The following is a 57671-nucleotide window of genomic DNA, read 5'->3' on the forward strand; positions in this document are numbered from 1 at the left end:
TAAATTGTATTATCCGGTATTAGCCCCGGTTTCCCGGAGTTATCCCAAACTATAGGGCAGGTTGCCCACGTGTTACTCACCCGTCCGCCGCTAACCTTTCAAAAGCAAGCTTTTAAAAGATTCGCTCGACTTGCATGTATTAGGCACGCCGCCAGCGTTCGTCCTGAGCCAGGATCAAACTCTCCATAAAATGGTGAATTTGAGTTAAGCTCAAAATTCAAACTGGCATCAAAATTGATGTCCAAAATTTTGTTTCTACTATATAGTAGAAACGTTTAATTCATTAACGTTTTGTTGTTCAGTTTTCAAGGTTCATGTCTTTCGTCGCTAACTTAGCGACTTTTAATATTATATTATATCTTATTAGCTGTGTCAAATGTTTTTTTGAGAAACTAATAAAGACAACACAATCTAATTTAACATAATGTTTTTTCTTTTGTCAATCTCTTTTGTTACTAACATGCTGTTCGCATCAGCAACATTGACTACTATACTACCCTATCAATACAATTGCAAGGGTAAGATGAAAAGTAAATTAATTCTGACTACTTATGAGGACCTATAATAAGGTTATATGATACTAATAAATAATAGTAGAAATTAATAATTTTATAAAAACGTTATTCATTAATATATTTAAAAGAAGTGTAGATAAAGTCATTAGTTTGCCTTCATCTACACTTCTTAACTATCTCATACTATACAATTTTAAGTTGTTCTATATTACAAGAAAATAAAGTAACAAAGGAAGATTACGAATAGACCGTACATTATAGGGTGAATTTCTTTAGCTCTTCCTGCTACGATCATTGTTATTGGATAGAAGATAAATCCGATTGCTATACCAGTTGCAATAGAATAACTTAATGGCATAAAAATTAATACTAAGAACGCCGGAATTGCAATTTCAATTTTATCCCACTCGATATTTTTCAACGATGATACCATTAACGCACCCACGATGATTAATGCCGGTGCTGTAACGGCACTTGTAACTACAGCTAATACTGGTGAGAAGAATAAAGCAAGTAAAAATAAAACTCCCGTTACTACAGAGGCAAAACCTGTTCTAGCACCTGCAGCAACCCCTGCTGTCGATTCTACATATGAAGTAGTTGTTGACGTACCAAAGACTGCACCTGTTACAGTTGCTAATGAATCGGCAAGTAAAGCTTTTCCTGCTCTTGGTAACTTATTATCTTTTACTAATCCTGCTTGGCCTGCAACCGCCATTAATGTACCTGCAGTATCAAAGAAGTCTACGAATAAGAAAGTTAACACAACAACTAAGAAATCAAGATTTAATACAGTTTCTTGGAAAATCTTTAATGAATCAAAAGCATCAAAAGCTGCACCAAATGCCGGACTCATATCCGGTATTGGAGAAACGATTGCTTGAGGCAGGCTTACTAACCCAAAAATCATACCTACTACAGCAGTGACAACCATTCCATAGAAAATACCACCACTAATTTTTTTAGCCATTAAAATCGCTGTAACAAATACTCCAAATATAGCTAATAACGTTGCGCCACTAGTAACATTACCTAACCCCGTTAATGTTGCACCATCTACGATAATTCCTGCACCTTGAAGTCCAACATAAGCGATAAATAAACCAATCCCTGCACCTACAACATATTTTAATTGTGCTGGAATTGCATTAATGATTGTTTCTCGAATTCCTGTTAAAGATAAGATAATAAAAATGATCCCTGAGAATAGTACACCTGTTAACGCTGTTTGCCACGACATTCCCATTCCTAATACAACTGAAAAGGCAAAGAATGCATTTAGACCCATACCCGGTGCCAAAGCAATTGGATATCTAGCGATAATTCCCATAAATAAACTACCAACAGCAGCAGCTAATGCAGTAGCAACAAACACCGCATTATAATCCATACCAGCTTCAGAAAGCATTCCTGGATTGACCGCTAAGATATACGCCATTGATAGGAATGTAGTTAACCCACCTAAAAACTCACGACGATAATTTGTTCCAAGTTCTTCGAATTGGAAATACTTTTTCATTGTTATCCTCCGTTTGTCGTCCCAATGTCAAAAATAAAAGACATACAACCTAATTGAAAGTCGCATGCCTACATTACCTCTACTGACTCTAGATAGAAAAATAAATAAAATGAATAATTGCATCTAGAATTAATAGTCGTAGTCAAACTATTTAAGGTAGTTTGGTAGAAACTTTCGAGCCTTATTCTCGACATTATACGACGAAATATTTAATTTACGTTTAGTAATATATCATCATACTTTTCAATTTTCAATCCTATTTACGAACATTTTATAAAAAAATATAAATATAGTTCGTTAAAAGTTGTGAAATTTCAAATTTATGTCTCTTAATTTATAAAAGGGGCGTTAATTTTAAATTAACTTTATTATGCGCAAAGTCATTTTTTCTACTCTCTCTCATAAAAAGCAAAAAACCTCCGACCACTCCATATTTGAAGTAATCAAGAGGTTCACAAATTCCAGTTATTATATTATTCCCATTCAATCGTTGCTGGTGGCTTAGAAGTAATATCATACACTACGCGGTTAATGTGTTTTACTTCATTTACGAGACGTTGATATATCAATGTTTCTACAACTTAACAATATTTTCCGGTTAAATTTACAATCTATTATTAACGCTATTTTTGTAACTCAATCGTAGCACGTGAAAAGGTAATTTGGCAACGATTCCACTTAGATATAGACTAGTTAATAGTAAATTCAGACAAAAAAAGAAGGCACAATGCCCTCATCTATTAAGTACCTTTTGCTTTTGTTGTTGAAATTCTTCGTCTGTTAGTATTCCACTATTTCTTAAATCTGCTAGTTTCTTTAACTCATCAGCAGTAGAAATATTAACATTATTACTTATTACTTTTTCTTCTGATTCTTTCGAATCAATCGAATCACTTTGTTTAATTAATATACTCAGTAAACTATGCCAGTGATTAATTGAATTAATTGCATTTACATAATTTGAACTTTCTTTTTTTATTGGTAATGCCTTTCCATTAATATCTACCTTATCAGCTTTTAAAAAATTAATTATTTTAATAGGATTTTTTGTATTGTTTACAATGACCTTTAAATCAATTTTATTTATTTCTTGTTCAGATGTTTTCTTTCCACTCAATCCACCAATAACTGCTCCAGTACCACCAGCTAAAACTCCACCTATAATTGCACCACCTAATTGAGACGAACGAGATGTACTGGTAATAGTTTTACCATCTTCTATTATTTCTGATTCAAGAATATCTTTATAGTCATAGATTTCAGTTGTGTTATTTTTTGCAAAGAGAAAACAAACTTTCTTTCGCTCTTCATCTAATAATATAGTAGATTCTAAGTCATATGATTGATATTTTTGGGAAACTGTAAAATCCTTTTGTAAGTTTTGCATTGTATCTAATGTATTTTTTTTATTATTAATCTCATTTGTTTTATTTTGAGTTTCAATTTTCCCTAAATAGATACCACCCCAAATTAATCCCACTGTCACTATAATCCCAAGAATAGGCGAAACAGTAAACAACCACATAATAATAAAAAGCATAAACAATGCTAATATAAAAGCTAAGCATCCCACAATATTTCTCCACCTATCTACTTTATTTAATAGGGACATTTTACCATTAAACGTTTTACCTTAAAAGGCAAATATTACCCTTATCTATTAATAATCAATTCAAATTTTTTCAGTACCTTGAAGGTCGATCTGGTTCATTAATAAAAATTTTTTTTTAATCAGTAGAATGCCTAGACATCTATAATATTTAATTTAATAAAAAAAACACCTCAAATATTATGAGATGTTAACTAATGATTAGTTTAACGTATTTTCGTATTCCTTCACAATCTTATAAAAACTATTCTTTTTTAATTCTAGTAACTCAGCGAATTCGACACCTGTAATTTTCTTAGCTTTCCATTCTTTATAATTATTTTCTAATACTTGTCGTTGGTATTTAGTAATTGTATTTAAGTTTAATTGTGGTCTACCTAAATGCTTACCTAAATTCTTTGCTGACTCAATTCCCTCTCTTTGACGTTGCCTAATTTTTGTACGTTCTTCTTCTGCTTGCCAACTAATAACTTCAAAAACAATGTTACTAATCATAGAATGTAATCCTTCTATAGCTTCACCCTTTGAGTAGTCAATGTTAAGCGCAGGCATATCCAGTACACGAACATTAATTTTATTGTCTTTAAAATATTGCCACTCTGTTTTAATATCGTTCTGATTTCTTCCAAGTCTGTCTAGTGACTTAATTACAAGTGTATCCCCACTTTCAAGCGATTTTTTCATATATTGATAACCTATTCTATCCATGTCTTTTCCACTTGTTTTATCTTCATATATATATTTATCTTCAATACCAAATTTCTTCATTTCATCTAATTGACGTTGTAGGTTTTGGTCTTTAGTTGATACTCGAATGTAAGCGACTGTTTTCATCTCGTTTCTATCCCTCCATTTTCCCTCTCTTACATATATTGTATCATTAAAGTTTGTAAAGGTATAGTGGATATTATAAACGTTTATTAATTATTTCCATCACATTTACAAACGTAAATTAGCCCGATTTATCGTAGCTTATAATCGTATACCTTTACAATCACAATTATTTTTAAAAATAATTAGAGTACTTTACGTTTTCAATAAAAAAGAGAATCTAAATCAAATAGATTCTCTTTTCCTTATAAATCACTTTTCGGATTCTTTAGCATATACAGTTCCAACATTTACAAATTCATCAATAGCTGTATTATAATACTCCATTCCATTAAAAAATGGATTCACATTATCTTCTTCATATGATTGCTTAAAGTAAGAATAAGCATAAACCATTTTTGCAGTGCCATTCACTAAAGTTTGATACGTTTCTTTGTATCTTACTAATTCAGTGTAGTCTTGCATATTTTTAAAATAACTAAAATACTCATCTAAATTATTTATTACGATTAATAAATCCTCTCTGCCATACGTATTATCTTCATTTAGCATCCCATTTACAATCGGACTTATTGATTGTTGTACATTATTCATAATCGTATTCAAGTTTTCAATATCCTTTGCAAAGTCACTTTCTAATTTTTCTTGTTTCGAGATTTCAGTGTCATCTTTATCCTCTGATTTTTCACCAAATTTTACAGTATGAGTTAAGATACTTGTAGTCAAATCTTTATTACTAATATCCATATCATTAATATTATTTAGGTAACTCAAAAATAACATATCACTACCGTTATTTGGTTTTATTTTCTTATATCTTGTTTCTATCTCTTCAATAATTCCTTCTGATAAATTTTCATCCAACAATATTTTTTCATCTTTTGTTAGCCCATTGACCGCTTCATTATATTTAATATTGGCTACTGAAAAATCATTTTCTACAATTGCTTCTAGTATTTCTTTTGAGTCATTTGAAATTTTTTGTGTATTATCTCCACAACCACCTAATAAAAACAGACTAATAAGTGCTATCAAAATTAGTTTATTTTTTTCTTTTAGCATATACACACCTCTAATATATTAAAATTAATACAACTTTACCATATTTTGGGGTAACTAGCGATTATTACTTGTTTGAATATGATAAGTTTCAATAGATGACATTCCACTTCGAAAAATTGCTTCCTCACGGTAAATTACTACTACAGATTACGTGGATAGTAGTGCTACTCTCATTATTCACATTTCATCTAACTAAATCGGTTACTAATAGCCCCATCATAACGTGCAATTCACACGTAAAAACACCTATATAGACATAATTTCCCCAGATCATTCACGCAATAAATACTTAACATATTATGAATGCTTAACAGATAATTTTAGGTAAAATAAATAAATTTCTTAATAAAACTCCAATTTTATCAATAAAAGCCCTCACAATGATAGTAAGGGCTTAATGATTCGTGTTTGAAATTCTCGATTTGCATTATGTTTCGATACGGCTATCTTTTATGTTATATAAACTTATTGCTAATCCAAAATTTCATATGTATTCTCTGATATATTACTTCTTAAAAATAACTTCTTCATTGTTTAGCCATTGTTCCAATAAAGTTCTCATTCTCAAGCTAGGAATGTAAATATTAATGGCTTCAGGCTCTTGTTTTCTTATTGCACTTCTCCAAATCCATTGTAGCAAATTACTTAAAGCTAATAAATCTTCATTTACTTTAACACCAGCATCTTCGAAAAATTGTTTTTCAAAAGGTTGCATATATAAATTATAAACAAATGCTAAATTATGTGTATCTTGATAATCGTTTGTGGCTCTTGTAGTCCATGAAATAAATCCTTTAGTGTATCCTTTACCCTTGAGTTTACCAGCAAAAGCTTTCTTTGTTGTCCAGAGATTATCTATAGATTTACCGCAAGTTCTAAAATAATTATAAAGATTCTTCTTTAATTGAATTATCATTTCATCACTTGCACACATTAGCCATGTTGCAGATAATTCGTGCCCTTTTACTTTTCCACCAGATACATAATTACTATTCATTTTTCCATCATAAATATTTATTAAGTATTTATATTTTCTTCTACCTTCTAAGTAAGGGTTATAGTTAACTAAGCAGTATACATCTCCAAATTTTTCAACACTCTTGTATTTATAATCAATATTAAATAAATCATAATAGTATCTTTGTATTTGCCCATCAAATAAATATGTAAGTATGTATGTTTCTTCGAATAAATCGAATGTTTTTGCAGGAAATGTCCAAAACATCATTATATCCCTGTGTAAATAAATATTTCCTTGTTGTGCATGGTATTTGATATTCGCATATCGACCATCGAAGACCCCACTATAACCTTCATCCAGCCAAATTACTTTTCTATCTTTTACTTCAATTTTGTTAGCTTTCTTTAGTAATTCAATGTCTTGCCTCGTTACCTTTTCCACCTTTTCAATAACATTTGCAACTTCGTCTAAAATTAATATGTATCCTGCATCCCTTATCAGTTCCATAACTTCCTCATCAAACTTACTAAATAATGCGTGTGTCGTTACTATACTTTCACCACTTGCAAGTAATTCTTTAAAATGTTTTAGCTTTGTTCCTTTACCAAGCTTAGCATCTGGTTCAACCAAAAATGGACAACCTACTAAAATGTTATTTTGTATTTCATTTAAATAAGGAGAAACATATAAAAATCTTTTATTTTTTTGATGGCGGTTCATGTACTCCTTCGCCCATGATGTTTTACCACTACCCATAATTGAATCAATAACAGTTACTTTTGCCAAATTTAATCTTCCTTTTCATTTCATATTTTTTTATTTCTAGCACCTTTAACACAACTCTAGTTTTACTTACTCCATTTTCTGAGTGTGAAAAGTGCAAAAAACAATTACAAACCCTTTCATACCAACGATTTTAGGCTTTACCCCTTAAAAAAGATTTTATAAAAGTGCATCATAAAATCCCTTTAACTATGTACTTTTTATCACCATCCTTTGGAAAACTATCGTTTTCCAAAGCCTAGCCGAAAAAGTACCAAAACGGCTCGATTAACACTAGATTCCTATTTCACCTCTTTACAATCAATTTCATGAGAAAAATAAAAAACACAAAATAACCTCGTTAATTTAGAGGTTCATTTGTGTTTAGGTTGCTTTATTCTAATGTTTAATTTTATTATTAGTGTTTTGGTCACCTTCATGTGACTATGCTTATAGTATATCATAAATTCTTGTATATATCAAAAAAACATCGTACGATACTATTGCTTTTTTATAAAATATATGTTATTAAACAACATTTTATTGTAATGCTAATATTTACTTTTAAACAACTTTATTTCATTTAATGGACTGTACATTTTTCCAATAGTTAAAATATCCTCTTGTTCTAGCCCTCTAAGATATTTAGAAGTTATTTGAGTATCATAATGTCCCATCAAGCGACTAAGACTATAAACATCAATTCCATTTTTCAATGATTTTTGAGCGTAATAATGCCGACAATCATGTGGTGAACATCTCACTTCTTTTCTTACTTTTGCATTCCCACAATGCTCTTTCAAAATCTTATTAATACGTGAACGATGTAACTTTCGTGCTGATTGGTCTAGGAAATAGTAATCTTCTATATCCTCTTTATTTTTATGTTTAAAGCGTTCTATTTTCAAACTTTCAAACTTCCTCATGTAACGTCTCATTAGTTTTGTAATGTGTACTAGACGCTGTTTACTACCTTTTCCATGAATTAAAATGTGTTTAGTTGAAATATCGATTTCTTTTATATTACATAGTTCACTTACACGTATGCCTGTTTCTAATAAAAAAATTAAAATTAATTTATCCCTAACATTTGAATACGTTTCTTCTTTTACATCATTAATAATCCGCGCAACTTCATCATCATTGAAAGTGACGATAACTGTATTATCTTCTTTTAGATTCTTAATCCGTTTCATTGGACTATCATCTTCATCTAAAAATTCTTCCTCAATTAAATACTGAAAGAAAACTTTCAAAGTAGCTAAATAATTGTTAATTGTGCGATTGTTTTCATTACTTTGTTCTTGTTTATATTTAATGTACTGCTTAATGTGAATAGACTTAATGTCCTCTACATCTTCAATCTTTAAATCATTTATCATAAAAAGATTAAAGCGATTTAACCGAAACATACATTGATAAATATAATCTTTCTTTCTGCCTTGAATTTCTTGATTTAACTTAAACTCTTCAATCATTTCAACTATTTTAGTCATAATAAAACTCCCTTTCATTTACTAAATAGCGTAAATAAAAGAGAGTAAATTTTTGAAACTCAATCGTTGTAGGTGAACACTTCTATATCATCATAAAACACGTTTAAACGCTTGATATAACTGTTTTTAGAATGATTCTGATAAATAGGTCATTCCCATTCAATCGTTGCTGGTGGCTTAGAAGTAATATCATACACTACGCGGTTAATGTGTTTTACTTCATTTACGAGACGAACGGAGATTTTTTCTAGCACTTCCCAAGGGATACGTGCCCAATCGGAAGTCATACCATCGATTGAAGTGACTGCACGGATTCCGATTGTATAATCATACGTACGCGCATCACCCATAACACCAACAGAACGAATGTCAGGTAGTACAGCGAAATATTGCCAAATATCGCGTTCTAGACCAGCGTTTTTAATCTCTTCACGTAAAATATAGTCCGCTTCACGAACGATCTCTAATTTTTCTTCAGTTACTTCACCAAGTACACGAATTCCAAGACCTGGGCCTGGGAACGGTTGGCGCCAAACGATTTCTTCTGGAAGACCAAGCTCTAATCCTAAAGCACGAACTTCATCTTTAAATAATGTTTTTAATGGTTCGATTAACTCGAATTTCATATCTTCTGGAAGTCCACCAACGTTATGGTGAGATTTAATTGTTTGAGCTGTTGCTGTACCAGATTCAATAATATCTGTATAAAGAGTTCCTTGAGCAAGGAAATCCATATTTTCTAATTTCGATGATTCTTCATCAAATACGTAAATAAATTCATTACCAATAATTTTACGTTTTTGCTCTGGATCTGAAACGCCTTTTAGCTTATTCATGAAACGTTCACGTGCATCAATTTTGATCACTTTCATATTGAAGCCTTCTGTGAAAGTTTTCATCACTTGTTCAACTTCACCTTTACGGTTTAAGTTATGGTCAACAAACATACAAGTTAGTTGATCGCCAATTGCTTTATGGATTAATACCGCAACTACCGAAGAATCAACACCGCCTGATAATGCACAGAGTACATTTTTATCGCCAACTTGATCACGAATTTTCGCGATTTCGATTTCGATAAAGTTTGCCATTGACCAGTCGCCTTTCGCTTCACAAACGTTGAATACGAAATTACGTAATAAATCGTTTCCATGAACAGAGTGACGTACTTCTGGGTGGAATTGGACAGCATATAATTTACGTGATGCGTCTGCCATTGCTGCAATATGACAAGAAGGACTCGTTGCAATGACTTCAAAGCCGGTTGGTACTTCTGTTACATGGTCGCCATGGGACATCCATACAATTTGCTCTTTTGGTAAATTACCGAAGAGCTTGTTTTCAGTCGCTACTGTTAACTCAGCTTTACCGTATTCACGTTTTGCCGCAGATTCAACTTTACCACCTTGTGTGTGCGCAATAAGCTGCATGCCGTAGCAAATACCCAAAATCGGTAAACCTAAATTAAAAATAGCTGGGTCTACTTTAAATGCGTTGTCATCATAAACTGAGTTTGGTCCACCGGAGAAAATAATTCCTACCGCGTTCATTTCTTTAATTTCTTCCGCTGTAATTGTGTGCGGATGCAATTCTGAGAATACGCCAAATTCACGAATACGACGAGTAATCAATTGATTGAACTGGCTACCGAAATCAAGTACGACGATTTTTTCTTGCTCTTTTAATAAGGGAGTTACCATGATTTACACCTCTTCTAGTTTTTTTATATATTTTTATAATCACAAAAAGGATGTGTCTATATTATTTTTTTAGACACACCCTTCAAGGGAAAGAGGGTGAAATATTTATTCAAACACGACTGAAATACCGTTGCATAGATATTCTCGTGCTTTGGATAAATGATTTTACCTCCTCTTTTAACATTTATTAATTAGTATGGTTGTATTTCTAGGTTATAAAGATTTTTCAAGAGATTATTTTAGTAATGAAAGGTGCACCCGCCACTTCGCTTTTGGTGAAAAGAAAATCCTAGCTAACGAAAGTTGACTAAAGCTGTGCAGTTACTCCCCGAAATTAGGTGAGCGTTTACTCCCATTCGATTGTGCCGCCTGGTTTTGGTGATAGGTCATAGCACACTCGGTTTACGTTTTTCACTTCATTAATGATTCGGTCTGTAATTTTTAATAAAATTGGCCAATCAATTTGCTCAACAGAAGCTGTCATTGCATCAATAGTATTTACCGCACGGATAATTACTGGATATTCATACGTACGCTCGTTGTTACGTACACCTACTGATTTAAAATTCGGTACAACTGTGAAGTATTGCCATACTGTTTTATCTAAACCAGCTTTTGCGAATTCTTCACGTAAAATTGCATCTGATTCACGTACTGCTTCAAGACGATCTAATTCGATCTCACCTAAGCAACGTACTCCAAGACCTGGGCCTGGGAACGGTTGACGATATACCATGTCATGGGGTAAACCAAGCTCAACCCCACAAGCACGTACTTCGTCTTTAAATAATTGGAATAAAGGCTCCACTAATTCGAATTGTAAATCCTCCGGTAAACCGCCTACGTTATGGTGGGATTTTACAACTTTGTGAGTTTTCGTACCAGATTCTACAATATCAGGATAAATTGTTCCTTGCGCTAAGAAATCAATTCCTTCAAGCTTACGCGCTTCTTCTTCAAATACACGAATAAACTCGTTACCGATGATTTTACGTTTTTCTTCTGGGTCACTTACACCTTTTAATTTACCTAAGAAGCGCTCGCTCGCATCAACATAAATAAGGTTTTCTTCTAAGTCTTTTTCAAACATTTCGATAACGCCTTCAGACTCGTTTTTACGCATTAAGCCATGGTTTACATGTACGCAAACTAGTTGCTTACCAATTGCTTTAATTAGTAATGCTGCTACAACTGAAGAGTCAACTCCGCCAGAAAGTGCTAATAGTACCTTTTTGTCACCGATTTGCTCGCGTACTTTCGCTACTTGATCTTCTATAAAGTTTTTCACGTTCCAGTTTGCTTCTGCTTTACACGTATCGAACACAAATTCTTTTAATAAAGCTTTCGTTTCTTCTTCTGAAGTAGGCCAAGCTGGGAAAGTTTTTGAAGCTTTCGTAGAAGGATGTTCCACACTGATAACAGGAATTTCCAAATCGTAAATTTCATCTAATACGTCGATTGCTTCGCCATCTACAATATTATTTTTACCACCGTTTAGAATAATCCCTTTTACTGTTTTTAAATTATGAATATCTTGCGCAGTAATGTCATGAGGATGAATTTCACTATATACCCCTAAATCTCGAATCCAACGAGCAATTGTTGTATTATCACTGCTACCTAAATCTAATACTAAAATATTATCCTGCTTCACCTGATGCAACCTCCTAGTAATGTTAAATTCACTAATGTTCGGTTTTATACCTTTTCAAATGATTCATATAGGGTACCTAAAATACGAAAAACGCATAGAAAAACCTAATTACAATAGCTTTTCTACGCGTCCTCCTCATCATATATACGCAGGCAGACGTGTCCAAAAGGTACACGCCTACCTGCCGTCATAGATAAGTTGTTTAAGGTAACTTAGTAGAAACATCCGAACCATATTATCGGACTTATATGAAGGCATCCGTTCATATTATTTTCTCTAAATTTTACTCCTACTGTTACCTAAAATCAACTGCTACTACGATTGATTAAATATTCCCAACTTTCTTTCAGTTTGTTAAAGTCAATGTTTTCATCATGTTTACCATATATATATTGTTCATAAACATGAGTAATCTTAGACATCTCATTTGTACCAAAAGTGCTATCAATCTCTTTCGCGAAAGAATGTAGTGTTTGGTCATTTTTTCGTTTGTAACCTCTAAATTCAAGCACCTTTAACAATTGTGTATACATCGTTTCGAACGATGCTTCGTTCATTGTCTTTCTTCGATTCAGTTGTACATACAATTTTGGCAACCATTTTTTACGAGTAATTAATAAAATTATACCCGCAAATAAAATTGAAAGATTAATAATTACAAAGAAAATGTGATTTCGGTTAATGAGATCCACTAGGTTAGCGAAGAAGTTTTTATCATTTCTATTAGAAGTTGGTTGCTGCTCTCTATCTCTTTCCAATTCTTCCACAGTTTGTTGTTGTTCTTCTTCAAGAACTAATTCTTCTTCACGATCACTTGTTTCAATATCAAACTCAATAGAACGCATATTTGAAAATCCTACAGTAGGCTCAAAGTTTACCCAGCCAACGTTTGGAATATAAGCTTCGACCCAAGAATGGGCATTATTATTTGTTACTTCGTAAGTTCTAATAGATCCATTCGTGTCGACAATCTCTCCACCCATAAAGCCTTTTACCCATCGAGCTGGAATACCTTGCGAACGTAGCATGACTACCATCGAAGTAGAGAAGTTATCACAATATCCCATTTTTGTTTCAAACAAAAATTGGTCAACATAATCTTGATCTGCAGTAGGAATTGCTACGTTATCAGTCTCGTATTTATAGCCATTTCTAGAAAAATAACTTTCTATCGCCCTTGCTTTTTGATAAGGGGTTGTAGCACCTTTTACAATGTCATTTGCTAAATCAACTACACGATCAGGTAACGTATCCGGAAGTTGTAGATAAGGTTCAAAAGCAACCGGGTCAATAGGCACTGTTGGCTCACTCTGTAAATCACTATATAAATAAGTCGGCTTACTATATACAACACTATATCTATCTAATTTTAATATTTTATCATCACCATAAGGGTAAATTTTCTCGGTGTTGGTATTCATTATCAAACCGAGTTCAGAGTATTCACTATTATAATCAGGGTCTAATTCAACTCTCTTCATACCATAAGGTTGCATGATAAAATCAAACGGATTAATTTGTGTAATTTCTGCAATTTTTGCATTTTCCTCAGGCCCTGTTGGTAACGAATAATTTATGTCCTCACTCACATTGAAGTAGGCGGACTCATTCGGTATATTGGCGGATTGTTCCCAACCTTTTGATGTATAAAAGTCTTTTGTTTCTACTCGCCAATACTGCTTAGCATCTGCCTGTGCTAAAAACACAACTGTATCATCGGCAACAAACGCTCCACCGAGTCTACTATCATTCGTTCCATAGCCAACCTTGGAGACACTATTTCCACCTTCAACTCCATCCCCTTGCCCAGTTGCCGCTTTAATAAATGGTACTGGGTCTGGCCACTGGGGATCTGATTTCGGTAAAACAATACCTACTACACTCACTAATCCTATTAAGAGAATTGCAGGCATAACTAGATTGAAGTATTTGTACCAATGTACGGTAATACCCGATTGTATAATTATATTTTTTACATATAAAAACACTGTCATTAAAAGTCCCAGTATCACAACCTTCACCATTGCATAGGTACCATCATATTCTGTAAAAGTATCTAATGTAGCAATGAAGAAAATCGTTAGTATAAGGAAATAAAAAATTGTTCTTCTTACAGTAATCCAATAATGAATTAAATAAATTAACATCCAAATTAAAACAAAGAATAAAAACGTTCGGAAAGGATCCGTTATTTCAAGCCATCTTCCACTAATGACAACTACTAGATTATATTGCATCTCAGAAAGTAAAAAGGAGAAGCCATCAGAAGTTAAAAATGAGAGATCCTTATAAACCTTTGCTATAAACCAACCAATATAAGTTATTTTTACAATCCACGAAATAATGAAGTGAACATTAAATAGGCTAATCGTTAAACATATTCCGATAAATATTAAAATTAATCCCATATGACCTGTTTTTGTCAGTTCTAAAATGGGAATTAACCATTCTTGTAATATTAAAAAAACAACAAGATAATATAGACCGAGTTCAGTATAATGAAATGATTTTACTTTCACGGCTTTGACACCTCCGTGAATGCATTTTTAAAATGTTCTCTTGATAGTGAAATAACTTTTACATTTGGATAATTTCTTTTCGTCATCCCACCCCCATCATTTAATACAAAGCAGATTGCCCCACGCATTAAGCTCGTGCTGTTCATGAAGAAATGCGATAGTTCATCTGTAAAATTACCTGTAATAAATATGAAGGTAGAAGAATTTAAACTTTTTAATTCTTTTGTAAGTATAGAATAGATGGATTCGTTGGCATCTGGCATAACAGTAGCTAAATGCTTCAACACTTTTTGAAATTGACTTTGGGTTTTTACATTCGGGAAATAGCTCCTCGTATTACCATACGACAAAAATGAAATATCCCCTTGGTTTTTAACAACTGTACGAAGGATGGATGCGGACAAGTCCACTACCTCTTCGAAATTGTAAAGCTGTGTACGATCGATACAAAGGAAAATATGCTGAGTTGTTCTATCTTCAAACTCCTTTGTTCGAAGGGTTTCATTTTTAGCAAACGATTTCCAATGTATCCAAGAGAATCGGTCTCCAGCTTGGTAATCTCTTACACCTGTAACCATACTAGTATCTTTTACAATTGGTACAACCGATGCAATTCCACCTTGATCGTACTGCATTTGTACTTGTTGATATCGTAATTCCGTAATTTTCGGATAGACGATAAAACTTTGAGTGTCATTTACTACCTTTTTTCGTGTTGCCCATCCGAAAAAGTCTGATACTGTAAATTCTAACCCTTGAAACGTAAATTGCCCTCTATTTAAATTTCTTAATTCATACGTCCATTCAAAATTCCTTTTCCAGCCCACAAAGAAAATGTTGCTTACGTTGCCATTTGCTTTATCTGAAAATTGCTTATCAAGGTCAATTTCACGCACTGTTAATAAAAGAAGCGGCAACCAAGTTTTATTTTGAAAGCGGACAGAAATACGAGCTGTATCTCCTCTTTCAACAACAGAGGGATTAATTTCTCTATGAACATTATGAATATTAATAGGTACAAGAAATAGTAAGAAAGAGTACAGTAAAAATGGTATTAATGAATAAAAGAGAAACCAGCTAACGAATCCGCCTTGAAACATTGCATAGCTAAAGGTGACAACCATTAACAATAGTATGAGGATTAGACTACCTATTTTTTTGAAGACAGGTTTTACCTTTGTCATTTCTCAGCGTACCTTTTTATAGGAACTATTGCTTTGTTGATGATACGGTTTAATATTGCCTCTTGAGTAATCCCCTCATATCTTGCTTCTGGTCTTAAAATGATTCTGTGTGCAAAAACATACGGTGCTAAATATTGAACATCATCTGGTATTACATAATCGCGGTTTTGCATTTTTGCGAATGCTTGAGAAGCTTTCATAAGTGCGATTGAAGCACGAGGACTTACACCTAGATATACCTCACTCACTTTTCTAGTTGCTCTTGCAATCTGTACAATATACGCTTTTATAGAATCCTCTACATAAATATTTTTCACTTCTTCTTGAAGCTCTAATAATTCTTCTAGAGAAATAACCGAATCTAATGTACCGATTGGTTGATTATGTTCCGCACGTCTAAGTACTTCTACTTCTTCTTGTGGAGACGGATAACCCATTCGAATTTTCAGCATAAATCGATCTAACTGGGCCTCTGGTAATGGATATGTTCCTTCATATTCAATTGGATTTTGTGTTGCCATAACAAAAAACGGTTTTGGAATATGAATCGTTTGACCATCGATTGAAATCGATGCCTCTTCCATACTTTCTAATAATGCGGATTGTGTTTTAGGAGAAGTTCGATTGATTTCGTCAGCTAATACAATATTTCCTAAAATTGGACCTGGTCTAAATTCAAACTGTAATGTTTTCGGATTATATATTGAAACACCTATTACATCTGAAGGTAGTAAATCTGGTGTAAATTGAATACGTTTAAACTCCGCGCCAACGGATTTTGCTAGAGAACGAACCATCATAGTTTTACCAACACCAGGGACATCTTCAAGTAAAACATGCCCACCTGCTAACATCGCAACAACACTTAATTGCGCAACTTCTCGTTTACCAATCATTACTTTTTCTATATTACTAATTATTGATTCAATTTTTTGATGCATTTTCCAAACCTCCCAAGCAATCCCCAACAGTAGTCAGAATTTACAAAAAATATATTTAAAGCATAACGAAAACCTTGTTTGAAAACAACTAATTCATTTTAGTTTAATGTATTTTTACAATATGTAACAAACAGTATATATTCTTAAACTTATCTATATATGTAAAACTTATACAATATAATAAAAAAAGCCTGCATCATTTTTGATACAGACTTATTATTAAATTAGTAATTTAAATGGACGAACGATAAGTGCTTATTTGAGACTTCTTCGATACATGTTTTATTTTTGATGTCTTTTTTAATAGGTAATTATGAAGCTCAGCCATTGAATTGGCGTCACTTTGAACCCCTTTTACAAAAATAGCTTTTCTATTATTTCTTATCAATCTCATTGGAGCATCTGTTTTTTGAGGTGCATTTCCCTGCTTTTCCTTACCGTTTTGATGTTGAGTGGACTTTTCTCTCTTTTCTTCCCCTTCATCCAGCAATCGGAAGACGCGCTCATTTGTTTGTAAATATTGTCTGGAATTGCGGAAAACACTACTAGTTATACCTTGTATACGTGAAGTCCTCATGGTGCACTTACCCCCTTCCAATATAAATACAATATAGAATCTCTACCTTTAGTATCGGAGATAATTGGTAAAAGTAAAGAAAACCAGACTAAATTTACCTCGTCTGGTTTCCATTTCTCGTTTTCTTTATTTCCAAAAGTCATCAAAAACTGTTATCGGTAAATGGCGCTTATGCTGCGATCTTATATAATGACCCTCAATCACTTTACGTGATTCTTCTGGAACTTCTTTACCTTCTAAATAATCATCAATAACTTCATAAGTTACACCTAAAGCTGTTTCATCAGGAAGTGCAGGTCGTTCTTCTTCTAAATCAGCTGTTGGCGTTTTTAAGAAAAGATGCTCTGGACAACCTAAGTGAGCTAATAGCTGTCTACCTTGGCGTTTATTTAGTCTGAAAATCGGAGTTATATCGACTCCACCATCACCAAACTTTGTATAAAAACCTGTAACTGCTTCAGCAGCATGGTCTGTTCCTACAACAACTGCATTATTCATTGCAGCGATTGAATATTGAACTTTCATACGTTCGCGCGCTTTTTCGTTTCCTTTAGCATAATCACTTAATTCTATGCCAGCCTCTTTTAAAGATTTAACACTTGCATCAACTGCCGGTTTAATATCCACTGTAATTATTTTAGTAGGTCTTATAAATTGAATGGCATCTTGTGCATCTTGTTCATCTGCTTGTACACCGTAGGGAAGTCTTACTGCAAAATTCGTATATGTTTCTTCTCCTACTTCTTCATTTAACTCATCCACTGCAATTTGTACTAATTTACCTACTAACGTAGAATCTTGTCCACCACTAATAGCAATAACAAAACCTTTTAAAAATGAATGCTTTTTAGCGTATTCTTTTAAAAGATCTACGGATTTACGTACTTCATCTTCTGGATCTATTTTTGGTAGTACTTTTAATTCTTCAATGATTTTACTTTGCAAGTTCATGAGGCATTATTCCTCCTTACATATTTTCCATGTTTTGAACCATTTCGCGCACTTCTTGAATATTTCTCATTTTGTTATCCCAACATTTTTGGCTTAAGTCTACAGGATATTCTTCTGGATTTAGTGAGCGTTTGTACTCATCCCATAATTGGTCTAATCGTTCAAATGCATATTTTTGCATCTCCATAACAGAAGGACTACTGTATACAACTTCACCTTGATCAATTACTTTTTGATGTAAGTTTTGCGCTTCAAAATTTGTAACAAATTTTGAGATAAATGTATGGACTGGATGGAACATTTTAATTCGTTCTTCTGAGCTAGGGTCTTCATCTGCCATTACGATATAATCGCCTTCTGCTTTGCCGTTTGCTTTATTAATGATACGATATAAACTTTTTAAACCAGGTGTTGATACTTTTTCAGCATTTGCTGTTATTTTAATTGTATCTTCCATTTCACCGAACTCGTTTTCGATAGATACGATTTTGTATACAGCACCTAGAGCTGGTTGGTCGTATGCTGTAATTAACTTCGTACCAATTCCCCAAGAGTCAACTTTTGCGCCCTGTGCTTTTAAGTTTAATATCGTGTACTCATCTAGATCGTTTGAAACGATAATTTTAGCATCTTTGAATCCTGCTTCATCTAACATTTTGCGTGCTTCTTTTGATAGGAAGGAAATATCACCACTATCTAATCTTATTCCTATAAAGTTAATTTTATCGCCCAATTCTTTTGCAACTCGAATAGCATTAGGAACACCTGATTTTAAAGTATTGTAAGTATCAACTAAAAAGACACAATCTTTATGTCTTGCTGCATAAGAATGGAATGCTTCATACTCACTCTTATAAGCTTGAACCATTGCATGTGCATGAGTTCCAGATACCGGAATATTAAATAACTTACCTGCTCTTACATTCGATGTTGAATTAAATCCACCGATAATTGCAGCACGTGCACCCCAGATTGCAGCATCCATTTCTTGTGCTCTTCTTGACCCAAATTCAGCAGCTACATCGTTTGGAATTATATTTTTAATACGGCTTGCTTTTGTTGCTATAAGTGTTTGGTAATTTACAATATTTAAAAGGGCTGTCTCAATAAGTTGAGCTTCAGCTAAAGTTGCTTCAATTCGAACTAATGGCTCGTTTGCAAATACTATTTCGCCTTCAACTACTGAATACATTGAACCTGTAAAACGAACCGTCTTTAAATATTCAATATAGTCATCTTGATATCCTAGCTGTTTCAAATATTCGATATCTGATTTGCTAAATCGGAAGTTCTTTAAATAATCTAACATGCGCTCTAATCCAGCAAAAACTGCGTAGCCATTTCCGAATGGTAATTTACGGAAATACAACTCAAAGATCGCCTTACGATTATGAATTCCATCAGCCCAATAACTTTCTGCCATATTTATTTGGTATAAATCTGTGTGTAAAGATAAGCTATCGTCTGGGTAATTTGTTTTCATAAGAAGTCCCTTCTTCCAATTTCATAATTAGTCATAGTATACACTATTTGTAAAATGTAGAGTAAAAATCAGTTATTCTAATAATTAAGCTCATACTAATTTTATATTAGACTGTCTATTTTTTGTTTAATAAATGCTTATACACTAAAAATTTCAATTGAAACGGAGACTTACCCATATGGACAATCTAGAAACTTCAATACAATTTCAAAATGTTAGTTACCAAAGAAATGAAACAATAATTCTCAATAACGTGTCAGGAGATATATATAAAGGAAAAATTACCGCGCTTGTCGGACCTTCGGGTGCAGGCAAAACAACGTTACTAAAATTATGTAATGGATTAATCTCACCTACAAACGGTGACATTTTAGTTGAACATAAACATATCACCGATTTTGAACCCACATCTCTAAGACGACAAGTTGGTATTGTCTTACAAAACGCACCCATAATTCGTGGATCTGTATTTGAAAATTTAGCGCTACCTCTCAAGTTACAAAAAAAGAATTTATCCAAAGATGAAGCAACAGCAATGTTAACTACCGTCGGACTAGAGGATAGCTTCCTAAATAGAGATGCCTCTGATCTATCTGGTGGACAAAAACAAAAGCTGGCTATAGCCCGTACATTAATTAATCGACCTAAAATATTATTAATGGATGAAATCACTTCAGCACTCGATCCAATTTCCACAAACGAAATTGAACAGCTCATCGTTAATATAAAAGAAAAATATGGGGTAACTATTGTTTGGATTACTCATAATATCGAACAAGCTAAGGAACTTGGAGATTTCATATGGGTAATGATGAAGGGTCAATTAATAGAAAGTGGAGATCATTCAATTTTTAGCAGTACAAGAAATATTAAAGTACAACAATTTTTTGAAGGGAAAATTTAATATGACATATACATCTTTGGCATTAACACTCATCTTTGTATTAATCCCGCTTATTTTATCTAGAACATTACAATTAGGCCTTGAAAAAGACACGATTTTTGCAACAGTACGTTCCATTATTCAACTTTTAGCAGTAGGTTATGTATTAAAATTTGTCTTTGATTCAGATAGCTACATATACATTTTCTTAATGATTGCCTTGATGATTGTTGCTGCTACTTTAAATGCAAGAAAAAAAGGGAAAACAATCAGAGGTATTACATGGAAAATAGCAACGACTTTAATTATTGTTGAAGTAGTGACACAAAGTATTTTACTTGGATTAAATATCGTTCCAGCTACGGCTCAATATATAATCCCTATTAGCGGAATGTTAATCGGTAATTCTATGGTTCTTTCAATTTTGTTTTTAAATCGTTTTACCGCAGAAATCGAATCAAATAAAGATTCTATTGAATTGATACTTTCACTAGGTGGTACTCCAAAACAAGCAGTTCATACTCAGCTTATTAATGCAATTAAAGCAAGTATGATTCCAACAATTGAAAGCCAGAAAACGATTGGTCTTGTACAACTACCAGGGATGATGAGTGGACAAATTATCGGAGGAGCCGATCCCGTTGTCGCAGTTCAATTTCAAATATTAATCATTTTTGCACTGTTAACGACTGCAGCACTGTCTAGTATCTTAGTCGGCTTTTTATCGTACCCAACCTTATTTAATGAAAGAATTCAATTTTTAGAAGCTAATAATCAGAAGATTTAAACTATTAATAATTTTAAACTAGAATTTTCTAACTATGTTATAATTTTTAGAAAAAAGAAGGAGTTAATATATATGCCATTGCTTAGAGACTTTTTCATTCAATTATCTGAAAATCAATTATTAAACAACGCTGCACAAAAATATGGTCTTAAATTAGGAGCACAAAGTGTAGTGGCTGGAACGAATATTGAAGAAGCTATCGAAAGTATGAAGGAATTAAACCGACTAGGCATTTCTTGTACTGTTGATAATTTAGGTGAATTCGTATATGAAAAATCAGAAGCTATTAAAGCAAAAGATGAAATTTTAGCAGTAATTGAAGCGATTCACGAAAATGGTATAGATTCTCACATTTCAGTTAAACCATCTCAAGTAGGTTTAGATATCGACTATGACTTTTGTTATGATAACTTAATGGAGATAGTTGGAAAAGCTCATCAATACAATATGCATGTAAATTTCGATCAAGAAACATACGATCGCCTTCAACCAACCTTTGAATTAATGGAAAAAATTTCAGAAACATACGACAACATAGGAACTGTGATCCAAGCATATTTCTTTAACGCGAAAGAAAACATTGAAAAATATAAAGACTATCGTTTACGTCTTGTTAAAGGAGCTTATAAAGAATCTGCAGAAGTTGCTTATCAAGATAAGCTCGATATCGATTTGAATTTCATTGAACTAATTGAATATCATCTATTGCACGGTAAATTCACATCAATCGCTACTCATGATCATAACGTTATTAACCACGTTAAACAGTTTGTAAAAGATCATAATATCTCTAAGGATAAATTTGAATTCCAAATGCTTTATGGATTCCGTAAAGAAATGCAATTAGAACTTGCAAAAGAAGGTTATAACTTCTGTACTTATGTACCTTTTGGTAGTGACTGGTATGGCTATTTCATGCGTCGCCTAGCAGAACGTCCACAAAATATTAATCTAGTAACTAAACAAGTATTTAATAAGAAAACAAATACAGTTCTTGGAGTGGCAGCTGCTGCTTTCATCTTAGGACGTTTAACTAAAAGAAATAAATAAAATATGAAATAATAAATAGGCTAACAATCTGCTAGATTGATAGCCTATTTTAGTTACAAATTATTTATTCCAACCTTTTTCTTTAAAACGGGAAATGGCCTCAATACGATTTCCAACACCTAATTTATCTAATATCGTTGAAATGTAATTGCGGACAGTTCCCTGAGACAAAAACAATTCAGAAGCAATCTCCTTTGTTGTTTTGCCCTCAGCCACCAGTTCTAGCACTTGACTTTCACGGTCAGTCAACGGGTTTTCACTTTCATCTTCATATACAAAATCCACTAATTCCGGTGCAAAAATTCTTTTTCCATCAATAATCGTTCGAATCGATTGGACTAACTCTTCAATAGGACTATCCTTCAGTAAATAACCTCTAACTCCCGCTTTACGTGCTCTTTCAAAATAACCAGGTCGTGCAAACGTAGTTAGAATGATAATCTTACAATCACTTTGAATAGAATGTAAATGTTCTGCCGCATCTAAACCAGTTTTCAAAGGCATTTCAATATCCATAATACAAATATCTGGTTGTAGTTGTTCAACAAGTTTAATGGCTTCTTCACCATTTTTTGCAAGCCCTACTACTTCCATGTCTTCTTCCATATTAAGCAGTGATTTCATCGCTCCTAAGAGCATTCCTTGATCCTCAGCTATAACAATTCGAATCAAATCATTCACTCCTCTCCTGATGTGTAATGGCAAGTGGAACTGATATGTTTAGTGTCGTACCTTTATTACTGTCTAACGAAATTGAACCATTGATAAATTCAAGTCGCTCTTCCATTCCTCTTAAACCGTTACCATAAAAATTATCATTTTGACTGATCCCTTTACCATCGTCATGAATTTTGATAAATATTTCATTATCATCTTGTCCAATCGTAATTATGCACTTTTTAGCATGACTATGCTTTACTACATTGGTAATACCTTCTTTTAAGCACATACTTAATACATTCTCTACTAAAACTGGCATGTTTAGGTGTTGAATATCTCCAACAATTTCATACCTTATGTTAGCTACAGTTAGTAGTTGTTCAACACGGATTAATTCTTCTCTTAATTTAATCGCCCGCATATTGGAAACGAGTTCTCGTACTTCCTTTAAAGCAATACTTGCTGTATGGCGGATATCTTTTAGTTCACTTACTGCATCATCTGGATTTTTTGATACAAGACGATTTGCAAGATCACTTTTCAAGACGATTAGTGATAACTTTTGACCAAGTGTATCGTGCAAATCACGTGCTATACGTTGACGTTCTTCATAAATGATTAACTCTGCAATTCGCTCTTTAGCAACCTCAAGTTCACCCTCCAAATTTTCCCTTTTATTTCGACTATATAATGTAAATGGCAGTAATACAACCCCAAGTACTGTAATAATAAGAAACGGAGTTTGTGAAAGAAATAGGTTTAAATTTAGGAAGTATCCAAATACAATGGATATCACTGTAAAGCCAATATGTAGTCCATACATAATATAAAATCCGACAGCATTACGGATATTCCCTATAAAGAACGCAGTAAACAATGATAAATAAACATATCCGAACATTAAAGTCATAATGACGTTTAATACCATTTCAAAACTAATCCACATGTATACAAGTCCATTTTTTGAGTTAAAGGACAACCAGTGGGATATAAAATAGATAAGTACTAATACAATACCTATAATAATTTGAATATATGAATAAGAACGAACGAGAAAATAAAAAGGCAAAATGCAAAAAATAATCCAAACATAAATACTAATCCAAGGGTTTTTCGGGAAAATCGTATACCAACTTTGCATTATAGACCTCACAGTATATTTGTTTTCCTTATATTATAACAGTAGAACAATTTTCTAACACTTACTCCTTATCAGTAAAAGGAAAAGTCTCAAAAGTAACTTGGTACTTTTGAGACAAATTCCTCCTTACGCATGAATTGATTTATTATTTTTCACTGGCACTTTTCTATCTACTTCTTTAAAAGTGACAAACTTTTTCTGCTTAGGGTCATATAGTTTGTATCTAATAGACTCAAGACTTGTTTTAAGCGTGATTGTTGTTGCTTTTTGTAACGGTGTGATTGACTCATGCGCCTCTTCTAGCTTATAGTTCGGAACTCTTGGCGCTAGATGGTGCACATGATGGTACCCGATATTACCCGTTACCCACTGTAATACTTTTGGTAATTTATAAAACGAGCTACCTTCAACCGCAGCTTTCACGTAATCCCACTCTGGATCGTATTCAAAATACGAATCTTCATACGTATGTTGAATGTAGAATAACCAAATCCCCATTGAACCTGCTGCAAACAATGTAATTCCATGAACTAGTAAAAACGATTGCCATCCAAAGAAATAAATCAGTGTTGCACAAAGTAATAACACCATTAAGTTAATAAAGTGTGTATTTAAACGTTCTTTTTTCTTCGCATCTTTTTTATTAAAACGATTTAATACTAGCACTAAATAAAGCGGTCCTAAACCAAACATAACAATCGGGTTACGATACAAACGGTATCCAAGACGACCTAATTTAGATTTCGCTAAGTATTCATCAACAGTAAGCATATCAATATCACCAATACCGCGCTTATCAAGATTTCCACTAGAAGCATGGTGAATTAAATGTTCTCTTCTCCATTTCATATATGGAAATGACGTTAAAATCCCAGTTATATTCCCTACAATATCATTTGCTTTTTTATTCTTAAAGAACGATCCATGTGTACAGTCATGGAAAATGATAAAGGTTCTAACTAAGAAAGCCGAAGATAAAACTCCACAAGCTACAGCATACCAAGGGGAAAATTGTACTAAGTAATACCCCGCAGACCACAATAGTAAAAGTGGAATGATGGTGTTAATCATCTGCATTATACTCTTATTTCTTTCAGCTTTTGCATATGCAGCCACTTCTTTACGTAACTGTTTTGTTTTTTCTGCATCATTCATAGTCACTTAAAAACTCCCTCTTTCTAGCTAATTAATTACTTTTATCATACAAACATTCATTCACCTGGAATAGAATCAAACATCACTAGATATTCATTACAAATGTCATAGTATAACGATGCTATTCATGTGAATGAGAATGTATAATAATACAAGATAAAATTATCTTAATAATAGTATTGGAATAGTTTTTCTCATTATGTGTGACACTTGTCATGAATAATGTTGGTTTAAAATGCTAGATTTTTTAGTTTATTTCTTTCATATGTGTTAATTGACCGATGTTTTTAAACATAAAAATGGCCAGAGGTAATTACCTCTAGCCTTAATTTTTTATTTACGCTTAATAGTTGGAACATACAGCATTTCGTCGGAAGTAGGTGTATAGTCAATTGCATTATTCACGCCTGTATTAATTTTTTCTAAGTAAAGCGTAACATACGGTACATCTTCAGCGACGATTTTTTGAATTTCTTGTAGTTGTACTTCACGCGATGCAGAGTCCATGTTCGTTCTAGATTCATTTAATATTGCATCCACTTCTGGATTAGAATAATCTGTATGCCCTACAAAACGTTCTGTATGGAAGCGATCGAGTGAATAAGCACCATCATACATCGAGTTTCCTAAACCAAGTAAGTATGCCTCTTTATTTTCGTTTGCATTACGTAATTGTACAAAATTACTCCACTCTGAGAATTCTAATTTAACATTAATACCAGCCTGAGCTAACATACCTACGATTAGTTCTGCTACTTCACCATCTTGTAAATAACGTCCTTTAGATGCATGAAGAGTCATATCGAATCCATTTGGATATCCTGCTTCAGCAAGTAGTTGCTTCGCTTTTTCCAAATCATAGTTATACGTATTATATAAGCTCGGTTCATGTCCGAAGTTTCCTGGTCCTACCATTGTTAATGTTGGAATACCTGCACCTTGTAAAGCAAACTCCGTAAGTACCCCGTCATCAATAGCATAGTCTATTGCTTGTCGTACTTTAACATCAGCTGTTGGATAACCATCTGTTGTGCGCAACACTAAGAACAGAACACGATTGGATACTTCCTGTTTTAACGATGTCTTATCGTTATTTTCAACACGCTCCCAGTCAGCAGGAGGAATGTTCGTAGCAATATCAACACCACCAGTTAATAACTCAGATACACGAGTTGAATCTTCTGGAATAATACGGAATGTAACTGTATCCCACTCATCAATTTTTCCTAGGAAGTAATCATCAAATGGTTCAAATACGATTTGACTATCTCGATCCCACTTAACAAATTTATATGGTCCCGTACCTACGGGGTTTGTTAAGAAATGATCCCAACCATTTTCTTCAATATAGTTTTTTGGTAACATTCCAGATCCTAAACGTGCAAGTCGGTGAATGATAGATGGTTCAGGCGCATGCGTAATAATTTGCACTGTATAAGGGTCGATGATTTGTACTTCTTTAATTTGTTTATAGTTCGGATGTTCTTTTAGTGCACTATCTGTGGCAACTCGCTCAAGGGTGAATTTCACGTCTTCTGCCGTAAATTCATCTCCGTTATGGAATTTCACACCTTGTTTTAACACAACTTGAATGGTTGTATCATCAATGATTTCATACGATTCTGCTAACCATGGCTGCAACTCATTGCTTTCATCTCGTTTGAACAAGTAGTCAAACATATTTTGATGAATCGATTCCGTCGAGGTATTGTTATGGTTATGAATGTCAAAACCTAACATGTCTGAACCGATCGCAATGACTAGATCTCTATCTACTTCAGCCACTTCATTTGTATTTTCAGTGCCAGTATCTGTTCCTGTTTCTGTTGTTTCATTGTCCTTAGTTGCATCTTTTTCTGTAGTAGTCGTTGAATTACCCGAACAAGCTGCTAACAGAAGCAACACAAACAATAACGATAAAAATAGATAATGCCTTTTCAACGCCTTCCCCCTCTTTTATCCTTTAATTTTTAATACTATTCGCCTAATATCTAAGTTGCTTACTTAGTATATTATCCTAAAATTTGACTTTATGAATAAATTCAAACGCCAAAAATCGACAAAATGCTGCACTTGTGAGGTGGAAGGGGTTATGTGGCTTCTAAATGGACATTTGGGGGAGGGAGTCTGGTTGTTTTGTCTTTTATAGGACTTATAAAGGACATTTGGGTGCTGAAATCTAGTGGATTTGTCTTTTATAAGGCTTCTAATGGACATTGGGATGCTGAAATCTAGTGGATTTGTCTTTTATAAGGCTTCTAATGGACATTGGGATGCTGAAATCTAGTGGATTTGTCTTTTATAAGGCTTCTAATGGACATTTTGGGGAGGAAGTCTGCCTGATTTGTCTTTTATGAGGCTTCTAAAAGACATTTGGGTGGGGAATTCTAGTTGTTTTGTCTTTTATAAGGCTCCTAAAGGACATTTGGATTGGGAATTCTCGTTAAATTGTCTTTTATGATGCTTCTAATGGACATTAGGGCGAGAATCTCTAATTGATTTGTCTTTTATAGGCCTTATAAAGGACATTGGGGTGAGGAATTCCGGTTGATTTGTCTTTTATAAGGCTTCTAATGGACATTAGGGCGAGAATCTCTAATTGATTTGTCTTTTATAGGCCTTATAAAGGACATTGGGGTGAGGAATTCCGGTTGATTTGTCTTTTATAAGGCTTCTAATGGACATTAGGGCGAGAATCTCTAATTGATTTGTCTTTTATAGGCCTTATAAAGGACATTGGGGTGAGGAATTCCGGTTGATTTGTCTTTTATAAGCCGTCTAATGGACATTAGGGCGAGAATCTCTAATTGATTTGTCTTTTATAGGCCTTATAAAGGACATTTGGGGGAGGAAGTCTGCCTGATTTGTCTTTTATGAGGCTTCTAAAAGACATTTGGGTGGGGAATTCTAGTTGTTTTGTCTTTTATAAGGCTCCTAAAGGACATTTGGGGGAGAAAGTCTGCCTGATTTGTCTTTTATAAGCCGTCTAATGGACATTAGGGCGAGGATCTCTACTTGATTTGTCTTTTATAGGCCTTATAAAGGACATTAGTTTAAGGAATTCCGGTTGATTTGTCTTTTATAAGGATTCTAATGGACATTAGGGCGAGGATCTCTACTTGATTTGTCTTTTATAGGCCTTATAAAGGACATTGGGGTGAGGAATACGGTTGATTTGTCTACTATAAGCCGTCTAAAGGACATTGGGGTATAAAATTCTAATTGATTTGTCTATTATGAAGCTTCTATTGGACCATGAAGGACGTTTCAAAGCCGAAATCCTCTCAAAATGACTTTCATCCCACTTATGAAGGACATTTCTTTGACGAAATCCTCTCGAAATGTCTTTCACACCCTTCATGAAGGACATTTCTTTGACGAAATCCTCTCAAAATGTCTTTCATCCCCTTCATGAAGGACATTTCTTTGACGAAATCCTCCCGAAATGTCTTTCACACCCTTCATGAAGGACATTTCGTTGACGAAATCCCCCCAAAATGTCTTTCATCCCCTCGATGAAAGACATTTTCCGCACCAAGCCACCTCGAAAGGTCCTTCCACCATCTTTAATTCCCCTGTAACTCCTCCGGATTCGCAGGGCCCTCTAAATCTAATTGATAAAATACGATGTCTAACCAGCGGCCAAATTTATAACCGGCATTTTTGATTTCACCCGTATAATAGAAGCCTAATTTTTTATGAGAAAGAATACTGCCTTCATTACTTGCGTCAATACAGGCGATCATCGTTTTTACTTCACGTTTTACCGCTTCGGCAATTAGGTGTTTCATTAATTTCGATCCGATGCCTTTTCGATAATGATCTTTATGTACATATACCGAATGTTCCACTGTATATTTGTAGGCTGGGTAAGGACGGAATTGAGAGTACGTTACAAAACCAGCAACCTCACCATTTTCTTCATAAACAAAACTTGGGTCATTATTTTTTTCTTTTACTAAAAACCATTCCACTCTCTGCTCCAGCGTTTCTGGAGAATATTTATAAAGTGCCGTCGTATTTTCAATGGCATCATTATATATTTCATTCACTACTTCTAAGTCTTCCATTTTCATTTTTCGAATCAAACTTCTCACTCCCTTAGAGTATTAATTACTATATTTTATCTTCACTATTAAATTTTGAAAAGAAACAAAAATCCGCAAATTCTCTTTCTGCCGAATTCAAGATACGACATATCCAAAAATATGTGCATGATTCGCTTAATTCTAAATAAGTCGTATCCCAATTCCGCTAACTAGAGAAACTGAGTTTTCAATCTAAAGAGAAAAAAGTAGGGACTAAAAAATCCCTACTTCCACACAAAACTTTATTACACATTAAAATATCTAGCATCTGGATGGGCAAAAACAATCGCTGATACACTTGCTTCTGGTTCCATCATAAAGCCTTCTGTTAAATGAACACCAATTTGTTCTGGTTTTAATAACTTAAATAATTTTTCTTGGTCTTCTAAATTTGGACAAGCTGGGTACCCAAATGAGAAACGCTGACCTTGATATTTTGCAGCGAAACGTTCACGCATTGTGAAGTCAGTTGCATCTGGGAAGCCCCAAGCATCACGAATTTCTTGGTGAATTCGCTCTGCATATCCTTCAGCAAGCTCTAGTGCAGTTGCATGTAAAGCATGACTTTCTAAGAATTTGCCCTCCCCTTTTAACTGGTCTGCAACATCTCTAACACCGTGTCCCGCAGTAACAACCATCAATGCCACGTAATCCATTTCTCCACTATCAACAGGCTTTAAGAAATCAGATAAACACATATATGGTTCCACACTTTGACGCGGGAATTGGAATCGCTCAATTTCCGTTTTTCCATCTTCCGGACTGTAAATGACTACATCGTTTCCATCTGCTTGTGCTGGGAAGAACTGATACATGCCAGATGGCTTTAATAGTCCAGATGTTAAATAGCCCGTTACTAATTCATGCAATTGTGTTGCACGTTCGTCATTTTCTGCTAACGCCTTCTCCACATTCCCTTTAAACCCTAAATGATGCCCTATTAAAGTCCGCATATTTACATAAGGTTGTAGATGCGATACAGAATAATTTCTTGTAATATGTTGCACTAAATCTTTTGGAATAAAGACAGGTGCATCCTTTACAGTTCGAGCTACTTTTGCAGGTGCAACTTTTACCGGTCGCTCTGCACGTTTAGCATCTGCAAGTAAGCGTTTCTCTTTAGATTCTTCAAGTTCTTGAATAAGCAATTCACGTTCTGATTCATCCATTAAACGATTTGCATGATCCAACCCTTGCATTGCATCTTTTGAGTAAATAACAGGACCTTCATATTCAGCCGCTATTTTCGTTTCTGTAAATCGTTTAGATAACGCTGCTCCACCAACAAGAATTGGTAAATTAATATCTGCCTCTTTAAAATCTTGTGCTGTAAGAACCATTTGTTGAGCAGACTTAACTAATAATCCAGATAACCCGATCATATCTGGCTTTTCTTTTCGAACAGCTGCTATTAATTCTGCTGGGGTTACTTTGATGCCTAGGTCAATTACTTTATAACCGTTGTTACTAAGAATAATATCAACTAGGTTTTTACCTATATCATGAACATCACCTTTTACAGTAGCAAGAACGATTTTTCCTTTTCCAGCACTGTCGTCTTTCTTCTCCATGTACTGTTCAAGGTGTGCGACTGCTGCTTTCATTACGCCTGCGCTTTGAAGTACTTCCGCAACAATTAACTGGTTATCGTTAAATAGACGACCTACTTCAGACATACCAGCCATTAAAGGACCATTAATAATATCTAATGGGTTATCAAAGATTTTTCTAGCTTCTTCAAGGTCAGGGATTAACCCCTCTTTCGTTCCTTCTACAATATAGTAAGCTAGACGTTCTTCTACAGTATCAGGTAGTTTAGCTTCTGTTTTTTCTTTCTTTTTATCACGATAAAAATCAGTAAATACTGCAAGTGTTTCATCGTTTGTATTGAAAATTAAATCATTCGCTAACTTAATTTCTTCTTCAGGAATTGAAGCAAAACGTTCTAATTTTTCCGTATTAACAATCGCGTAGTCTAACCCTGCTTGTGTACAGTGGTACAAATAAACAGCATTTAAAATTTCACGACCTACAGGTGGTAAACCGAAAGATACGTTACTAACACCAAGTACTGTTAACGCTCTTGGGAACTTTTCTTTAATCAAACGAATCCCTTCGATTGTCTCTTCCGCTGCACCTATATATTGTTCGTCTCCAGTACCAACTGGGAATACTAGCGGGTCAAAAATAATATCCTCTGGTGCTAGTCCCCATTTTTCTGTTAGTAAATTGTAAGAACGCTCAGCAACTTCAAGCTTTCGCTCCCTCGTAGTTGCCATTCCTATCTCATCAATTGTACCTACAACTACAGAAGCACCATATCTTTTCACAATAGGCATTACTGCATCGAAACGTTCTTCTCCATCTTCTAGATTGATAGAGTTGATGATTGCTTTCCCTTGGGAGTACTTTAGTGCTTCTTCAATTACACGCTCATCCGTCGAATCGATTACCAAAGGCACTTTTACTTTTTTCACGACTTCTTGCATGAAATTCTTCATGTCTTCTAATTCGTCACGGTCAGGATTTGCTAAACAAATGTCGATTACGTGGGCACCGTTTTTCACCTGAGCTCTTGCAATTTCAGCAGCTTCTTCAAACTTCCCATCAATGATTAACTGCTTAAATTTACGAGAACCAATAACATTCGTACGTTCCCCTATGAATAGTGGCCTCATAGAATCATCGTATTGCAGTGGTTCAATTCCTGAAACGACATGCCCATGAGCTAGTTCTTTTCGAGGTCTTGGAGCGTATCCGTCAACAGCTTCGCGAATTGCTTCAATATGAGCTGGAGTTGTTCCACAGCAGCCCCCAACAATATTTAACCAACCTTTTTCAGCAAAACCGCGCAATTTTTTTGATAATGAATCCGGCGACTCATGGTAATGACCTTCCTCATCTGGTAAACCTGCATTAGGGTAACAACTTATATAGCTTGTTGATAAGTCTGAAAGAGAACGGATATGGTCTGTCATGAATTCTGGGCCAGTCGCACAGTTCAACCCAACAGATAACGGTTTTATATGTTCTATTGAAATATAAAATGCTTCAATCGTTTGCCCTGCAAGAGTTGTACCCATTGGCTCAATAGTTGCAGAAACCATGATCGGTAAAGTTATGCCAGTCTCCTCAAATGCACGATTTACTCCAATTGAAGCAGCCTTAACGTTCAACATATCTTGGCTCGTTTCAAGTAATAAAAGATCCGCTCCACCTTCAATTAACGCCTTCGCCTGAACATAAAAATTCTCAGTCATTTCATCAAAGCTAATACCACCCGTTACTGATAACGTTTTTGTTGTTGGACCTATAGCACCCGCAACAAAACGTGGCCATTCCTCTGTTGAAAACTCTTCAGCTGCTGCTTTTGCTAGTTGAACAGCTATTTTATTTATTTCTTCTGCTTTATATCCTAAGTCATATTCATTCAATACAAGGGGTGTTCCACCAAACGTATTTGTTGAAATAATATCCGCACCCGCTTTTAAATATTCACGGTGAATTTTTGTAATTACATCAGGGCGTGTTAATACTAAATTTTCGTTACATCCGTCTAATGCTTCCCCACCAAAATCATCAGCAGTTAAATTTTCCTGTTGGAGCATTGTCCCCATCGCACCATCGATAATTAAAATGCGCTTATTCAATTGTTCTTCTATCAGATGGTTAACCATTTACATATACTCCTTTTACCTCTTCGTCGAGTTGTTTTATATAATCCATTAGTTGGCTAGTCATTTCATAGCGTAAAAATGGTGTAATTAAATAGATTCCATTGAAATATTTTGTTGCCGTATCTAATAATTCCTTAGCAATGGCAAGCCCTTCTTCAGCCTCACGAACTTTATCTCCATCACATGATTTCATTCTCTCAAGAGCCTCATCAGATAACTTAATGCCTGGAACTTCATGATGTAAAAATTCCGCACTTCTAAAGCTTGTAAGAGGCATGATACCAATATATATTGGTACTTCTAAATGTTTTGTCGCTTCGTAAATATCTACAATTTTTTCCTTTGTATATACAGGTTGAGAAATAAAATAGTCAGCCCCATGCTCTATTTTCTTTTCTAACCTGCTCACTGCACGATCCAATACACGTACATTTGGATTAAAGGCAGCCGCAACAGAGAAATTCGCTTTTTTACGAAGTGCCTTTCCAGAGAATGAAATCCCCTCATTTAATTGCTTAATTAGAGAAATTAACTCCATAGATGAAACATCATAAACGCTTGTTGCACCAGGGAAATCCCCTACTTTTGTCGGGTCGCCAGTAACAGCTAAAATATCATGTAGACCTAAAGCATTCAGACCCATTAAATGAGATTGTAAACCAATTAAATTACGGTCACGGCAAGTAATATGTGGCATTGTACGAATACCATGTTGTTTTAAAATGGCACCCATAGCTAAATTACTAACTCGCGGAGAAGCTAATGAATTATCTGCCATCATGATTAAATCAGCACCGTTATTATAAAGAGCTTTTGCACCTTCCACGAAAGCATCTACTTCTAGATGACGTGGTGTGTCTAGTTCTACAATTACTGAACGTTCACGTTTAACCTTCTCATGAAGTGGTTCTGTATTTCTTGGCTCAGGATCGCGTATTAATACTTCTTTAGCTGGTTTAGCAAGTTTTTGTTCGATTGGTTTACGGTTAGCCAATTGTTTCTTTACAGCTTCAATATGTTTAGGTGTTGTACCACAACATCCGCCAATTAAACGAACTCCTTGATTTGTTAATTCAATAGCTGCACGAGCAAAATAGTCTACTTCCGATTCGTAAATGACTCGACCTTCTTCTATATCTAAAAGAGACGCATTTGGATAGGCTGTTAAAAATGCACGTTTTGGTAAATCCACAGTTTCAAACGCCTGAATTGTATGGTAAGGTCCTAATTTACAGTTTACACCGACAAGGTCTGCACCTAATTTTTCAAGTTCACTGAAAGCTTCATTTAATGATAATCCATTACTTAATACGCCGGGATCTTGCATTGATACTTGGGCAATGATAGGAAGATCTGTCATCGTGCGTAAAAGTTTTAACGTTTCAGTTAATTCTTCGAAATCATAATAGGTTTCAAGTAGAAGGCCATCTAGCTCACCTTTTATTAATACTTCGGCTTGCACACGTATAGCATCCAAAATTTCTTCTAGTGTTGTATCGCTTTTACGTACACCACGTATAGCACCAATTGAACCGAGAACAAATTGATCACCATTATTTACCGCGTTTTTAGCTATGCGTATAGCAGCTTCGTTTATTTCGACAACCTTTGACTCTAGACCATACCGAGCAAGTTTAATAGCATTTGCTCCATATGTATTTGTTTGAATAATATCTGCACCTGCCGCTATATATTCACTATGAATTTTTTCGATTAATTCTGGTTTAACTAGATTCATTTCTTCATGGCAATAATCCAAACCGTATGAATATAAAAGTGTACCCATAGCACCATCAGCAGTTAATACCCTACTCTTCAATGCTTCTCGAAGTCCCATTGTATCGTCTCCCTTAAAAGAAAAAATAAAAGCCCTCTATATGAAAGATAGAAGGCATAACATTTTGATATGAAATTCCTTCTTATCTATCGGATTTACCCGCTGGATTTAGCACCTTACATAAATGTTGGTTGCTGAAGCATCCTCGGGCCAGTCCCTCCGCTTCTCTTGATAAGAATCTTATTCTATTATAATAATTTGCTAATACCTATGAAGGTGATAGACTTTTACTGATTAAAGTAAAGCTTAGATTGAATCATATCTTAAAATTCTAAATACTTCAACACTTTTGTTATAATTTTATGATTTGTCTACATTTAGCATAGATAAAACTTTCTGCGCTGTACCCTTACCGTTATCAATACAAGCTCCGATACCCACACCAAAATACGAACAACCAGCTATCAAAAGATTAGGATAATTTGAATCCAACTGACTAAGAACATCTTGTAACGCTTCGTTATGCGCTAAATCATATCTTGGCATTTGGTCAATCCACTTTCTCACATGTACTACAACTGGCTTTTCTTCTATATTTAAACTTAACTTTATATCTTGAAGTGCAACTTCTGTTAACTCCTCTTTAGTCATCTTTTCTAATTCGTCATAACGTGGATTATTACTTTTATAAAATAAACGTACAAGTAGATTGCCGTTTAAAGAAGTGTGCTTCCATTTACGGCTCGTCCAAGTTGAAGCATTACATACTAGATCACTATTATGAGAAACGATAAACCCTGTACCATCGGCAGGAAGAATCGAATCAGGTAAATCAAAACCTAAATACATCGTAATCGCTGATGCATTAGTAAATTTTTCTAGATATTGATCGAGCTCTTGATCGCTTATTAATGAACGCACAGCTTGATTAGGTAATGCTAAAATTACTACATCGGCTTGAAGAGTTTCACCGTCACTAAAATTTACTTCATATCCTTCGGTAGTCTTTTTAACTTTCGTTGTTTCTCGATTTTTATAAATTTCCACATTAGGCAGGTGTTCTTCTATTCGATTAATAAAGGCAGATAATCCTTTTTTGAAGGAAATGAATTTTTTATTCGCATCCCTTTCAAATTTTTCTCGATTTGCTTGGAACCCTTTCATAATACTTCCGTATTCATTTTTATAGTCGACTAAATAAGGTAAAGTAGAGCGAAGAGATAACTCGTAAAGGTTGCCTGAATAAACACCTGCAAGAACTGGTGCAATTTGCTTTTTTACAATTTCTTCTCCTAAGAAATATTCTAGAAATTCACCAATTGAACTTTCTTTTGTAAATTGCGTATTCGGAATGTCAGCATCTTGAAGTACACGTTTTTTTCCTTCTTCTGAAATTAACGTACTCGCCATTAATGATTCTTCACTCATGGGGATTCCAAAAGTAGAACCTGCTGGAATGGCGTGTAGTTCGTTATTTGTATGAATATAAGAAATACCTGTCTCGTTATAAACAAGTTCTGATTCAAAATTTAACTCGCGAACTAATTCAAGTATTCCTGGATATCTAGCAACCATTGAATCCGCGCCACTCTCCATTATGTACCCCTGTTCATAGACAGTATGCATTTTCCCACCGAGATATGGGTTTTTCTCTACTAATACTAATCGCGCTTCAATATTTTCTTCTTTTAATTTTTTGTTAAGGTAATACATTGTTGTAACACCTGTAATACCTCCACCAATCACTGCTACAGTTTTCATATACACAACTCCTCTTGTGTCCTAGTACTCTTAGTATAAGCCTTTTTCTTTTGTAATAATTGTGAGATGTATTACAAATTTCGGAATTTGCTTTGAATGATGGGCAAGACTGCAACAAAAAGTTGTAGTTTGACTTGGAAACATGTTTTTGCGTGACATCTTACTTGGGACTCTCCATTTTTTGTCATGCAACTCGCTTTTGCGTGACAACTTACCAAGGATTCTTTACTTTTTGTCATGCAACCTGCTTTTGAGTGACAACTTTCTTGGGACTCTCCATTTTTTGTCATGCAACTCGCTTTTGCGTGACAACTTACCAAGGATTCCTTACTTTTTGTCATGCAATCTGCTTTTGCGTGACAACTTTCTCGGGTCTCTCCATTTTTTGTCACGTAACTCACTATTGCGTGACGATTTTCTCAGGACAACACATTTTTTATCATGCAACTCACAAAAATAAAAAAATCCATCAGCGTCGACTCTCCTCAACACCGATGGATTCCCAGTTTTAACTATTCATTATGCGTAATATAAACTTCCCCCAGAATTTCCCTCACTTGGTAGCTGTCTTCAGCTAATTCCTTATCAACAAAAGCTTGAACTTCTGATTGCTCTAGATCGTACATTACTTCAATTTCTTTTGAGAATAAAAGCTTCTCTTTTGGAAGTAATTTAGCTAAAGATGGTTGTTGTTTCGGTTGGATGTCTTCCTCACCCAATATTTGTTTTAACCCTTCCACATAGTATTCGAATGGGCGACCACCTACAATTTTCACACCTTTGTTCTCTTCATTAACCATAATAATAGTAGGGAAGCCTCTAGCACCTAAACTTCTTGTAAGAGCAAAGTCTTCATTCAATAACTTGTTACCATTTCCTCTCTCTGCTTCATTTACGATTGCTTCACCATCTAATCCAAGTTTGTTTACAATATCAATCAATACAGATTCCTCTGAAATATTTTGATTAAATGCAAACAACTCTTCTCTCATTCGGCGTAAAAATTTTAATGCTAGTTCATCGTCATACTTTTGTTGAATCACTTTAAATACACGAGATGGTGGGAATGAGGATTGTACTGGATTATCAATCATTAATGAACCATCAATCGGCATTCTTGAAAATTCCCCAACTTCTCTCCAATGAGGTGCAACATCTGCCGGTTTAAAAATACCGTTTGCCGGATCTATTGGACCGTCATGCCATTTTTCTAACAGTCCACCCATAACTGCCTTGAAGTTAAAGTAATGGCCATACTGTTCTACAAATCGACCTAGTACAGGTTCAATTGCCCAACAATGTGAACAGATAGGATCTGTTACGTAGTATAAGTTAACCGTTTTCTTAGGTTGGTTGAAATCAATAACTTGTAACTCCTCCTCTTCTGATACACCACATACTCCTGTTTCTAAATCACAAATCATTTGTTGATTCTTCATTTTAAAAACCCCTCTCTATTAATGTTTTATTTCCTTTGGTTAACTACAGTTTAGGTGATATTAAAAATCAACAACACCAATAATTCCTTCAATCTGTCGTTTATCCAACACATAATCGAAAGTGTTTAAAAAACTATCGCCCAAATAAAAAATAACCTTCGATTAAATCGAAAGTTATTTTTCCATCATATTAATTTGTTGTTCTGCAAGTAATCGCCATTTTTTCGCTTTTTCCAGATCTTTTTTCACGTCAATCCCTTGTTCATAAATCCTTGCAATATTTATTTTAGATTGTAGATCCCCTAGGAGTGAAGCTTGTTTGTAGTAGGAGAGAGCCAACTTGCCATTACGCCCAATATCAATTCCATTCTCAAAAATAAAACCTAGGTTAAATAATGAATCTACATGATAGACATTTGCGCCTTTTTTAAACCAATCAATTGCCGTTTTTATATTTTGTTCTTTTCCTAACAGCCCATCTAAATATATGGAACCTATACGATATTGTGCTTCTTCATCACCAAGTTCGGCAGCTTGCAAGTAATATTGGAAAGCACGTTCTTCATCTTTTTCAATTCCTACACCTTGTTCATAGAGTATCCCTAAAGTAAACATTGCTTCTGGAACATTTTGTTCTGCCGCAAATGTAAACCACTTAACTGCCTCTACCTCGTTTTCTTCTACACCTTCACCGTTTAAGTACATATCAGCTAAGTTGTTTGCCGCGTCAGCGTGTCCTTTTTCAGCTGCCTTTTTATAAAGCTTAAAAGCTTCTTCATAATCTTCTTCCATTATCTCGCCATCGATATAGCAATTCGCTAATAAATATTGCGCTTCAGTATTTCCTCTCGAAGCAGCACTTTGCAACCAAAATAGATAGCCATCATTTTTTTTAATCTGCTTATAAGTTTCAGCAACATATAACATTGCTTCTTCATTTCCGTTACGTGCAAGATCAAGCTGGGACAGTATGTCATTAATTTGTAATTCGTTTAATGGGTTACTTGATTCTTCAAGTAATTGTAATAACAATTCTTTATTTGAGTACAAAAATTACCACCTAAATTCGGTTTGTTTAAATGCAGTTAAAAAAGTGATTACTTATTTGTTCGAATAATATTCAACTAAATAATTTTTAAATTGAGTTGCAGCAGGTGATAAATAACGCCCTTTCGCCCAAGCAACGCCAATTTTTCTTTCACAAACAGGATCTGTAACTCTAATCTTTTTGACATGATATTCATTTAAACCTTTAATCTCCGGAATTAAAGAAACACCTAGTCCTGCTCCAACAAATCCTGCTACAGTGTGCATTTCTTCACCTGCAAATGTCGTATTTGCCGTTACTCCAGCTTGCTCCAAAAATTGATCAACAATATTTCTTAAGGCATTTCCACGCTTAATAGAAATAAACTTTTCGTCCTTTATTTCTTCTAATCGAATTGTATCATGATTGGCGAATTTGTGATTATTTGGAACTATGACAAATAGTTCTTCACTCCAAAGCTCTACCCACTGTATATCCATTATTTTTGACTGAATTTTTTGAGATAAACATAAATCGATGCTTCCTTCTTCTAGACCTTTTAATAAATTATAGGAAGAGCTTTGGGTTAACGTAAATTTCATATTAGGATACTTTAGAGGAATATGTGCCATTAATTCAGGAACTACAGACATACCTAACGTATGGATAAAACCAAAAGAAACTTCACCAAATCCTGGTTTCACTAATTCATTTATTTCTTCTTTTGCTTTATCAAATTCATCTAAAATAATATCTACGCTTTCTAAAAACAATTTCCCATATCGGTTAAGAAATATCGATCGACCTTGCCGATCAAAAAGTGGCACTCCCAATATTTGTTCGATATTCGAAATAGACTTACTTAAAGCTGGTTGAGAAATATTTAACTTTTCAGCAGCTTGGGTCATATGTTGCAATTGAGCAACCGTTTTAAAATATTCCAATTGTTGAATTTCCAACTATCTTACCTCTTTCTAATCGATAACTTTTGGGAATTGATTTAATAAAAATAATAAATTGTACTTATGTATTGTTACTACTATAATAAGCATTAACATTAAGTTTGCATATCAAATTGTTTTAAAAAAAACAACCACTTTTAGTTAATTTTCATTTCTTTGACACAAAACAACGATACTTAAAAGGAGTTATAAAAAATGAAAATCATCCCGCCAAAACCATTTACTATAGAGGCTAGCAATCGTGCTGTTCTATTACTTCATGGTTTTACTGGCAATACAAACGATGTAAAACGTTTAGGTCGTTATTTAGCAGAACGCAATTATACTGTTCACGCACCATTGTATAAAGGACACGGTGGGGCGCCAGAAGCACTTATTAATACAGACCCAATCGAATGGTGGAATAGTGCTGTAGAAGGGTATGATTATTTACGTAGTCTAGGTTATGATGAAATTGCGGTTGCTGGAGTTTCACTTGGAGGAATCTTCTCCTTAAGACTTGGCGAAGAACGTCCAACGAAAGCTATTGTAGCAATGAGTGCACCTGCTATTGCAAAAAGTACGGATAGTCTTCAAAATCGAATTGTCGATTATGCGATTAAATATAAAAAATTGTCTGGCACATACGATGAACAAAATGACAGCCCTTCAAAAGTGGCTCAATATGTTCGCATGCCGTCCCTTGAGTATTTACAAGGTATGATTAATGATACAAGTTCAAAATTAGATACAATTCAAACACCAGTTCATATTTTACGAGGACTGAATGATGATGATTATTACTGCCAAAGTGCAGATATAATATATAATTCTGTAAAATCACGTATTAAATCAGTAAAGAGTTTTATTAATTCTGGTCATATTTTAACTTTAGATAAAGAAAAGGAACTTGTTTTTGAAGAAGTTTACCGATTCTTTGAAAGTTTAAAATGGAATGATTAAATTTTTTAAAATTTTTAAATTGTCTGTTTAAAAATCTTAAAATTGGCAACATTATTATTGTATCCCCTAGCAAATTCCCCAATTTGCTATAAAATAAATGTCCTTTGTGGCATTACATCCCTATAAACAAGCTACATTTAAGATTCCCCGTCTTAAATTGTAGCTTGTTTTTATTATTTGTATAGTGTTAACGAGATTATCCTATAACTTGTTATTGTACCTTCCCATACTTTCCTGCACCACCTACATCGATCGATAATTGCCCTTTACGTGCTTTATCAATAAGTATAGCAATCTTTTGAGGAATAACCTCTTCTAATTGTTCCAAGGTAACGAAATGTAATATATTCATTTCGGTCCCAAAAGCATTTAACATACGTTCAATCATTTTTGGCCCAACCCCTGGAATGAAATCTAAAGGTACTTGATGGACATAAGGTGGCCTTTTTCTTCTTGGCTCTTGTAAATCTGACAGCTCATGAATGCGTGTGGAAACTCCTTTTATAAAGTGACGGCTCCCACAATTAAGACAAACAGATTCTCCTTTAGTTAATGGCTCACTACAATTTGCACATGCTGTTGAATGATACTTACCAAGTAAAGGATTCAATCCATAGTTTTCAACAACTTTTCGTCCTTCTCTTTCTTGTAAAGCAAGTTGGAGTTCTTCAAAGGTTGCATCCTTCAACTCCACTTTTTGATATTCACGCGCTAGTTTTCCAAGAGAATGGGCATCGGAGTTTGTGACAAATGTATATCTCTCTAATTCACTTATATATTTCACCATTTCTGAATCAGAACTTAATCCAAGTTCAATTCCATCAATTAATGTTGGATCAAATACCTCCGTTAAGCTACTGATTACTCCTTTACCATACAAACTTTTAAATGGCGTAAATACATGAGCAGGTATAAAAAGTCCACCCAATTCCTTAACCTTATTTTGTAATGTTAGCCCATCACAATAAATCCTCTGTGAACTTAGTTGTATATTTTTAAGATGTAAACTCATCCAATTAGAGAATTCCTTCATTATTGTTAATGTAGGAAAGTACGCTAACACATGTATTGGACCGTGACAGTTTTCATCATATATTTCAATTTCAGAACCAGGAATTAAGGTTGTGTTTTGATAACGTAAACCACCTTGTGACAATTGTTCTATTTCACCTTTTTTTATGAGTACTTCAACCTCTTCAATTACTTCTGGAGAATGGCAATCAATTATACCTATAATATCTAAACCTTTTTTAGAACTTGCCGTATCAAGAATATTCTTCAGTGTAAGGTCTCTACTACCTGTAATTTTTACGGCTTTTCCACTTTCTGTCCTACCGATGTGAATATGTAAATCTGCAAAATAATGACTGTTCATAATGCTTCCTTTCAGCTTGAATTTTACTTTTAGTCTGTCACTTTAAATTAAAAATCTTACAATTAGATTAATGACAAATAACTCCAAAAAAATAAACCCTAAAGTTTTTCTTCTCTTAGGGTTTACCATTTCGTGATTATTAATTTATTATTTTATATTCTTTCACTGTTCCCGAATTATATCTAACTTCTAATTCGAATTTCTTAAAGTCATCTGTTAAATCGAAAGCAGTTAATATTTGAACAACAATTTCACTTTCGTCGGTATTTTCATCAAAATTCAATTGTTCAAAGTATTTTAGTAAACTGTTTTTTGCTTCTTCACCTGATACTCGGACATTATTCACTTCGTCTTCAATTTCTGCTTTAATGTTATTTTCACCAAGATATTCATAATCCACTTCAAATGAAATGTCATTAGCATACTCAATGTCTAAGTCGAAGTCTAGATACTGTGTTAGAGCGGTAACTTCTTTTCCTCCATTGTTATTCACTTCAGTTCGCTCATTTGCATGTTGGTTATTGACTGCGTCTGTATCTTCTTGTGTCTTCGTTTGTTCCGTATTTGCAACATCAGCATTGTTATTATTGGAAGTTGTTTCTTCTGTATTATCCTTATCATTTGCTGACGTATTACAACCATAAAACAGCACCATAGACAAACTTAATAACATGATCATAAAAATCCTCATTAATATGCACCATCCCTTTAATATGTTATTTCTCACATATTTTCCCCGAGAAATGAGATTTTATCCTTTATCTACATGATTTTTTCACGAGTAGAAAATCTGAAAAAACCATCTGCATATTTGATGCAGATGGCTATTGTAACTTATGCTTTTTTCTTAACAGCAGTTTTTCTTTTTCGAGTAGTTGTTGTCGTTGATTTCTTACGTGTTTTATCAAGAGATGCTTGTAAAGCAGACATTAAGTCGGTCATATCTGAAGGGATTGTTGTTTCCTTTTCTGATGCTGTAACCGTTAGCTCGCCCGCTTTTTTCTTTTCGATTAATTCTAATAATGCTGTACGGTAATCATCTTGGTATTTATCTGGCTCAAATTTATCAGATAGCTGTTCGATTAACATCATTGCCGTATCTAACTCTTTTTGAGCTATTTTTTCATCACTAGGGATATTCGGAACCTCTTCCGCATTTCGGACTTCATCTGGAAAATGAATTGTCTCCATTAATAACGTATCTTTATACACACGCACAATGGCAAGCTGTTCTTTTGAACGAATTGTAATTTTGGCAACTCCAATTTTCCCTGATTCTTGTAGCGCCTTACGTAATAGTGCATATGGTTTCCCACCTCCACTATCCGGAGCTAAGAAATAACTTTTTTCGAAGTAAATTGGATCAATTTCCTCCAATTTTACGAATTCTAATATTTCTACTGATTTATCTTCATTTTCTTTTTTTAAGTTTTCTAATTCCTCATCATCCAGAACGACAAATTTATTTTTAGAATACTCGTACGCTTTAACAATTTCTTCGTTTTTAATTTCCTTATCGCAAACAGGACATACTTTACTATAGTTAATCGGACTGTGACATTCTTTATGCAGCTGTCGTAATTTTATATCTCGATTTTCTGTAGCTGTATGTAGCTTAATTGGAATATTAACTAATCCAAAACTAATGCTACCTTTCCAAACTGTATGCATTTTTCTCACCTACTTTTTTCTTATTATCTGTTGTTTTCATTCTTCTATGTATAAGTACAAAAGATATCCAAAAACTAATGAAAAAAGAGGTTTTGCTATTGAAACCAATGCTTTTAACTCCAGCTGAAGAAATCCCTTTAACGAACAATTGGATCTACGAAACAAAATATGACGGTTATCGATGTCTTTTGTATTGGGATCATAGTGGAATTAAACTAATGAGTCGCAATGAAAAAGAATTATCGCAATTGTTTCCTGAAGTTATTGCATCTTGTGAGCAATATACAAACATAATATATCCATTTCTTCCACTTATTTTAGATGGTGAGCTTTGTTATTTAACCAACCCATTTAAAAGTGAATTTTCTATCGTACAAACCCGTGGAAAAATGCGGGCCGAAGATACGATAGAACAATCATCTAAAACTTTTCCTTGTCACTTTATTGCATTCGATGTTGTTGAATATAAAGGATTAAATATTTCACAATATATACTTTCAGAAAGAAAAAGCTTGTTAAAATCTATATTCGAAACAATTCATGCTCCGACTAATGTACTTAATGATAAAAATTATTTATTCCAATTAATCGATGTATTTAAAGATGAACAAGAAGCTTGGGGAAAGGTGAAGAAATATAATGGTGAAGGGGTTATTGCGAAAACTATTAATAGCGTTTGGTCAAGTGGAGTTCGCTCAAGACAATGGCTAAAACTAAAAAATTGGCGATTTGTGAAAGTGATTGTAACAAAGTATGACAAAGAAAATAGCTATTTCCATGGTTCTGTTTATAGAGATGGACAATTAGTGGAAATTGTTATTTTCAAGCATGGCCTTTCTGAATCTGAAATGGACACGTTAGTTTCCTTTTTTCAGAAAAATGGTAGAAAATTATCTTCTGAAGTATGGTCACTAGAACCATCTATCTGTGTAGAAATTGCTTGTATCGACTTTGATGGAAAGAAACTAAGGGAACCGAGATTTCATAAATTCTGCTTCGACGTAGAACTTCAAGAAGTGAATTGGAGGGCAATGCAAAGATCTCTAAACCCTATTCCAGAGGTTGTGCAAATTACTCATCCAGATAAGCCGGTATGGCCAAAAGCTAACTTAGAAAAAGACGACTACTTACATTTTTTACAACAAGTTGCACAGTACCAACTTCCTTTTTTAAAGAACAGGTTACTTACGGCAATTCGATTTCCACACGGAGTTCCTGGAGAAAGTTTCTATCAAAAAAATGCTCCTGATTACACACCGGATTTTGTGCAAACAAAGCGACATGAAGACATAAATTATATTATTTGTAATAATATAGAAACACTTTTATGGTTAGGCAATCAACTCGCACTGGAATTTCATATACCTTTTCAAACAATCGATACAGAATTCCCAACCGAGATTGTTTTTGATTTAGACCCACCATCAGTAAATGAATTCACTCTCGCTATAGATGCCGCCTTAATGATGAAAGAGATTTTTGATCAACTAGGTTTACAATCATTTGTTAAAACATCAGGTGGAAAGGGATTACAAATCTATATTCCTATACCAAAAAGCACTTTTTCGTATGATGATACACGAATTTTTACTGAGTTTGTATGTATGTATTTATGTATGGAAGCGCCAAGTAAATTTACGACAGAACGGTTAAAAAAGAACCGACACGGGAAATTGTATTTGGATTATATTCAACACGCGGAAGGAAAAACGATTATTGCTCCGTACTCATCTAGAGGAAATGAGCTTGGCTGTATAGCTACACCTCTACGTTGGGAAGAAGTTACACACAAATTGCGACCTGAATTATTCACTATACCTGTAGTAATCGAACGTATTAGAAAAGATGGAGATCCTTTTTTACACTTTAGAGAAGTTGGTGAAAATCAAAATTTCGAGGTCGTTCTAGCTAACCTGAAAAAGTTAATTGAAACAAGAAAATAAACCTTCACCTAAATTGTAAATTGTCCAGTTAATACAATTGGATAATTTCGAGGTGAAGGTTTTTCTAATTGAAGGAATAACTAGTTAAGGTTGTAGACTTTTTAACCCTTGAAGAACTATAAAGTTGATACCATAAAATAATAACGACGATAACATCTATAAAGTCTCCACCATAGTACATCGTCATACCACCTAACTCAGCATCTTGCTTTGATACACCACGCGGAGGATTTACATAAATCCATTTGGATAGAATACTATGACCAGCCATGTAAAGAATGATTACAATTGAACGCATCTTAAAAGAGGTACGATGTGGTGTTGGGTCAATATAAATAATAGAGATTGTAAATAAATACCCAGCCAAAAATATGTGTAAATGTACGATTAACGCCAGAAGCCAGGAATGGTGCATTGCTTCAAATAATTTCGTTGTATAAAGAAGCCATAGCCCTCCTAAATTTAACGTGCTTGCTATGATTGGATGACTCACAGTTTGAATATATTTACTCTTCAATAACTTACTTACTTTTCTAGCAGCTGGCACTGGTATAGATCGAAGTAATAATGTCATAGGTGCTGAAAGAGCGATTAACAATGGACCTAACATTCCTAGTAATAGATGACTATACATATGAAAGACGAAATTAGTATGAGCATTTTCTGCAATAGGCCCGATGCATGCCGAAGCAATAACAATAATACCCATAATAAATAATATAGTTCGATAGAAAGGCCATTTACGGAATACTTTATTTGAATAGTTAATAGCTAATATATATAAGAAAATAATTAGGATAAAGGGAATGAGCCATAAAAAGCTAACTAGATTCATTGGATAGTCATTATGATGCAACTTTTCCCTCACTCACTTTTGTTTTATTTTTTTCACCTTTTAAAATAATTAATCCAATCACAATCATGATTGCAGCTATAACATTCCAAACTAAGTCATAGTAAAAAATTTCAACATCGTATCGTATTTGATGTAACCTCATAAGTTTATGTTGGATAATACCGTCATACAATTGGAATACCCCTGCCCCCAATATATACGAACCAAACCAACGTTTCTTCTGCCAACTATTTTTCTTTTTTAAATCGGCGACCATAAATAATGCTGCGACTGTCGCAAACCAGCTAAATGCATGAAATAATCCATCTGAAATTAATCCAACACTCGTTGTCGACTTATCGTAAAAATGGTGCCAGTGAAGTAGTTGATGAAAAATCACTTCATCAATAAATGCAACAGCGCCTAATCCAAATAAAATCCCAGACCAAAAATTTAAAGATTCCGTTGTTCGATTTAGTGTCCTCATTTTCCCAATCCTCTTTCGCATAATTTTCCATTAATTTCATATTTGCCATGAAAGATGATTTTTATAATAGCGACTACGTAATTATTCTAGAAATAGAACGCATAACAAGTTGGCGCTTAGCCTGTTAGATGCAGATATTAGAAAAAATGCATTTGTTATTAGAAAATCCACGAGGGATATTAGAAAAATTCACGACTTATTAGAATCGTCTTTTGATTTCCCTAGGTTTGAAGCACATATTAGAATAAATACATATGTTATTAGAAAATTCACGTGGAATATTAGAAAAAATTCAGGACTTTTTAGAATCCACAAAAAAATGGCTCCCCAAAAACGAGAGCCATTAAAAATATTTAATTATCTCTTCACCACATTAAAGTTCTCATTAATTAATAACCAATTTTGTGGGAATGGGAAGCCTAATTTCCAATAACTAATGCCACGTAAACCAAGACGTTTCATTAAATTAATCTTTGCTTGGATTGACCGCGCATCTTCAAACCAAACTTTATGAGCTACGCCATCTGAGCTTACATAGTTAAAGTTTGGTGCTTGTGCTTCATAATCATAGGCGATAACTGCATTATTCTCTCTAGCTATTTCAATTGCTCGTTGTGGACTAACCGCACGAGCATATTCCCCGCCTTCAACATAAGGGAGCTTCCAATCATACCCATAAAGATTCTGACCCATCATAATTTTATTTGCTGGCATTTCAGTTAATGCATACCTAATCACATCTTCAACAGGACCAATTGGAGAAACAGCCATTGGCGGTCCACCTGAATAACCCCACTCATACGTCATCAGTACAACAAAATCTACAATTTGACCATGTGCACGATAATCATGAGCCTCATACCATTGGCCAGCTTGCTCTCTACTTGTCTTCGGTGCCAACGCGCTCGAAATTAAAAAACCTTCATTATGCAAATAGTCGGCAGCTTTTCGTAAAAAATTATTATATGCTTCTCGTTGGTCTGGTGGTAAAAATTCAAAATCAAAGTGAATATCTGTTACTCCACCAATTCTGCGTGCCTCATCGACAATGTTTTCTAATAATACATCTTGAACAGCTGAACTTTGCAAAATCGCTCTGGCTAAATCATCACTAAATTGACCTTCTTCTAAGTTCGTTACAACTAACATTAATGAGGCGCCCGATTCTCGAGCAACTTCTGGTATTCCGTTAGTTGGAATAGGATCTAAACTCCCATCTCTTCTAGCTTCATAACTAAACGGAGCTAAATACGTTAAAGAGGGGCCAACTTCCCTTGCTTGGTCTAACAATTCTTGACTAACCGTTTCTCCCATCGGCTCAATATATATATTGACCTCAGCGTTCGTTTTTTGCATCGGTGGTATATAAAGCCTCGTACCAACTTGTAATGGCTGATTAGGATTAATTCCGTTTATTTGCGCAAGTGTATTTGGGTTTTGACCAAATCGTTGTGCAATGGAAAATAAAGTATCGCCCGCACGTACCCAATAATAACTACCCACAATAGGAATAACAAGCGCTTGCCCAATAACTAATGCGTCATTTTCATTTAATTGATTTGCTTGTAATATTGTTTGATAATTAACACCATATGCTTGTGAAATCCCCCATACAGAATCCCCTTGTTGAACTACATGGATTTGGATGATAACACTCCTTCTATCACTTTTTTCACAATTCAAATGCATTGTAAGAAACACTTCGATTCATTTTATGATTCATCTGCAAAAGTCATAACAAAAAAAGTGCCAAGCACCCAAACAATTCTAAATCTCAGAATTTTTGAGTACTACAGCACTTAATTCACAATATTATGTTCAAATAAATAATCATAAGAAATGTCTATAAATACAAATTCTTTATTATTTATAGGCATTGAATAAGTTCTCGTCAGTTCACCTGTTTCAATATCACTATATGCCGATGACAGTTGGCCTTTCTCATCATTTCTCATTTTAATAATGTTGAAAAGGAAATAAGGTCGCCAACTCCAATTTTTCCCTATTGCGTTATTATGAACGTTCCAAGTACCATTTTTAAAGAAAATATTCGGTGAAGTTTGGAATCCTTCTTCATTACATATATAAAAACGGAAAGCATAGGCTTCTAATTTTTTTGATAACTGTAAGAGACTATCGACATTATTGCTTGCAGGTTTTACTTCTTCTACGATGGTTGTGATCGTTTTTTGAAGTTTTTTCATCTCATCATATTTTAATTCTAATAGTTTTTTCTCAGCAGAAATAAAATGTTGACATTCACTTCTGAACTTTTCCTTTAATGTATATCGAGAAATGAATTCCTTCACTGGCTTTTGTAAACTTTCGCCTTTAAAATAACGGGCACCATTTTTCCATGCATGATGCAGTTGGTAATCCGTTTGGATATTTTCAAAGAGTAACGACGCTCCTATTTTTAATGCAAGGGATTGAAGTGTTGTGAAAACATGATTTTGAGCTCCCCATTTATTATAATTCAGTTGAGTGACGTTAATTTTTAAAACTGTTGGTTCAAGCATCAATATTTGGTCGAGATTACTTTGGGATCCGATATTATCTAGCGCCACTTTTACTCCATAAGTCTTTATATATCGAAGAGGATGGAGTAACTGTTCGAAATCCCCGGTTACATTATGTTCTGGAATTACTAAGTAGATATGTGGAAATAATGACTCATCCAAATATTTTTTCAGCACATTAAAATACAATTCACCAAAATCAGTCATTAATAAGTTTGGATTGCACGGTAAAAATAAACTTACTTCTTTTAATTGTTCTAAAGAAGCTTTTATAGATTTTTCAACAATTGATAACTGTAACTCTTTTCGCAATTCCGGAGACTCAGTTTCATTGTAAATAAAATCGTTAATATTATAAGAGTTCCCCTCATCTTCAAAACCGATGACTTCATAGCCCACAAGAACGTGTTCATCTGCACTATAAATGGGTTCATAAAGTATTTCTAACAAATCTAGTTTCTCTAAGACGTCAAGAACATTCATTAACATAAACCCCCACACACATAATTATGTAACCCAACAACTATTTATATTTTTAATTATACATTAATAAAAATGTTAGAAAAAGTAATAATAAATGTATATTTTTAAATAAAAACTTATAATTATACAACTGAACACAATAAACATTTAGTTAATTCTTATTATATGCAAATAGAATGTATTTCTGTACTTATTTTTATAGAATACCAACAACATCTTATTTGTTTAATATAATAATAATTCAAATACACATACAAAAAAAACAATCACCTCAATAAATAGAAGTGATTGTAGAAAAGATTAGGCTTTTGCTTTTTGATTCACAACTCTTTTAAGAAATAAAGACAAAATCAATGCAACTAGAGCGATAAATGTTGCAACTAAAAATGATAATTGAATTCCTTCAAGTAATGCTTGTGACTCAATTGTCTTTATTACATCCTCTGTTAATGTCCCTTTTGCTGCTGCATCAGCTGCTAAACTTTCACCAACAGATGTACTTTTTGAAGACATGATTGCTACTAATACTGCAGTCCCAATTGAACCTGCAATCTGTTGTATCGTATTATTCGCTGCCGTACCATGAGGGTATAGTTTTGCATTTAACGAGTTTAATCCATTTGTCGCGATAGGCATCATTACAAGGGCAATCCCAAGAGAACGAACCGAAAATACACCTATAATATACATATAACTTGAGTCCATATTTAAGTGGGATAACATAAAAGTGGTAATAACCATGATCGATAAACCTATGATGGCTAATGGTTTGGGACCAATTTTATCAAATATTTTCCCTGTTACTGGAGACATAAATGCCATTACAAGGGCACCGGGTAACATCATTAAACCAGATACAAATGGTTCAATTCCTCTTACACTTTGAACATAGGCAGGTGTTAAAATCATACCACCCATCATTGCCATGGATAATACTGCACTAATAATAGCTGCTAATGCATACATTGGCGATTTAAATACGCCCATATCTAATACTGGTGATTCGAGTTTTAATTGTCGAAGTACAAATAAAATAACCCCTATTATACCAATAATCATCGTTGTTATGACAATCGGATCTGTCCAACCCTTCTCACCTGCAGTACTGAATCCATAAAGTAATCCACCAAATCCAATAGTTGATAACACTAAGGAGAAGTAATCTAAAGTTACTTTTCTTGTCGGCAATACATTTTCAAGTTTCCAAATACTAAAAAGAATACTAATAATAGCAAATGGCAATATCATTGTGAAAAGAACTCTCCAATGATAATGTTCAACAATATATCCAGATAATGTTGGCCCAATAGCAGGTGCGGCGATCATAACTAATCCAAATATACCCATTGCTGCACCGCGCTTTTCTACAGGAAAACTAATTAACATTACATTCATTAATAATGGTCCCATAAATGCGGCACCAACTGCTTGTAACATACGCCCTGCTAATAAAACTCCGAAGACTGGTGCAAGTGCTGCAAGTAATGTACCTAATGTAAAAATGATTGTCGATACAATAAATAAAGGTCTAGTGTTGTATCGCGTAATAAAAAATGCTGAAGCAGGAATTAGTATCCCACTAACTAACATATATCCATTGGCTAACCATTGAATGGTTGTATAGTCTACTCCAAGGTCTACCATCATAGATGGGAGAGCAACATTGAGTAATGTATTATTTAAAAAAGCAACAAAAGCACCCACAAATAAAATAACAATCATTAAATATGGGGGCTTTTTCATAACTTGTTCAGTTTGCATCTATATCGTTCTCACTTTCTAATCTAATATTTTAGATGAAATTTATTTTATACCCTCAGTCCATTTATTTCAATATTTTTATACTATAAGTTTAAAAAATGTTTTAATGAAAGGGTTTACAGGCTATACTTGTGGTATAATTTTTTTATTAAAAACGATAAGGTGATCCCAGTGAACAAGCGTAAACGCCAAATAATAAGATCAGCGCGTAAATTATTTATTGAACAAGGTTTTAACGATACTTCTATTATGGACATAATTGCAGCTGCAAATATTTCAAAAGGAACATTTTATAATCACTTCAACTCAAAAAGTGAATGTTTAATTGCGATCTTAGAAGAAGCTCGAGAGGTAGCCACTAACCGCCGATATGAAGTAGCAATGAATAAAGAGCTTTCCGATGTGAATGTTTTAATTGAACAAATTTCTTTACTTATGCACGTAAACCGCGAACATAACTTAGTTCGAATATTCGAATCCATTTCAGGAAGTAACGATCATGAACTTAAAGCGGTTATGGAAAAGCATTTAATTTTAGAATTGTACTGGCTTTCCAACCGTTTGGTCGATGTATTTGGAGAAAAAATAAGAAGAGTTTCATTTGAATTAGCAGTGTATGCAATCGGCATGATGCAAAGTATTTTACGTACTTATGTCAGTGCGACAGGACAACCTGCTTCCCCTGAAATGGTTGTAAGTACGATTATTAAAAACGTCGAAACAATTGCACCACGTCTTTTAAAAAATGAGAACCAAGAATTGATCTTCACTCCTGACATTTCTCAAGCTTTAATCAATAAAATTGAAGATCGGCCAGTGTCAAAACAGTTAATCATAGATCAGCTGAAAGGATTTATTAATAACTTAACTGAGGTTGATTCAAATAAGGGTTATGAGTACGCTTCATACTTACTTAAAGAATTAGATTCTAAGGAAGAGTGGGACTCAATTTTTGAAGCTGTCCTTTCTGCGTTCAATCGAACTTATAGTAATACTCCACATGAAGCAGAAGCTCATCAAATCGCTATATATATTTGGCGATATTTAGATATCAACAAAGAAAAAAGGACATAACGATAAACACCACATCACTCTTATTGAGTAATGTGGTGTTTTATTATTTTTTATCGGATTCCTTTGGTTGTAAGTCATGAAAATCATCTGCAACTTCCATTTGCATACGATGACTATGATTCACACGGGAAATATTATTTGGCTTATCAACGTTTATAAATACATGATCTCGTAAATATCGATGGTAGTACAGCTCTCCTGCGGCAACAAATAGGGACGATAATAGTGCAGTAGACATTAATGAAATATCACCATCAAATAAATAAGAACCTAATCCCCATACGACTAAAAAGGAAAGTATTAGATCACCAGCAGCTGCTATCATATTTCCTATCTTAGGTAATACAACCATATCTCCAATAAATGCGATAATCGCTAAGGCAAGACTAATAATAATGATATCCGCTAGTGAAACATTGAAGAATAACCCTAATACAATGAATAAAACCCCTAGTGTCAAGACAAGTTTAATCAAAAATGCTTTTGCATACTGCATAAAAAACTTTCTCCCTTCACTTATCTTCTTTATATGTTAGGGTTTCCTATTATTAGCCCATCATACGCTTGTGAGATTATTGAGTGAGATGAAATTTGGTTTTATGGATTAAAGAAGGTCTAAATAATAAAAACGCCTTACATCAGTTAGCTACTACAACTAATGTAAAGCATTCATATATCGTACATTGAACTAATTAATCCAACTCATAATATCCACAAACAACATGTCCTACTGCTTTTGCAGCAACAAGGAGTGCGTCTTCATCAATATCAAATTTTGGATTATGGTTGAAGTAAGGCTTTTCGACTCCTTTTGGTGTACAAGCAATGTAGAAGAAGCATGAAGGGAATTTCTCAGCATAATAAGCAAAGTCTTCAGACGGTGACATTGCTGGGTATTCCTTAACTTCTTTAATGACTTCATCATTTGCATTCTTTAAGAACTCAGCTACTTTTTCTGTTAGCTCTGGATCATTGTATAATGGTGGGTAATCATTTTCGTAAGTTAATTCACATGTAACTCCAAATTCCTCTTCTAACCCACGAACAAGACGTTTCACTTCTTTTTCAATTGTTTCTTTTGTTTCCATCGTCATGTATCGGATGTCACCTTCAAGCTCTACGCTATCTTTAATGACATTAAATGTACCTTTTCCATCGAACGAACCTATCGTAATTACACCAATGTCAAAAGGACTTAATCGGCGACTGATGATCGTTTGGGCAGCTGTTACAAAATGAGCTCCCGCAACAATAGCATCATTCGCTAAATGAGGTGAAGAACCGTGACCACCTCTACCTTGAATTTTTAGTTTCAAATATGCTCGTCCATTAAATGACCATCCAGCATGATAACCAACTTCACCAGCAGGACCCATCGGAAGTAAGTGAATACCGAATACGTTATCTAAATCATCGAGTAAGCCAGATTCAACGATACTTTTTGCACCACCTGGCGGAACTTCTTCTGCATGTTGATGAATAATCTTAATCGTACCTGGAATTTCATCTTTTAATTGAATCAAACAATCCGCAAGAACCATTAAGTATGCAGTATGACCATCATGACCACACATATGGCTTACACCCTCGTTTTTTGAAGCAAAAGGAAGCCCTGTTTCTTCAGGGATTGGTAGAGCGTCAAAATCTGCACGTAACCCGATATTTTTACCCGGTTTACCACCTTTAATCGTTACGATAATTCCGTATCCATTCCCAACATTTGAATGTACTTCAACATCTTTTCCTTTATAAAAATCAAGAATATATTGAGCAGTTTTTTCTTCCTTAAATGAAATTTCCGGATTCTCATGTAAATGTCTACGTATTTCAATCATTTCTTCCTTACGAGATTCAAGCATTTCCATTAATTTCGTTTTCACGAGAATGCACTTCCTTTTTGCGAGATAATGAAAAGAGTTTTGGAATGCGTATAGATCAGAAATTTTCCCAATCTATACGCACTGTAACTTACTATTTAATTCCCATTGCTGGTTTTTTACTAATCGTTTTTCTAGGTGTAGACTTTGTATCTACATTCGTTTTACCTGCGTTATTAGGAACTAGGAACATAACAGATATTACGGATAGTGTACCGAAAATAATGTTTACAATTAAACCTACTGTACCTGCAGCAGCAAAGTTACCGCTTGCTGCTACCGCACCATATGCAGTTGCAGAAATTGCAACACCAAATGCTCCACCTAATGAACTTGCCATTTTATAAACACCAGCAGCTTCTCCGACTTTGTCAGCTGGTGCATTTGTTACAGAAGTATCTGTTGATGGAGTTGCATATAGTCCTAAACCAAGTCCATATAAAGCAAAACCGACAAATACTGAAACTGTGTAAGCAAAGCCTGGTAAGAATGTTAAAGCCATCATAGCTACACCAACAGTTGTAATAATACCGCCCCAAATCATTGGTTTTTTCGCACCAATTCTTTGAAGTACTTTTTCACCAACGCGAATCATCAGTAGAACAACAACTAAATAACCTAAAGATAACATACCTGATTGGAACGAACTATAACCTCTACCTTGTTGTACGTATGTGTTTGTAACAATTAGCGCACCTGCAATAGCATTTAATAAGAAGTTAGATACTGTTGCACCTGTGTATGCTTTGTTTTTAAATACCGCAAAATCAACCAAAACCACTTCTTTACTTTTTTCAACTTTAACAAATACGATTAACCCAATTACGGCAACTGCTAATGCAATTAGAGAATTTACGCTTGTCCAACCCCAGCCTGCACCGTAAGTGATAAATAAGTTTAATGCGATCATTGTTACGATAAAGATTCCTAAACCTGCATAGTCAAATTTAAATTTACCAGTAGATGCTTGTTTACTTTCTGGTGTATCTTTTAGTAGGAATAAACCAACGATTGCAAAGATAATTGAGAAGATGAAAATCCATCTCCAACCTAATGAAGTTGCAATAGCACCACCTGCAAATGATGCAAACCCAGATCCACCCCAAGAACCGATTGACCAGAAACTTAATGCACGTTGACGATCTGGTCCATCAAAATACGCTTTAATTAAAGCAATTGTAGATGGCATAATAAATGCTGCAGATATCCCTTGAATAACACGTCCTATAACTAGTAATACTGCGCCTTGAGCAAATACTAGACAAAGGGAACCGATAATACTTAAGATAAACCCGATAACTGCTATTTTTTTACGACCTACTTTATCGGCAAGACCACCTGCTGCAACGATGAATAGTCCTGAGAACAATGCAGCTAAACTAATAGCAATATTTAATGTACCGATTGAAACGCCTAAATCTTTTTGTACTTCTGGCACAACGTTTACCATTGCTTGGGCAAATAACCAGAATGTAATAACACCAAATACAATCCCAATAATCATTTTATTAGTGCCTTTATAACCGTTTTCCATATAATAGCCTCCTATTTGTATTTGAAAACTTATATCTGCTTATGGTACTTTTCCCTTAAGCATTTACGTTAATACTGTATTGAAAGTGAGAATTACTGACAGATGAATCATGTCTTTTCCAAGCTCGGATTATTGGTTATCTTTTATTTTCCCCCTCACCGTTGATTACATGTTAATTATAAAAAAGCTCCGGAAATTAAATGAGTCATTATTTGCGTATAATTACTAAAGCACACTCCATTTTTTTCACTTACAATAACTCACGTCAAAAAAGGGAGGTAATTTTTTGACCTACCGAATTGTGCGGAAATACTATAACAAAATAAAAAAGCCACCGTTGCTTTTATACAACAGTGACCACTATAGTATTGCTTTTCGAATCTCAAAAAAATGAATGGCATTTAATGTTAGATAAGAATGAAAAGTCCATTCTTCCGTAATTGTCTCATCAAAGATTTCTAATTTTGGATGGCTTGAGCGATTGATATAGTCAATAATCTCTCTATCCAATCCATGCTTACTATTTAAATTTGACCATTTCGTATAAAGAGCACCATGGTCCCGATCAAATATATATTTTCGTACCTGGTATTCTCCTTGCTCAAGTCCCCTAATTTTTACTAAAATTTCTTTATTCAACTTCTGAAGTAAGGACTCTTCCACCGAATAGTACGGATTAATTGTATTACAATTCATAAGTACTAACTGATATCCCCTGTCGTTTTGCAACATAACATAATCGAACCCTTGGCTAATTATTGTGCCATACAACCTTTTAGCAAACATCATCGCAAAATAGGCTGGCCGTTTTCCGCTAAAATAGTGGAATAACTCCATCCCCTCAATTCGAATGCGCTGACCATTACTGTCATTTTCATGTAATGCTGTGTTAATCCAGAAGCCAATAGATTCCACCTCATTCACAATGTCTAGCACGCTTTTTAAAACTAAGGCTCCCCTGAAAAATATTCCATTGGTAAACCTTGTGTTTCCAGATAG

The 57671-nt window shown here is 34.2% G+C and carries 43 protein-coding genes, 1 rRNA gene, 1 pseudogene and 3 riboswitches (1 of these 48 running past the window's edge); of the genes and pseudogenes, 6 read left to right on the top strand and 39 right to left on the bottom strand.

Features of this window, described 5'->3' with window-relative positions:
* The 16 genes and pseudogenes from CRO45_RS16765 to CRO45_RS16840 all read right to left on the bottom strand — a co-directional run.
* A 16S ribosomal RNA gene (locus tag CRO45_RS16765) occupies positions 1–190 on the bottom strand; the annotation flags it as partial.
* Between the two features lie 533 nt (positions 191–723).
* Complete coding sequence (locus CRO45_RS16770) at positions 724–2034, bottom strand: NCS2 family permease (RefSeq protein ID WP_097150782.1); 1311 nt, start codon at positions 2032–2034, stop codon at positions 724–726.
* A gap of 119 nt (positions 2035–2153) precedes the next feature.
* Positions 2154–2255, bottom strand: a riboswitch (purine riboswitch).
* A 252-nt stretch (positions 2256–2507) separates the two neighbouring features.
* A pseudogene (locus CRO45_RS16775) lies at positions 2508–2603 on the bottom strand (GMP synthase (glutamine-hydrolyzing)); the annotation flags it as partial.
* Between the two features lie 164 nt (positions 2604–2767).
* A complete protein-coding gene (locus CRO45_RS16780; RefSeq protein WP_170949536.1) occupies positions 2768–3607 on the bottom strand; it encodes an SHOCT domain-containing protein in 840 nt (279 codons plus the stop codon).
* Positions 3608–3844: 237 nt separating this feature from the next.
* The gene (locus CRO45_RS16785; RefSeq protein WP_097150784.1) at positions 3845–4477 is read right to left on the bottom strand and encodes a recombinase family protein; all 633 of its coding nucleotides are present in this window, start codon (positions 4475–4477) and stop codon (positions 3845–3847) included.
* A 249-nt stretch (positions 4478–4726) separates the two neighbouring features.
* Positions 4727–5536 (bottom strand): hypothetical protein, encoded by an 810-nt coding sequence (locus CRO45_RS16790; protein WP_097150785.1) that lies wholly within the window; start codon positions 5534–5536, stop codon positions 4727–4729.
* A 505-nt stretch (positions 5537–6041) separates the two neighbouring features.
* Positions 6042–7283 carry a hypothetical protein gene (locus tag CRO45_RS16795; protein ID WP_097150786.1) on the bottom strand — a complete coding sequence of 414 codons (1242 nt, stop codon included), beginning with the start codon at positions 7281–7283 and terminating at the stop codon, positions 6042–6044.
* Between the two features lie 527 nt (positions 7284–7810).
* Positions 7811–8755 carry a tyrosine-type recombinase/integrase gene (locus tag CRO45_RS16800; RefSeq protein ID WP_097150787.1) on the bottom strand — a complete coding sequence of 315 codons (945 nt, stop codon included), beginning with the start codon at positions 8753–8755 and terminating at the stop codon, positions 7811–7813.
* A 149-nt stretch (positions 8756–8904) separates the two neighbouring features.
* Positions 8905–10455, bottom strand: coding sequence for a glutamine-hydrolyzing GMP synthase (gene guaA / locus CRO45_RS16805; protein ID WP_097150788.1), 1551 nt, complete (start codon positions 10453–10455; stop codon positions 8905–8907).
* 346 nt (positions 10456–10801) lie between these two features.
* The gene (gene guaA / locus CRO45_RS16810; RefSeq protein WP_235864642.1) at positions 10802–12118 is read right to left on the bottom strand and encodes a glutamine-hydrolyzing GMP synthase; all 1317 of its coding nucleotides are present in this window, start codon (positions 12116–12118) and stop codon (positions 10802–10804) included.
* Positions 12119–12279: 161 nt separating this feature from the next.
* A riboswitch (purine riboswitch) is annotated at positions 12280–12381 on the bottom strand.
* A gap of 33 nt (positions 12382–12414) precedes the next feature.
* Positions 12415–14628, bottom strand: coding sequence for a transglutaminase family protein (locus CRO45_RS16815; RefSeq protein ID WP_097150790.1), 2214 nt, complete (start codon positions 14626–14628; stop codon positions 12415–12417).
* On the bottom strand, positions 14625–15812 hold the full coding sequence (locus CRO45_RS16820) for a DUF58 domain-containing protein (protein ID WP_097150791.1): 1188 nt from the start codon (positions 15810–15812) through the stop codon (positions 14625–14627). The genes CRO45_RS16815 and CRO45_RS16820 overlap by 4 nt, the downstream gene beginning before the upstream one ends.
* The gene (locus CRO45_RS16825) at positions 15809–16753 is read right to left on the bottom strand and encodes an AAA family ATPase (protein ID WP_097150792.1); all 945 of its coding nucleotides are present in this window, start codon (positions 16751–16753) and stop codon (positions 15809–15811) included. The genes CRO45_RS16820 and CRO45_RS16825 overlap by 4 nt, the downstream gene beginning before the upstream one ends.
* A gap of 232 nt (positions 16754–16985) precedes the next feature.
* The gene (locus CRO45_RS16830) at positions 16986–17330 is read right to left on the bottom strand and encodes a hypothetical protein (RefSeq protein ID WP_097150793.1); all 345 of its coding nucleotides are present in this window, start codon (positions 17328–17330) and stop codon (positions 16986–16988) included.
* Positions 17331–17456: 126 nt separating this feature from the next.
* The gene (nadE, locus tag CRO45_RS16835; RefSeq protein WP_097150794.1) at positions 17457–18281 is read right to left on the bottom strand and encodes an ammonia-dependent NAD(+) synthetase; all 825 of its coding nucleotides are present in this window, start codon (positions 18279–18281) and stop codon (positions 17457–17459) included.
* Positions 18282–18297: 16 nt separating this feature from the next.
* Positions 18298–19764 carry a nicotinate phosphoribosyltransferase gene (locus CRO45_RS16840; protein ID WP_097150795.1) on the bottom strand — a complete coding sequence of 489 codons (1467 nt, stop codon included), beginning with the start codon at positions 19762–19764 and terminating at the stop codon, positions 18298–18300.
* A 178-nt stretch (positions 19765–19942) separates the two neighbouring features.
* Here CRO45_RS16840 and CRO45_RS16845 point away from each other — a divergent pair, with 178 nt between their 5' ends.
* The 3 genes from CRO45_RS16845 to CRO45_RS16855 all read left to right on the top strand — a co-directional run bounded on the left by CRO45_RS16845 (position 19943) and on the right by CRO45_RS16855 (position 22484).
* Entirely contained in the window at positions 19943–20668 is a 726-nt protein-coding gene (locus CRO45_RS16845) for an ABC transporter ATP-binding protein (protein WP_097150796.1), read from the top strand.
* A 1-nt stretch (position 20669) separates the two neighbouring features.
* Positions 20670–21434, top strand: coding sequence for an ABC transporter permease (locus CRO45_RS16850; protein WP_097150797.1), 765 nt, complete (start codon positions 20670–20672; stop codon positions 21432–21434).
* A gap of 72 nt (positions 21435–21506) precedes the next feature.
* Positions 21507–22484 carry a proline dehydrogenase family protein gene (locus CRO45_RS16855; RefSeq protein WP_097150798.1) on the top strand — a complete coding sequence of 326 codons (978 nt, stop codon included), beginning with the start codon at positions 21507–21509 and terminating at the stop codon, positions 22482–22484.
* 60 nt (positions 22485–22544) lie between these two features.
* Here the strand turns inward: CRO45_RS16855 and CRO45_RS16860 are convergent, their stop codons facing one another.
* From CRO45_RS16860 to CRO45_RS16910, 11 genes are all read right to left on the bottom strand, one after another.
* Complete coding sequence (locus CRO45_RS16860) at positions 22545–23156, bottom strand: response regulator transcription factor (RefSeq protein ID WP_097150799.1); 612 nt, start codon at positions 23154–23156, stop codon at positions 22545–22547.
* Position 23157: 1 nt separating this feature from the next.
* Complete coding sequence (locus CRO45_RS16865; protein ID WP_097150800.1) at positions 23158–24285, bottom strand: sensor histidine kinase; 1128 nt, start codon at positions 24283–24285, stop codon at positions 23158–23160.
* A gap of 126 nt (positions 24286–24411) precedes the next feature.
* Positions 24412–25440 carry a fatty acid desaturase gene (locus CRO45_RS16870; protein WP_097150842.1) on the bottom strand — a complete coding sequence of 343 codons (1029 nt, stop codon included), beginning with the start codon at positions 25438–25440 and terminating at the stop codon, positions 24412–24414.
* A gap of 333 nt (positions 25441–25773) precedes the next feature.
* Positions 25774–27381: an ABC transporter substrate-binding protein gene (locus CRO45_RS16875; protein WP_097150801.1), complete on the bottom strand. Its 1608-nt coding sequence runs from the start codon at positions 27379–27381 to the stop codon at positions 25774–25776.
* 1625 nt (positions 27382–29006) lie between these two features.
* Positions 29007–29528, bottom strand: a complete 522-nt coding sequence (locus CRO45_RS16880; protein ID WP_097150802.1) for a GNAT family N-acetyltransferase — start codon at positions 29526–29528, stop codon at positions 29007–29009.
* Between the two features lie 245 nt (positions 29529–29773).
* Positions 29774–33205: a methionine synthase gene (metH, locus tag CRO45_RS16885; RefSeq protein WP_097150803.1), complete on the bottom strand. Its 3432-nt coding sequence runs from the start codon at positions 33203–33205 to the stop codon at positions 29774–29776.
* On the bottom strand, positions 33198–35042 hold the full coding sequence (locus CRO45_RS16890; RefSeq protein ID WP_097150804.1) for a bifunctional homocysteine S-methyltransferase/methylenetetrahydrofolate reductase: 1845 nt from the start codon (positions 35040–35042) through the stop codon (positions 33198–33200). The genes metH and CRO45_RS16890 overlap by 8 nt, the downstream gene beginning before the upstream one ends.
* A 79-nt stretch (positions 35043–35121) precedes the next feature.
* Positions 35122–35220: riboswitch (SAM riboswitch) on the bottom strand.
* Between the two features lie 122 nt (positions 35221–35342).
* The gene (hemG, locus tag CRO45_RS16895) at positions 35343–36743 is read right to left on the bottom strand and encodes a protoporphyrinogen oxidase (protein ID WP_097150805.1); all 1401 of its coding nucleotides are present in this window, start codon (positions 36741–36743) and stop codon (positions 35343–35345) included.
* 512 nt (positions 36744–37255) lie between these two features.
* Positions 37256–38182: a DsbA family protein gene (locus CRO45_RS16900; protein WP_097150806.1), complete on the bottom strand. Its 927-nt coding sequence runs from the start codon at positions 38180–38182 to the stop codon at positions 37256–37258.
* A gap of 174 nt (positions 38183–38356) precedes the next feature.
* On the bottom strand, positions 38357–39232 hold the full coding sequence (locus CRO45_RS16905) for a tetratricopeptide repeat protein (RefSeq protein ID WP_097150807.1): 876 nt from the start codon (positions 39230–39232) through the stop codon (positions 38357–38359).
* A 51-nt stretch (positions 39233–39283) separates the two neighbouring features.
* Positions 39284–40168, bottom strand: a complete 885-nt coding sequence (locus CRO45_RS16910; RefSeq protein WP_097150808.1) for a LysR family transcriptional regulator — start codon at positions 40166–40168, stop codon at positions 39284–39286.
* A gap of 198 nt (positions 40169–40366) precedes the next feature.
* Between CRO45_RS16910 and CRO45_RS16915 the strand changes: the two genes are divergently transcribed.
* Positions 40367–41113 carry an alpha/beta hydrolase gene (locus tag CRO45_RS16915; RefSeq protein ID WP_097150809.1) on the top strand — a complete coding sequence of 249 codons (747 nt, stop codon included), beginning with the start codon at positions 40367–40369 and terminating at the stop codon, positions 41111–41113.
* A gap of 211 nt (positions 41114–41324) precedes the next feature.
* Here the strand turns inward: CRO45_RS16915 and CRO45_RS16920 are convergent, their stop codons facing one another.
* From CRO45_RS16920 to ku, 3 genes are all read right to left on the bottom strand, one after another.
* Positions 41325–42488 (bottom strand): endonuclease Q family protein, encoded by a 1164-nt coding sequence (locus tag CRO45_RS16920; protein ID WP_097150810.1) that lies wholly within the window; start codon positions 42486–42488, stop codon positions 41325–41327.
* Positions 42489–42627: 139 nt separating this feature from the next.
* The gene (locus CRO45_RS16925) at positions 42628–43167 is read right to left on the bottom strand and encodes a YusW family protein (protein WP_170949537.1); all 540 of its coding nucleotides are present in this window, start codon (positions 43165–43167) and stop codon (positions 42628–42630) included.
* A 155-nt stretch (positions 43168–43322) separates the two neighbouring features.
* On the bottom strand, positions 43323–44159 hold the full coding sequence (ku, locus tag CRO45_RS16930) for a non-homologous end joining protein Ku (protein ID WP_097150812.1): 837 nt from the start codon (positions 44157–44159) through the stop codon (positions 43323–43325).
* 65 nt (positions 44160–44224) lie between these two features.
* Between ku and CRO45_RS16935 the strand changes: the two genes are divergently transcribed.
* Entirely contained in the window at positions 44225–46102 is a 1878-nt protein-coding gene (locus CRO45_RS16935; protein ID WP_328588648.1) for a DNA ligase D, read from the top strand.
* 64 nt (positions 46103–46166) lie between these two features.
* Here the strand turns inward: CRO45_RS16935 and CRO45_RS16940 are convergent, their stop codons facing one another.
* The 5 genes from CRO45_RS16940 to CRO45_RS16960 form a co-directional block, all read right to left on the bottom strand.
* Positions 46167–46958: a cytochrome c oxidase assembly protein gene (locus CRO45_RS16940; protein ID WP_235864644.1), complete on the bottom strand. Its 792-nt coding sequence runs from the start codon at positions 46956–46958 to the stop codon at positions 46167–46169.
* Positions 46948–47424 carry a DUF2243 domain-containing protein gene (locus CRO45_RS16945; RefSeq protein ID WP_235864645.1) on the bottom strand — a complete coding sequence of 159 codons (477 nt, stop codon included), beginning with the start codon at positions 47422–47424 and terminating at the stop codon, positions 46948–46950. The genes CRO45_RS16940 and CRO45_RS16945 overlap by 11 nt, the downstream gene beginning before the upstream one ends.
* A gap of 357 nt (positions 47425–47781) precedes the next feature.
* Positions 47782–49071, bottom strand: a complete 1290-nt coding sequence (locus CRO45_RS16950) for a glycoside hydrolase family 18 protein (RefSeq protein ID WP_097150844.1) — start codon at positions 49069–49071, stop codon at positions 47782–47784.
* Positions 49072–49223: 152 nt separating this feature from the next.
* Positions 49224–50426, bottom strand: a complete 1203-nt coding sequence (locus CRO45_RS16955) for an EAL domain-containing protein (RefSeq protein ID WP_097150815.1) — start codon at positions 50424–50426, stop codon at positions 49224–49226.
* A 300-nt stretch (positions 50427–50726) separates the two neighbouring features.
* Positions 50727–52187, bottom strand: a complete 1461-nt coding sequence (locus CRO45_RS16960; protein ID WP_097150816.1) for an MDR family MFS transporter — start codon at positions 52185–52187, stop codon at positions 50727–50729.
* 171 nt (positions 52188–52358) lie between these two features.
* On the opposite strand from CRO45_RS16960, the gene CRO45_RS16965 reads away from it, so the two are divergent.
* The gene (locus CRO45_RS16965; protein WP_170949538.1) at positions 52359–53261 is read left to right on the top strand and encodes a TetR/AcrR family transcriptional regulator; all 903 of its coding nucleotides are present in this window, start codon (positions 52359–52361) and stop codon (positions 53259–53261) included.
* A 43-nt stretch (positions 53262–53304) separates the two neighbouring features.
* Here the strand turns inward: CRO45_RS16965 and CRO45_RS16970 are convergent, their stop codons facing one another.
* From CRO45_RS16970 to CRO45_RS16985, 4 genes are all read right to left on the bottom strand, one after another.
* Positions 53305–53757, bottom strand: a complete 453-nt coding sequence (locus CRO45_RS16970) for a DUF2512 family protein (RefSeq protein WP_097150818.1) — start codon at positions 53755–53757, stop codon at positions 53305–53307.
* Between the two features lie 196 nt (positions 53758–53953).
* The gene (locus tag CRO45_RS16975) at positions 53954–55141 is read right to left on the bottom strand and encodes an amidohydrolase (protein ID WP_097150819.1); all 1188 of its coding nucleotides are present in this window, start codon (positions 55139–55141) and stop codon (positions 53954–53956) included.
* 91 nt (positions 55142–55232) lie between these two features.
* Positions 55233–56672 carry an MFS transporter gene (locus tag CRO45_RS16980; RefSeq protein ID WP_097150820.1) on the bottom strand — a complete coding sequence of 480 codons (1440 nt, stop codon included), beginning with the start codon at positions 56670–56672 and terminating at the stop codon, positions 55233–55235.
* Between the two features lie 360 nt (positions 56673–57032).
* Positions 57033–57671: the end of a helix-turn-helix domain-containing protein gene (locus CRO45_RS16985; RefSeq protein ID WP_097150821.1), read on the bottom strand. Its footprint extends 1701 nt past the window's final position; the window shows 639 of its 2340 coding nt (coding positions 1702–2340); its start codon lies off the right edge, out of view; its stop codon occupies positions 57033–57035.

The sequence above is a fragment of the Ureibacillus acetophenoni genome (assembly GCF_900220965.1).
Lineage (GTDB): Bacteria > Bacillota > Bacilli > Bacillales_A > Planococcaceae > Ureibacillus > Ureibacillus acetophenoni.

What these genes read in the sequence shown, in the direction of transcription:
- CRO45_RS16770 (WP_097150782.1), bottom strand. Translation starts at nt 2,034, where the DNA reads ATGAAAAAGTATTTCCAATTCGAAGAACTTGGAACAAATTATCGTCGT.
- CRO45_RS16785 (WP_097150784.1), bottom strand. Translation starts at nt 4,477, where the DNA reads ATGAAAACAGTCGCTTACATTCGAGTATCAACTAAAGACCAAAACCTA.
- CRO45_RS16790 (WP_097150785.1), bottom strand. Translation starts at nt 5,536, where the DNA reads ATGCTAAAAGAAAAAAATAAACTAATTTTGATAGCACTTATTAGTCTG.
- CRO45_RS16800 (WP_097150787.1), bottom strand. Translation starts at nt 8,755, where the DNA reads ATGACTAAAATAGTTGAAATGATTGAAGAGTTTAAGTTAAATCAAGAA.
- guaA (WP_097150788.1), bottom strand. Translation starts at nt 10,455, where the DNA reads ATGGTAACTCCCTTATTAAAAGAGCAAGAAAAAATCGTCGTACTTGAT.
- CRO45_RS16820 (WP_097150791.1), bottom strand. Translation starts at nt 15,812, where the DNA reads ATGACAAAGGTAAAACCTGTCTTCAAAAAAATAGGTAGTCTAATCCTC.
- CRO45_RS16825 (WP_097150792.1), bottom strand. Translation starts at nt 16,753, where the DNA reads ATGCATCAAAAAATTGAATCAATAATTAGTAATATAGAAAAAGTAATG.
- CRO45_RS16830 (WP_097150793.1), bottom strand. Translation starts at nt 17,330, where the DNA reads ATGAGGACTTCACGTATACAAGGTATAACTAGTAGTGTTTTCCGCAAT.
- nadE (WP_097150794.1), bottom strand. Translation starts at nt 18,281, where the DNA reads ATGAACTTGCAAAGTAAAATCATTGAAGAATTAAAAGTACTACCAAAA.
- CRO45_RS16840 (WP_097150795.1), bottom strand. Translation starts at nt 19,764, where the DNA reads ATGAAAACAAATTACCCAGACGATAGCTTATCTTTACACACAGATTTA.
- CRO45_RS16845 (WP_097150796.1), top strand. Translation starts at nt 19,943, where the DNA reads ATGGACAATCTAGAAACTTCAATACAATTTCAAAATGTTAGTTACCAA.
- CRO45_RS16850 (WP_097150797.1), top strand. Translation starts at nt 20,670, where the DNA reads ATGACATATACATCTTTGGCATTAACACTCATCTTTGTATTAATCCCG.
- CRO45_RS16855 (WP_097150798.1), top strand. Translation starts at nt 21,507, where the DNA reads ATGCCATTGCTTAGAGACTTTTTCATTCAATTATCTGAAAATCAATTA.
- CRO45_RS16865 (WP_097150800.1), bottom strand. Translation starts at nt 24,285, where the DNA reads ATGCAAAGTTGGTATACGATTTTCCCGAAAAACCCTTGGATTAGTATT.
- CRO45_RS16870 (WP_097150842.1), bottom strand. Translation starts at nt 25,440, where the DNA reads ATGAATGATGCAGAAAAAACAAAACAGTTACGTAAAGAAGTGGCTGCA.
- metH (WP_097150803.1), bottom strand. Translation starts at nt 33,205, where the DNA reads ATGGTTAACCATCTGATAGAAGAACAATTGAATAAGCGCATTTTAATT.
- CRO45_RS16890 (WP_097150804.1), bottom strand. Translation starts at nt 35,042, where the DNA reads ATGGGACTTCGAGAAGCATTGAAGAGTAGGGTATTAACTGCTGATGGT.
- hemG (WP_097150805.1), bottom strand. Translation starts at nt 36,743, where the DNA reads ATGAAAACTGTAGCAGTGATTGGTGGAGGTATTACAGGTGTTACAACA.
- CRO45_RS16900 (WP_097150806.1), bottom strand. Translation starts at nt 38,182, where the DNA reads ATGAAGAATCAACAAATGATTTGTGATTTAGAAACAGGAGTATGTGGT.
- CRO45_RS16915 (WP_097150809.1), top strand. Translation starts at nt 40,367, where the DNA reads ATGAAAATCATCCCGCCAAAACCATTTACTATAGAGGCTAGCAATCGT.
- CRO45_RS16920 (WP_097150810.1), bottom strand. Translation starts at nt 42,488, where the DNA reads ATGAACAGTCATTATTTTGCAGATTTACATATTCACATCGGTAGGACA.
- CRO45_RS16925 (WP_170949537.1), bottom strand. Translation starts at nt 43,167, where the DNA reads ATGATCATGTTATTAAGTTTGTCTATGGTGCTGTTTTATGGTTGTAAT.
- ku (WP_097150812.1), bottom strand. Translation starts at nt 44,159, where the DNA reads ATGCATACAGTTTGGAAAGGTAGCATTAGTTTTGGATTAGTTAATATT.
- CRO45_RS16945 (WP_235864645.1), bottom strand. Translation starts at nt 47,424, where the DNA reads ATGAGGACACTAAATCGAACAACGGAATCTTTAAATTTTTGGTCTGGG.
- CRO45_RS16955 (WP_097150815.1), bottom strand. Translation starts at nt 50,426, where the DNA reads ATGAATGTTCTTGACGTCTTAGAGAAACTAGATTTGTTAGAAATACTT.
- CRO45_RS16960 (WP_097150816.1), bottom strand. Translation starts at nt 52,187, where the DNA reads ATGCAAACTGAACAAGTTATGAAAAAGCCCCCATATTTAATGATTGTT.
- CRO45_RS16970 (WP_097150818.1), bottom strand. Translation starts at nt 53,757, where the DNA reads ATGCAGTATGCAAAAGCATTTTTGATTAAACTTGTCTTGACACTAGGG.
- CRO45_RS16980 (WP_097150820.1), bottom strand. Translation starts at nt 56,672, where the DNA reads ATGGAAAACGGTTATAAAGGCACTAATAAAATGATTATTGGGATTGTA.